Source organism: Streptomyces sp. HSS9-12 (assembly GCF_054963655.1).
In genome coordinates, this window is record NZ_JBUEGC010000044.1 from 1 (window position 1) to 57,671 (window position 57,671).

The following is a 57,671-nucleotide window of genomic DNA, read 5'->3' on the forward strand; positions in this document are numbered from 1 at the left end:
ACGCCGGCCTGAGCCTCTACCAGGTCGTCCGCGAGCTGCAGACCCTGCTCGCGATCTGGACCGGCGCCTGCCCCACCTGCCACCGCGACATACCCACCCCGGCACCGACCTGACCAAGCACTACTAGTGCTGTGACCGTATAGGTTCGCCGGGTTAATCAGGCTGCGGTTTGGAGGGGGCATCCGCCCCAGCGGATGCGCTTCTCGCTGCGGATGCGGGCGCGTTCCTTACGTTGGGCGGCGAGTACGTCGGGGTGTCGGGCGTTGGCGTTGCGCCAGCGCAGGTAGCGGTGCAGGGCTTGGGTCTGCGCGGGGTGGCTGCGGTGGTGGGAGTTGGCCAGGGTGACCTGCCGCAGCGGGCCGAAGTGGGCCTCGATCGGGTTGGCCCAGGAGGCGTAGGTCGGGGTGAAGCACAGCTCGACCTTGTTCTTCTTCGCCCAGCGGCGGATGTCCGCGCCGGTGTGGGCGGAGAGGTTGTCCAAGATGATGTAGATCGAGGCGCCGTCGGGTTGGGCGGCGCGGATCGACTTCAGCGCGGCAAGGCTGTTAGCGGTGCCCTTGCGGCGGCGGTTGACGCCCCACAGGGTGTCGTCGCCGATGGCGTAGCAGCGTGGAAGTAGGTGACGCCGTGGGTGCGGCGGTGGGCCTGATCCCCAGGGGGCGAACTCGTCGAAGGCGAAGACCCGGTCCGGTAAGCGTTACAGCACCTGTTCGATCCGGTCGAGCTTGGCATCGCGCTTGGGGTCGGGGGACTCCTTCCATGTCTTGGTGCGCTGAAAGGTGATGCCACGACGCAGGAGCAAACGCCGTAAGGCTTCTCGGCCGATGCGGATGACGCGTCCGTGCACGCGGCGCAGGTAGGGGCGAGTTTGCGGATCGACCAGCGGGTGAAGGACTGGCCGAGCTTGGTGGAGCGGGTGGTGGCCGTCCGGATCACGAAGTCCTCGTCGTCATCGCTGAGCAGGCGGGGACGGCCTCCCGCCCATTGAGGGTCCAGGCAGGCAAGCCCGATCTCGTTGAACCGGTGGATCACCTCCCGCACCGTGTCCTCGTCGGCTTGGACGAGCTGGGCGATCACCGAAACCCAATTCCCGCCGGCGGACGCCAGCAGCATCATCGCCCGGCGATAGCGCACCGAACTGGTACTGCCCCGCCACACGATCTGCTGCAGCTTCTGCTCTTCCTGATCGGTCAGTCTGCGCACCCGCACAGGCTCGGCCACCACACCTCCAGCGGTCGGAACGGACGTCACCGCCCATCCAACCGCTCCAACCACCCTACCCGGCGAACCAATGCGGTCACAGCACTAGTTACCGGCACAACTGATCAAATTCCGAGCTCAACATTACAAAAAAAGTCAAGATCATGATCTTGACGGGCAAGACTTCGTATCTCTACGCTCTGCCTCGGCGGACTGGGGGCGCCTCACTCATTGAAGGGGTGTTTGTTGTGCGTCTCCAACTCCTTGCTGTTGTCACGGGCTTCGCGATTACGTTGGGGGTCCAGCCCCTGGCGGCGGCAGAAGCTACAAGACCAGCGCCACAGGCCACCACCGGCGGCGAGCCGGGCTCCGCTCAAGTTACTCACTTCCGAGCCAGCATGGGCTTTCGGACCAGTGAAGACCAGATGGTTAGGGCTGCCATCTCTCACAACGACAGCCGCCGCACGTTCGGTGTGGCGCTCACGGATGCCGAGTATCAGGAACTCGCTTTCCGACAGAAGGTGATTGCTGACGACGCGTCCCGTATCCGCTCGACCGTCACCGGAAAATTTGGTCCTGATGCACTGGCTGGGATCTGGATGGACAACCGCGGTGGCGGCAAGCTGACGGTTGCTGTCACGGGGCAGACCACGGCAGTCCGTGCTTCCTTGTCCCGTACTGTCAGCCACCCGGACCGCCTCGTTGTCCAGCGGTCACGCTGGTCAATCGCCGATCTCACCGATCTTGAGAAGCGAGTGGCAGCCCGCGCTGCCCAGGACAGCATCGCTGTATCGAGCATGGCACTCGACGAGCGCAGCAACGAGCTTCGGGTACTAGTAGCCGGCAACGTGGAAGCAACTCGAAGCTGGCTCTCCAACTGGTTGCCCTCGGATTCCCCGGTCAGCGTTGAGCAGGGCGATGCCGCCTTGGTTGGCACGCAGTACACGAACTCCCCCCCGTTCCGGGGCGGTCAGGCCATCTCCTCTAGCGACGGATACTCATGCACCTCCTCATTCGTCGCCCAGTCACTAGCCGGGTACTTCCTACTAACCGCAGGGCATTGCGGTCCCATAGATATGAATTGGTCTCAGGGCGCAAACTACGTAGGATGGGCGGACCGTATCGATACCTCCGCCAACGACGCCGAACGAATTGAAATATCCCCAGTCCAGGCGAGCAACGAGGTCGTCCTCTGGTACACGCCAACTATGCCCACCGAGCAGCGGTTGCGCACCATCACCTCAAGCCAGTCAGCGAGCGCAGACACTGTGGGACAGATCAGCTGCATCACCGGCCAAAACTTCGCTGATCTACGATGCGGAGAGATCCTGTCACGGTCACACTCCTTCTCAGGGACAACCTATTGGGGCGCCACAGTGTCCTACACAAACGGCCGTGAAGTCGACGCCGACTGTAACCCCGGCGACTCGGGAGGTCCCGCCCTTTATGGTAACCAGGCCCGAGGCATTGTCAGTCTCAAGATCACACGTGTCCCTGGCAACGACACCTGCGTCTACGTCCACATCTCTCACGCCCTCGCTGGCCTGGGCCTCGACAACGTCGTGACCACGCCAGGCCCGTACGGAATCATCTAGCCGGAGAATGGCGACAGTGAAGCGTATCGTCGTTCCGCTAGCGATCCTCGGTGTTGCGGTGTGCGGGGTTTGGCTATGGCTCGGATCGGAGAAAACCGTGCCACTGCACGCAGCGAGCCTGGCGCAGGACGGCCGTCACTTGACGATCGAATTCTTGGTCGGGGTCGACAATTGCGGTGCCACCAGCCGCGTGGAATGGAAAGAATCACAGCATGAGGTCCGAGTGACGGCGTTGATCAAGTCAAAGCATCGCCTAGGAACTACGACCTGCATGCCCATCGGAAAGATAGAAAAAGTAACTCACCGGCTGGCAAACCCGTTGGGCGGCCGCGCCGTCATCGATGGCTCGACCGACGCCGAAGTCTCGGTCAAGCCTCCCGGCAGCAGCGGCAGGTGAGACCTCACGTACGGCCCGCACCCGCGCGGTGCGGGCCGTACCCGCACTCCCACACTTCCGTGACAAGTCCTTCCTACTGACCTTGAATACGTGATGTCGTCGGGGGCTGAGCGCGGTCCTCGCCCATGACCTGCGGGTCAGCGTGCGCTCTGTACAACGGTGGCGAAAAGCCTGGAGGAAGGTGGTCCGCAGGTCCTGGCCTCGAAAGCCCGGCCTCACTACCGCTGCTGCGCGATGAGTTGTTCGGCGTCCTGGAGGCCGAGCTGGACAAGGGAGCTGTCGCGCACGGCTGGCCGGACCAGACCTACACCCTGGCGCTCAGGTAAGGGAGGAGCCAGTCTGTGTGAGTCGTGTCCAGCCCGCGTAGCTGTCGTAAGGCGTTGGTAGCGAGGGCATATCGATACACGTCTCGCCCCTCGACACGCCACCCATCAGCTGGAACTCCGGACTGCCAGCCAGCAAGGTATGCAGCCGGGTGTCGCTGGTGGGGGTATAGGCGATCTTGTCGAGCCGCTTGGCCTGCCAGCCGATCTCGCGTGCCGACAAGCTGTTCTGCTTGAGCACGGAGAATACATGCGACTCGACTGCCTCTGTGATGGTCGACTCCATTGCTGCCAGGGGGGCACTGTTCGATGCAGCCTGCCGCCAGATCTTGCGCGTCCAAAAGTTTCTTAGCTCAGCTGGCTTGGCCGGTTGGGGCAGCTGCCGCACCCAGTGAGGCCGGACCCGTTTGGCTTCGGACACAACTTCTTCGCACTCGACGTCGACTTCACTCCAAAGCCTGACCCAGTGTCGAGACGTCATTGCGGATATGACTCGGTCTCTCTGACGCTGGTCTTGATTGCGCAGGACCTCAAGCAGAGTGGCCGGCGGCGTGAGTACGGAGACGCCGCGGCTGAGGACCAAGCGCTCCAGAGCGAGCTTGCCGTCCTGTTCACCGAGATAGGACCAGATGTTGTTGTCCAGGATGAGCCTCATGCACAGATGATGTCGTGCCTGTGTGGTGCTCGCGCAAACCAGTGGAGTGAGGGCCATATCGACGGACATGGCGTGGTTGGGGCCGTCGCTGGTCGGGGTGACTTCAGCCCGCTGCTCCACGCCGACGTATCCGTCCTCCGTGCCGACGGTGCGCTGCTGGCCGATCACGAACCGCTGTCCTCTCCCTCCGGGCCGCTCTTCGAATTGAGACGACTGCACGGACCCTGCGGGGAGCCAGACAGGGAGCCACAGACTGCGACACGACGTGGCCCCATCTGGACGACTACGGACAACTGCGCCACCGCACCCAGGTGGCGTGGGCGTGCGTCGCAGGGCTCTCTGATGGCCTTCTTAGGATCACCTTAAGCGGACCATAAGGATGGCCAGTTCCCTGTCCCAGCAGCGGAATGCGCGATTCAGCGGGGTTAGCGTTCTCAACGACAGGAGGGGAACGACCCTGTCGGCGCTGTCTTCGGGGGGCTGCGCCGCCGGGTCGTACTCCCGTCATGCGGGCTCCACCCCCAACCCACCGTTCGAGGAGACTCGAGATGACCGCACGCCGCAGGGCCGCTGAAATCGCCGCCGTCGGTACCGCGCCGCTCGTGCTCACGGCACTGGCCGCCGGGCCCGCCGTCGCTCATGGCTCCATGACCGATCCGGCCAGCCGGGCGTCCGCCTGCTTCGCAGAGGGGCCGGAGCACCCGCGGTCGGCGGCGTGCAAGGCAGCTGTCGCGCTCGGCGGCACTCAGGCGCTGTACGACTGGAACGAGGTCAACATCGCGGGCGCCGCGGGGAAGCACAGACAGCTCATCCCCGACGGCAAGCTGTGCAGCGCCGGCCGGGACAAGTACAAGGGGCTCGATCTGCCCCGAGCCGACTGGCCGGCGCAGCAGATAACCGCGGGCGCCCACACCTTCCGCTACCAGGCCACCGCCCCGCACAAGGGCTCATTCGAGCTCTACATGACCAAGGACGGATACGACCCGTCCCGGCCGCTGAAGTGGTCGGACCTGGAGGCGGAGCCGTTCGCCAGGGTGACGAACCCGAAGCTGCAGGGCGGCGAGTACGTCTTCGAGGGCATCGTCCCGAACCGGTCCGGCCGCCAGCTGATCTACAGCATCTGGCAGCGCTCGGACAGCCCGGAAGCCTTCTACACCTGCTCCGACGTGGTGTTCGACAACAGCGACGGGAATGGCGCTGGGGGCTCCACCCTGGCTCCCACTCCGACCGTGTCCGTCCCGGGCGATGAGCAGACCTCGGACGGCTCCGACAACTCGACCGCGGGCCACGGCGGGGACGACGGCGCGGAGGCCACGCAGGACATGGCACAGGCGGTGGACACACAGGCCGCCAACCAGCCCGCGGTGAACGGCTCCGCCAACCCGGAACCCGACGACCAGCGCCTGGCCCAGACCGGCAAGGCCGACAGCACCACACCGCTGGCCCTCGGCGGCGCGAGCGTGCTCGCTCTGGGCGCGGCCGTACTGTTCGCCTCCACCCGGCGTAAGCCCGCCCGGCGTAAGGCTGCCCACGCCCGGAGCTGAGCGTCCACACACCCCGCTGCCCCTCTCTTCCTTCGAGGTCGAGAGGGGCGGCGGCACCATGGTGGAGCCCGCCTGGCCACGCGGTGAGGTTCAGAGCGCTGGAGGGAGTTGAGGGTCTGCCAGTGGCGCCGGGACAGCTCATGGCCGGCGAGAGTCTGGTCGAAGGTCGATGTGGTTCAGCTCTGGCAGCCGCAGCCGGCTGCGGCTTCAGCGGCGCTGACCGTGGTCGACGGGTCCTGCGCCTGCTCTTCCGGGGTGCAGCAGGCAGTGACGCCGCAGCCGGCATCCGCCGAGGCCGCGGTGCCGGCCGCGGCAGCCTCGGCGGCGCCGGGCTTGGTGGCGTGGACGATCGCGGAGTGCATGCCATTGGCGACCTGGTGGGTCGGGGTGATCTCAATACCGGTGAACCCGGCGGCTTCCAGGCCTTGGCGGTATTCGGTGAAGGACAGGGCGCCGGCGATGCAGCCGACGTAGTCACCACGCTCGGCCCGCTGCTCGGGGGTGAGGTTGTCGTCGGCGACGACGTCGGAGACGCCGATCCGGCCGCCGGGCTTCAGCACCCGAAAGGTTTCGGCGAACACGGCCGGCTTGTCGGTGGACAGGTTGATCACACAGTTGGAGATCACGACGTCGATGGTGTTCGCGGGCAGCGGGATGGCCTCGATGGTGCCCTTGAGGAACTCGACATTCGTGGCGCCCGCCTTCTCGGCGTTGGCCACAGCGAGGGCGAGCATCTCCTCGGTCATGTCCAGGCCGTACGCCTTCCCGGTCGGGCCGACACGGCGGGCGGACAGCAGGACGTCGATACCGCCACCGGAGCCGAGGTCCAGGACGCGCTCGCCTTCGTGGAGGTCGGCGACGGCGGTGGGGTTGCCGCAGCCGAGGGAGGCGGCGACTGCCTCGGCGGGCAGTTCGTCACGCTCGTCGGCCGCGTACAGGGTGGAGCCGAAGTTCTCATCGACCCCGACCGCCCGCGGGCCGCAACATCCGTCTCCGCCCTCGGCAGCCTGGACGGCTGCGGCGGCGTAGCGTCGACGGACAGTCTCGCGCAAGTCGGTGGACTGCTCGCTCATGACTCACTCCTCGATAACTAAGCCCGGCAGCCCTCTCCGAGCGGCCTGTATTGACGTTCGTTGATACAAGCTTGCGCCTTGGATCGAAGAACGTCAACATAGAGACATGTCGAAGCAAGAACTTGAGGTACTCGGCCGGGCCGGCGCCTGCTGCGAGGGGCTGGCCTCCGCGCCGCTGGACGAGGAGCAGGCCGCCGGCCTGGCGAAGGCGTTCAAGGCACTGGGCGACCCGGTGCGGCTGCGGCTGCTGTCGATGATCGCCTCCCGGGACGGCGGCGAAGTCTGCGTGTGCGAGCTGACGCCCGCCTTCGAGCTGTCCCAGCCGACGATCTCCCACCACCTCAAGCTGCTGCGGCAGGCCGGTCTCATCGACTGCGAACGCCGCGGGACCTGGGTCTATTACTGGGTGCTGCCCGCCGCCCTGGACCGACTGGCGGCCGTTTTGCGGGTCCCGCAGACCGTCGGAGCGACCGCGTGACCGCCCCGCTGGGTCGCCGTGCCGCCGCCGAAGCGGTCGGGACCGCCGCCCTGGTCGCCGTAGTGGTCGGATCCGGCATCCAGGCCACCGAGCTGTCCCGGGACATCGGCGTGCAACTGCTGGCCAACTCGCTCGCCACCGTCTTCGGCCTGGGCGTGCTGATCACCCTGCTCGGCCCCGTCTCCGGCGCCCACTTCAACCCCGTCGTCTCCCTCGCGGCCCATCTCACCGGCCGCCGTAGTGGCGATGGCCTGACCCTGCGCGAAGTGGCCGCGTACACGGCCGCCCAGACCATCGGCGCTATCGGCGGTGCCGTACTGGCCAACGCGATGTTCGCCGAACCGCTGGTGAAGTGGTCCACCCATGACCGCTTCGCCGGTCACCTGTGGCTGGGTGAGGTCATAGCGACCGCCGGACTCACCTTGCTGATCTTCGGCCTGACCCGCACCGGCCGCACCCACCTCGCCCCGGCCGCGGTGGCGTCCTTCATCGGCGCCGCCTACTGGTTCACGTCCTCAACGTCGTTCGCCAACCCGGCGGTGACCGTCGGCCGCGCCTTCACCGACACCTTCGCCGGAATCGCTCCCGCCTCCGTCGCGCCGTTCATCGCCGCCCAACTCACCGGTGCCGCCATCGGCCTCGGCCTGGTCGCGTTGCTGTTCGGCCGTCCGGTACCCACCGATGGTGACGTCGTCGTCCCACGCGACGAGTCCGAACTCGCCGCCTCCCCCGCCCCCTGAACCACCCACTCCAGGAAGAGACCGCCATGAGCAATGCCGCCCCGCGTCCGTCCGTGCTGTTCGTCTGCGTGCACAACGCGGGCCGCTCGCAGATGGCCGCCGCTTTCCTCACCCACCTCGCCGGCGACCGCGTCGAGGTCCGCTCCGCCGGATCCGCCCCCGCCGGCACGGTCAACCCGGCCGTGGTCGAGGCGATGAAGGAAGTCGGCATCGACATCTCCGCCGAGACCCCGAAGGTGCTGACCGTAGAGGCGGTGCAGGCGTCCGACGTGGTGATCACCATGGGCTGCGGCGATACTTGCCCTGTCTTCCCCGGCAAGCGGTACCTCGACTGGAAGCTCGAGGACCCCGCGGGCCAGTGCGTCGACGCGGTCCGACCGATCCGCGACGAGATCGAGCAGCGCGTCCGCACACTGATCGACGAGATCGCATAGCCGTCGCCCTCCTGAGCGTCGCCCCGTCAGCCATGGGCACCTGCCGATCCTGCGGAGCGAAAAGGCAGCCCCGGCTGCGAGGGCGCTCGCGGCCGGGGCTGCGGGGGGGGCTGTCGAGGTGTCAGCTGCCGACGGATGCGCAGGTCGTCGGTGTGGCGTGCTCGGGGTCGAGGGCGTTGGCGGTCTCATGGAAGGCGATCCGGTCCAGCACCCCGATCGCCACGTGCTCCGACAGGTCGATGGGGCACAGGTCCTGGAGCAGGACGTTGTGTACGTCCGGCCCGGACAGGAACTGCGACTCGTACGGCGTGACGACCTGGTCGTACCGGGTCGCGATCACCGTGTAGCTGACGCCGGGGACGGTGTCGCCGCCCTCGTTGAGCCGCTTCATGAACTCCGAACCCGCCACCTGGTCACTGAGCCCCGGGGCAGTGCCCTGGATCGCGTCCGCCGCGCCCGGGAAGTAGTCGAGGAGCCGGGTGAGGCCGTTCAGGGTGGTGCCGTGGTTGTCGGGGGCCAGGCCGACCAGGGTGTGCACCTTGGCTGCGCCGCCGAGGAACTTGAGGTAGTGGCGCGGCATCATGCCGCCCTGGGAGTGCCCGACGATGTCGACCTCGTCCGAGCCGGTGGCCGCGAGTACGCGGTCGACGTAGTCGGAGAGCTGGCGCGCCGAGTCCGCGACGGGGCCGAGGCCGTAGAAGACCGGCACGCCGCGCAGTTGCCCGTAGTCGAGGGAGAAGACGCAGTAGCCGCGGTGAACCAGGTAGGGGGCAAGGCCGAGCCAGTTGTCGATGGCGTTGCCGAGGGTGCCGTGCACGAGTACGACAGGGTGGGGGTGTGCGGTGGACGGCCGGCAGGAGTAGTCGTTCCAGCCGCTGGTGGTGGGGGTCGCGGCTTGCGCGGCGGTGGGTGCGGCCGTCAGACCGGCCGTCAGAAGAAGAGCAGGCAGGAGCCTTCGCCCACGCTTCCAGGGCAGCTTCATGTGATCTCCTTGTGGGGGCTAACGGGCGGTGGGTGGACGCCCGTTCAGGATGTGATCCGGATCACATGAGAGCTGTGCTCATGTCAAGTTACGCTCTAGTAGAAAAGGGTGACCAGTCATACGACGGTAAAGAAATTGACACATGCCCTTTACGCGACGTCCAGGTCCGAACCCGGGACCGAGCCCAGGGCCGCCGCGGGACGCACCGCGGCCACGCCGAACCGGGCACGGGCCCGGTCCGCGGCGGCCTCCAGGCGCCGGACCCTGTCGTCGCTGGGGTCGAACAGCAGCTGCCGCGTGGCCCGTTCGGCGTCCGTCAGGTCCTCGGCGCGCAGCGACAGGGCGCGGACCCGGGCCCGCTGCAGGGCGAGTGCCGTATGCAGCGCGTATGCCACGGCGGTCAGTTCCGGGCCGTGGGCGGTTGGTTCGGGCAGGGCACGGGTGCGGGTGGTCGTGGAGCGGTCGGCGTAGCGGACGGTCAGGGTGAGCCCCCGGGCCACCAGGCCCTCCGTCCGCAGCCTTACACCGATCCCATGGGCGAGGGTGAGCAGCGCCCGGCGCCGCCGGTCCGGGTCCAACTCGTCGCCGCCGAAGCGGTGCTCGGCGCTGAGGGAGCGGGCGGGGGCGTTCGGGGTGACGGGGGTCGGGTCGACCCCGCGCGCCCGCTCGTGGATGCGCCGCCCGGCGCTCGCACCGAGGATGCGCTGCAGGGCCGCGGGCGGCGCGGCCGCGATCCGGCCGACGCTGTCCAGGCCGTACGCGTCCAGCGTGCGGGCCGTCGCCGGCCCGACGCCGTGCAGTGCGGCGGCGGGCTTGGGCGCGAGGAACTCGGCGACGGTGTCGGGGTCGTCGGGGACGGTACGGATCGCGCCGAGCGTCGCCGCCGGACCGTCCTGTGCGGCCATCCGGGCAAGCAACGGGTTGGCTGCGACGCCGATGGTGCAGTCGACGCCGTAGCGGGCCAGCGCCCGGACGCGTACAAGGGCGGCGATCCCGGCCGCGTCCCGGCGGAAGTAGCGCAGCGCGCCGCGGACGTCGGCGAGCGCGGCGTCGGGTGGGAGGGCTTCGATCACGGGGGTGAACTCGGCGAGGAGGCCGAGGAGTTCCCCGTACGTATCGGCCCCGAGCGCCCGCCGCCCGTGAAACCGCACATACAACACGCCGGCCTCGCGCCGCCCCGTCGCGGGTGCGACGGATGCGGCGGGCACCGCCGCCGTACCCGCGGCCGGAGCGGCCGGATCGCGCAGGGTTGCGGATTCACGACCGGCCGCCGCCGACGTCACCTGGCCTCGGCGCTTCGCGCCGGATGTTTTCTCCAGCCGGCCCACCCCCTCTTCAAGGGGTGGGCAGGCGGGAAGATACACGCCGCAGGCGCGGGGCCGGCCGTCAGAGACCGAGGCCGCAGCCGTCAACCGGGCTTCGGCGGGGCGAGCGGGCCTTGGCCTCCCGGGGTGACGGGCCGTCACCGGCCGGCGCTGCCGGGGCTGGAGTGCCACAGCTTGCGGCCCGTGGCAGCGCCCTCGCCCGCCGGTCGGAGGTCCGCCCAGGGGTGCATCTCGTACCCGGTCGGCATCTGGATACGACGGCCGTCGTCGGCCGAGGACTCGGCGTCTGCCGTCTCGTCGCCGCCCGCGAGCCGAGCAGCGACCGCTTCCAGGCCGCCTTCCCGCCGCAGTTCGGCCAGATCGGCGAGGTTCCACGCGGCCGCGCCGACCACACTGAGGCTGCGCGGCCCGCGCCGCTGGACCGTGCCGCGGATGAGCAGCAGCCAGGAGTGGAAGACCGTGTGCGCGCACGCCTCGTGGCTGTCGTCGAAGAAGGCGCAGTCGACCAGGCCCGTACCGTCGTCGAGGGTCGTGAAGATGACCCGGCGGCCGGAGCGGACCGGGGGCGTCTGCGTGGCGGCCTTGGCGCCGGCGACCAGCACCGTCTCCCCATGCCGGGCATCGGCCAGCCGCTTCGCCGGAGTCACGCCCAGCTCCTCCATGAAGGCATAGTGATCGGCCATCAGGTGCCGGGAGGTGTCCATGCCCAGCACGCCGAGCTCCGCGCCAAGGCGCTCGGCCGCGTCGAGGTCGGGCAGCCCGACGGGCTCCGCGACGGCGTTCGCCCCGGACGCGGCGTCCAGCGGGAGCTGTCCCGCGTGGGCTCCTCGCCGCCCGGCGCCCCGCTGCTGCCGGTGCAGTTCGGCGATGTGCAGCAACAGGTCACGACGGTTGCCGCCGAAGGCGTCCAACGCGCCGACCTGCGCCAGCCGTTCGGCGATCGGCCGCGCCGGTCGCGCCCGCTGCCACAGGTCCGGGAGCGAGGCGTACGGCTGCCCGTCCACGATCCGCGCCGTCTCCGCCTCGCTGATGCCGTGCACTTCGGACAGGGCGAGCCGAATGCCCCACTTCTCCCCGGACGGGGCATCATCGCCAGACACCAGTTCGATTCGATAGGCGGCCGCCGACCGGTTGACGTCCAACGGCAGGATGGGCACCCCGCGCCGCCGCGCGTCCGCCAGCAGCAGTCGCTTCGGGTACATCCCGGGGTCATGGGTGAGCAACCCGGCGTAGAAGGCGGCCGGATGATGGGCCTTCAGCCAGGCCGACTGATACGTCGGTACGGCGAAGGCGACGGCATGCGCCTTGCAGAAGCCGTACGAACCGAAAGCCTCGACGATCTCCCAGGTACGCGCCAGCACCTCAGGTTCGTAGCCCCGCTTGGTCGCCTCCTCCCAGAACCAGGCCCGTACCCGCCCCTGCCGCTCGGAGTCCGACAGCGCGCGCCGCGCCTCGTCCGCGAGCCCCCGGCCGCAGCCGGTCATGATCGAGAGAATCTCGATGATCTGCTCGTGGAAGACGACGACGCCGTACGTCTCGCGCAGCACCTCCTCCAGGTCCGGGTGCGGATACCGCGGCGCCTTCCGCCCGTGCCGCGCCTCGATGAACGGCCGCACCATGTCGGCGGCGACCGGCCCCGGCCGGAAGAGTGAGATGTCGACGACCAGGTCGTGGAAGGTGCTGGGCTGCAGCCGTCCGAGCAGGTCGCGCTGGCCCGGCGACTCGATCTGGAAGCAGCCGAGCGTCTCGGTCGACCGGATGAGGTCGTACGTCGCGGGGTCGCCCGGCGCGACGCACGCCGGGTCGTCCAGATCCAGCCGCTGGCCCGGTCCCAGCACAGCCCGCCCGATCTCCGCCACCGCGTGGGCCATCGCGGACTGCATCCGCACCCCGAGGACATCGAGCTTGAGCAGCCCCAGCTCCTCGACGTCATCCTTGTCGAACTGCGACATCGGGAAGCCGTCGCCACTGGTGACGACGGGCGTACGGGCGTGCAGCGAGGCGTCGGACAGCAGCACCCCGCACGGGTGCATGGCGATGCCGCGCGGCAGGGCGTCCAGCGCCTCCACCAGCTCCCACAGCCTGCCGCGGTGCTCCTGTTCGGCGGCGACCGCGCGCAGCTCGGGCAGTTCGGCGAGCGCCGCCCGCGCGTCACGGGCGCGGATGTGCGGGAACGCCTTGGCGAGCCGGTCGACCTCGGCCGGGTCCATGCCCAGGGCCGCGCCCACGTCCCGTACGGCGTGTCGTACGCGGTAGGTCTCCGGCATGGAGACGGTCGCGACCCGCTCCGCCCCGAAGCGGTCGAAGATCGCGCGGTAGACGTCGAGCCTTCGCGCCGATTCGACGTCGATGTCGATGTCGGGCAGCACGCGCCGCTCCCGGGACAGGAAGCGCTCCATCAGCAGGTTGTGCTCCACGGGGTCGGCGTGTGCGATGCCGAGCAGGTGGTTCACCAGGGAACCGGCGCCGGAGCCCCGGGCGGTGACCCGGATGCCGAGCGCGCGGGTGTCGTCGACGACCTGGGCGACGGTGAGGAAGTACGAGGCGAAGCCGTGGTACGCGATGATGTCCAGCTCCTCCTCCAGCCGCTCCCAGCGCTCCCGCTCGCGGTCGTAGCCGCGCAGCACCATGGCGGCGGCGCAGCGGGACCGCAGGGTCCGGTCGGCGGTGCGCCGTCCCGCGCCCACCAGGTGCGGTTCGGGGAAGTGCACGCTGCCGAGCCCGAGGTCGTCCTCGGGGTCGACCAGGCACTCGGCGGCGGTCCGCTGGGTCTCCTCCAGCAGGCGGTGCGCGGCATCGCGCCGCCACCCGGCGGCCTCCGCGATGCGCCCGGCGATCCGCGCCATGTCCCGCGCGCCCTTGAGCCAGCGCTCTCCGCTGTCGAGGGCTTCGGGCTTGCGGGGGTCGATCGGCACCAGACGGCGGGCGGCGTCCAGCACATCGGCGACGGGGCCCTGGCCGGGGTCCGCGTAGCGCACGGCGTTGGTCAGGACGGCCCGTACGCCCTGCTCAGCGGCGAAGCCGACGGTACGGGCGGCCAGCCGCAGCGAGCCGGGGCCGGTGCCCCGGCGCCCGTGGTACACGGCCTCCAGCCGCAGCGCGTCGCCGTACAGCTCCCGCCAGGGGACGAGGAACCGGGCGGCCCGGTCGGGGCGGCCGGCGGCCAGCGCCCGGCCGATCTCGGAGTCGGGGCCGAGCAGTACGGTCAGCCCGCTGTCGGCGGACTTCTCCAGGTCCGACCAGTTCAGGACGGGGCGCTCGGCGTCCGGGTCGGCGTGGGCGGCCGAAATCAGTGCGCACAGCGCGGCCCAGCCGGCGGCGCCGTCCCGGGCGAGGAAGACCGTACGGGGCGCGGACTCGTCGATGAACGCCCCGCCGCGCACCGGCGTACGCCTGCGTATCGCGCTACGGCTCTCCTCGTCCGGCAGGCGGTCGGCCACGGCCAGGCCGGTGCCGAACAGCGGCCGTACGCCTGCCTTCGCGCAGGCCTGGGCGAACCGGACCGCACCGGCGAGGGTGTCCCGGTCGGCCAGTGTGATCGCGTCCATGCCGCGCTCGGCGGCGCGCGCGGCAAGCACCTCCGGGTGCGTGGCCCCGTACCGCATGGAGAACCCGGAGACGGTGTGCAGATGCGTGAACCCAGACATCCGCACCTCCTACCGCTCGGCCCCCAGAACCATTGTTCGCCACTTCCACGATAGACGATTTTCGAACGCACGTACGAATCACTTGCCGGCGCTCCCACCTGCGCCGACAGGCGGCGGCCCGCCGCGAGCGGAAGCAGATTTGCGGGAACGGCGGCCGGGACTACCGGTGCTCCGCGCCGGGTACTCGCGACAGCCGGCCGCACCGCTGCCCACTGGTTGCGTACGGAACGGGACCCGGCCGTGCCCACGGCCCTCGACCCCCGGATATGAGCCTGACGGAGTAATCGCGACGACGTTTTCCGGTCGAGGTGGCGCGGCCGGCGAGGCCGCCAGAGGCAGCATGTACGCAGGTCAGCAAGATGTTCGGGGTTGAACGAGGGGGATTTTGTCCACATGCTGGACACGCCGCCAACGGCCGCTACACCCGCCGCGAGCTGCCCGGATGCACAATCAGCCAGCAGGGTGTCGCTGTGCGCGACCGAATGCAGTCGCCCGACATGCGTTCACCGTTCGCATGCGCAAGACTCCCGTTCGGTATCTGCAGTCCCGAGCTAAGGAGCGTTCGATATGCGGTACACCCTGGGGGCGTTGGGCGCCGCCGCCCTGCTGGCCCTCGGCTGCGCGGCGGGAACCACCGGCGTCGCACACGCCGACTCCGACGACCAGCCGCGCCGGCTGTACGCCCCGTCAGCCCTGGTCCTGACCATCGGGAAGGGCGAGAAGGCGGAGACCGCCGCGATCCAGCGGGCCGTACTGCTGAGCTGCGCCCCGAAGCCCAGCGGCACCCACCCGGCCGCCGCCAAGGCCTGTGCGGAACTGCGCGGGGTCAACGGCGAGTTCCAGCAGCTCGCGGAGGAGGACAGCCCGGGACGCCTGTGCACCCGGATCTGGGACCCGGTCATCGTCACCGCGGACGGCGTATGGGAAGGGCACAGAGTGTCCTGGTCCCACACCTTCGGCAACCGGTGCCTGATGGAGGGAGGAGCCCGGGGGACCGTCTTCTCCTTCTGAGGTCCAGCCGATTGCGAGGTCCAGCGCAGACCACCGCGGCACCGCTGAGCCGCACCCTTGGCACGGCCCCCGGACACCGCCGTGGTGTCCGGGGGCCGGCCTGGGAGTGAAGGCGTCGTCAGCCGATCTGGGCGCCGAACGCCTGCAGGGCCTCCGGCACGGGCTGGAAGAAGGTCGTACCGCCCGAGCTGCAGTCACCGCTGCCGCCCGAGGTCAGACCGAGCGCGGTGTCGCCCGCGAAGAGAGCGCCGCCGCTGTCGCCCGGCTCGGCGCACACGGTGGTCTTGATGAGGCCCTCGACCGAGCCCTCCTGGTAGTTGACGGTCTCGTTGAGGCCGGTGACCTCACCGCCTTGCACCTGGGTGGTGCTGCCGCTGCGCTGGACCCGCTGGCCGACGGTCGCCTCGCCGGCCTTGGTGATCTGCTGCGAGCTGCCGTTGTAGAGGTCCACCGCGCTGGGGTGGTCCACATCGGCGGTGTACTTCACGAGTGCGAAGTCGTTACCCGGGAAGTCGGACTTCGCCATGGTCCCGATCGCGGGGCCGCCGGCGGACTCGGACCACTTGCTCCCGGCCTTCCCGCAGTGGCCGGCGGTGATGAAGCCGGGCTGTCCGCCCACGGTGACGTTGAAGCCCAGGGAGCAGCGCCCGCCGCCGGAGTGGATGGCGTCGCCGCCCGCGACGAAGGGCTTGAACTCACCGGCGGTCCGCTCCACCGTGGCCTTGCTCCCGAGGCTGTCGACCACCTTGGTGAGCTGCGCGAGCTTGGCGCCCCGGACGGTGCGGTCCGCTGTCACCACAACCTTGTTCGTTCGGGGGTCGACGGACCAGGAGGTGCCCGGGATGGTGGCCCTGTCCACGAGCGTCTTGCGGGCCGAGTCCAGCTCGGCGAGCGAGTTCTGGACGATTCTGGCCTCGGCGCCCTGGGCCCGGACGTCCTCGGCGGCACTCTTGTTCAGGACGTTGAAGACGAGCTTCCTGGCCTTGGCGTCGTAGTACGAACCGGCCGCATCGGCGCCGAGGTCCGATGCGAGGGTGGAGGCCAGCTTTCCGGCCGCCGCCGTCGACAGGGTCTGCACGGTGGGGGCGGGGGCGGGGGACGCGTTGGCGTACGACAGGGTCAGCGCCGCGACGGCGAGGGCCGTCACTCCCGCTCCTGCCATCGCCGCGCGCCGCTTGGTGATCCGTCGGTGCTTCAACTCGAGACCTCTCAGTGGGGGGTGGGGCCCTGTCAGGGAAGAGCAGCGGCCCAGAGGACATACGTCCGGCAACAGCGCACCCCGAGCTGGGGTCGCGTTCATGCCAATTGGCGATCGAGTATTCCGACGGCACCTGGGCGCGTACAAGGTCAAGTTCAGGTCTGGCGCACGACCGTTCCCATGCGCTCTGGGCTGGGACATGAAAAAGGCCGCGCACGTCAATCCGTGCGCGGCCACAGAGCGGAATTGATCAGTCAGCAGTGGGTGAGGACTATACCTGTCTGGTAATCGCCGGTTCCGCCTCGGACTCCGACGGCCCGGACACCGCCGTCGCCCCGGGCGGCGGGCCTGCGGGGCGACGGACGACGGGCTGCGGACCACTAATGCTGCCGTTCGGCCCCGGAAGCCCCCGGGGCCACGGTGACGGCAGGGGAGGCAGTCTCAGGAGAAGCTGTCACCGCCTCCGGCCCGGGCCGGTGCCACCGGTTCGCCGGCCGGCGCCGCCGGCTCCTCGGCCTCCGACGGCCGGGCCTGCTCGCCATGCGGCGGGACCTCAAGCTCCGGATGCCGCTCCAGGAAGTGCAGCAGCTCCACCGGGATGGGCAGGACGAGCGTGGAGTTCCGCTCGGCGGCCACGCCCATCACCGTCTGCAGCAGCCGCAGTTGCAGCGCCCCCGGGGTGCCGGCCATCTGCTTGGCGGCGTCGGCCAGCTTCTTCGAAGCCTGGTACTCCGCGTCGGCATTGATGACCCGGGCGCGCCGCTCCCGGTCGGCCTCCGCCTGCCGGGCCATCGAGCGCTTCATGGTCTCCGGCAGCGACACGTCCTTGATCTCGACCCGGTCCACGGAAATTCCCCAGCCGAGGGCCGGGCTGTCGAGCATGAGCTCCAGGCCCTGGTTGAGCTTCTCCCGGTTGGAGAGCAGATCGTCCAGCTCGCTCTTGCCGATGATCGAGCGCAGCGATGTCTGGGCCATCTGCGAGACCGCGAAGCGGTAGTCCTCGACCCGCACGATCGCATCGGCGGCGTCCACGACCTTGAAGTAGACGACGGCGTCGACCCGTACGGTGACGTTGTCACGGGTGATGCCCTCCTGGGCCGGGACCGGCATCGTGACGATCTGCATGTTCACCTTGTGGAGCCGGTCCACCATCGGGATGATCATGGTGAATCCGGGTTCCCGTACGTGGGGCAACAGCCGCCCGAGCCGGAGGACCACGCCCCGCTCGTACTGCTTGATCACCCGGGCCGCGGCCATCATGTACACGGCGCCGCAGGAAAGGACTGCCACCCCTGCTGTCACGAGCTCTCCGACCATCACGGCCACCTGCCGTCCATATCGCGAGCGATGCCCTGTCTTGGTCTCGATCTCCACGATAGCCCCGCCCGGATCCGGTGGGGAGGCCCGCCGGCCAGGTCCCCGGAGGGCTCCTCCGGGGCATGGGCGAGCCCCCGCCGCATGCATCGACGGGGGCTCGTCGGCTGCCGGCCGCCGAACCGAGGGACCCGGATCAGCCGGCGGATATCAAGCGGATCAGTACACGCTCACGCCGTACGCGCTCAGTGCCTCGGTGACGGGCTGGAAGAAGGTCGTACCACCGGAGGTGCAGTCACCGCTGCCGCCGGAGGTCAGGCCGAGCGCCTTGGTGCCGGAGTACAGCGAGCCGCCGCTGTCGCCGGGCTCGGCGCAGATGTTGGTGCGGATCATGCCGTAGACGATGTCACCGCCGCCGTAGTTGACGGTGTAGTTCAGGCCGGTGACGGTGCCGCAGTGGATGCCGGTGGTGCTGCCGCGGCGGCAGGCGGACTGGTTGACGGTGGGGTCGCCCGCGCTGGTGATGTCCTGGCTGCCGACGGTGCCCGGGTGGCTGATCGAGGTGTTGCTGTACTGGACGATGCCGTAGTCGTTGACGGGGAAGCTGGAGCCCACGGTCGGGCCGAGGACGGTGGTGTGGGCGGAGTTGGCGTACCAGGTGCCGGCGCCGTCGGTGCAGTGCCCTGCCGTGAGGAAGTAGTAGGTAGTGCCGCTGCGGACGTTGAAGCCGAGCGAGCAGCGCCAGCTGCTGGCGTAGATGGCGTCGCCCCCGGAGATGAGCTTGCGGAGCTTGCCGGGAATGCGCTCGACCCGGATCGCGCCGGCGTTGGTGCCGGCCCGCTTCTTGATGCTCGCGATCTTGGCGCTGGAGACGGTGCTGTCGGCTGCGACGACGAGCTTGTTGCTCTTGGCGTCGATGTGCCAGGCGGTGCCTGGCACATTGGCGGCGCGAACGGCGTCGTTCACCGCGGAGAGCTGTGCCGCGCTGTAGGTGGGTGCGGGAGGCTCGGCGTTGGCCGCTGGTACTGCCAGTGCCGTAAGGGCGACGAGGCCGGAGATCACGGCGGTCAGCCGGATACGTCTCGCCACGCTGCTGTGGGGGGAGTTGCGCCTGATCCTCACTACTTCCTCCAGAGGGGAATTGGGGGTCCACTTGGGTGGGCGGGCCCGTGAGGCGCAGCCAGGGCCTGTTCCGGATATCGGACTCGTCGTGACCCTGACAAGCGCTGTGGGGAGTATTCGGCCGCCACGCCCTGGCCCGCAAGGGCGTTTTCCGGCCGTGATCCTTGACGGATGAGCATCAGGCCATCAGCGGGCTTGCGGCTTCCGCTGCTGTCCACGGGCGTCCCCGGAGTGTCCGGAATCAGCCCCTCCGGAGTGTGGCGAGCCGAAGGCAGCCCCCGCCGGCTGGAGGCTGTGGGGACGAGTCGGTGAGGGACGGCGGACGTACGGCGCCGAGACCGTCTCGGTACGCCGTACATCCCACCCCTTCCGCTACCGCTGCGCGTTATCGCCCATATCGCCCCTTTCCGTCAGTGCGCTTACCTTTTCATACGGGCAGGGCGAGCCCGAGGTGATCGCGGAGAGTCGCGCCGTTGTACTCCGTTCGGAAGGCGCCGCGCTCCTGCAGCGGGGGCCCCACGCGGTCAACGAACTCGTCCAGGCCGCCGGGAGAGCCAGGTGGGGTACGAGAAGGAAGGCGTCGGCCGCAGGGCGGCACACCGACTGCTCGTACACAGAGTTCGGACAGGCGCCAGGCAGCCGCCGGCACGCGATGTCGCTCCTCCCAACTGGTCGATTGCAGCGGCAATTTCGGGTTCCAGGGCCACGGCCGGCTCGCCGCTGCGGATGCCCCTTCGGCGAGCGACGGGCCGGACGTCCGGGCGCTCCACGACGCCGGCGCTGACGGCCCACGACGCCGGCGCCGACGGGCCCGCGACGGCGGCTCCGACCCCGCTCGGGGATCGAGAAGTCGCCAGGTCAGCCCGCCGGAGCTGAAGTAGCCCCCGTTCACCCGTACGACCGCCGCGTCACCCGTCCGGCGCCCAGCGCTCGGCTGTCACTCCGTCAGCAGGCCAACTGCCTTGGAACTCTGATTCCCCGCCATCCGTTGTGCACCAGTACCGTCACGAAACCCCTGTCCTTGGGCTATTCGCTTGGCGCATCATCCGCATCATGGACGACCATAGGGGGGCGGGCAGCACGGAGCGCGCGAGAGGAGGCGTCCATGGGATCGGTGCGGAAGGCGAGTGCCTGGCTGGGCCTCGTCGATGACAACGATGACGACCGCTACTACGACGACGACTACGCCGAGGAGCCCGAGACCGGCGACGCCTGGGTCACCGACCCCCGTGTGCGGGTGGCGGACGAGGCCGCGCAGCAGGAGGGCCGCCGGATCGCCACCATCACCCCGGACGGTTTCCATGACGCGCGCGGGATCGGCGAGCTGTTCCGCGAGGGCGTCCCGGTGATCGTCAACCTCACCACGATGGACCCCTCCGACGCCAAGCGCGTGGTGGACTTCGCGGCCGGGCTGACCTTCGGGCTGCGCGGTTCCATCGAGCGGGTCGCCACCCGGGTCTTTCTGCTCACGCCCGCGGAGTACCACATCCTGGCCGGCGACGCCGCGCGTCGTTCGAACGACGGGTTCTTCAACCAGAGCTGAGGCCGTCCGGCAGGTCATCCCGCCGGTCCCCCCGTCACCGACTCGTGTCTCCTCTTCGCTCCGGTCAGCCGGAGGACTCCGCGCCCACCCGGGCGCGATCGCGATTCTGTGCCTGCGAGTCGGGGGCGGTGGCCTGGGGGCCAACCAGACAGCGGCGCACCGGCCCCGCCGACGCCGCTGGTGCGGCCGGCGTGTCCGCGGCGTGTGTGTGCTCGCCACATTCCATTTCCCGTGGCAGCCGCAGCGCCGCAACCGCGCCGAGCAGCAGCAGAACGGCGCTTACCGCGAGGGTGACGTGCAGCCCGTGGACGAAGGAGTCGCGGGCTGCGGCGCGCAGGGCGGCCCCCGCCGGGCCGCCGAGCTGCCGCGCCACCTCGTACGCCTCGCCGAGCGAATGCCCCGCGGCCGTGCGCTCCGCGCTCGGCACCCCCGGCACCGACGACACGCCCGGGCTGTAGGCCGCGTTCATGACGCTGCCGAGCAGGGCGATACCGATGCCCGCACCGAGCTGGTACGACGTCTCGCCGATGGCGGCGGCACCACCGGCCTGGTCGGCGGGGGCTTCGCTGAGCATCGACTCGTACGCGCCGAACAGCGTGGTCTCCAAGCCGAACCCGAGCAAAATGAGCGCCGTGGTGAGCACACCCGGCCGGTCGTGCTGGCCCATGAGGATCAGCACGAGCACGGCACCGGCGGTGAGCGCGAACCCGAACGCGACCATGACGCGCGGGCCCAGCAGATGGAGCATCCGCGAGCCGGCGAGTCCGGCGGCCATCGCGGCGAAGGTGAGCGGCACCATGCGCAGCCCGGTCTCCAGCGGGGAGAACCCAAGGACGAGCTGCAGGTACTGGGTGGCGATCAGCTGGAGCCCGACGAGGGCGAGCATCGCCAGAACGATGCAGCCGACGGAGGTGCCGAAGGCGGGCCGGGAGAACATCGCGAGGTCGACGAGGGGATGCCGGCGGCCGCGCTGGCGCCGCACGAACAGCACCAGCAGGACGGCTCCGAGAAGCAACGGGCCGAGGGTGGCGAGGGCCAGCAGTGATCCGCCGCCCGCCCGCTTGACCCCGAGCACCACGCCGAAGAGCCCGAAGGCGGCCATCAGCGCGCCGAGGACGTCCCACGGGCCGTCGCGGTCCCCGGTGGACTCGGGCAGCAGCCAGCGGCCGACGGGCAGACAGACCGCCATCAGCGGGATGTTGACCAGGAAGACCGAGCCCCACCAGAAGTGCTCGAGGAGGAAGCCGCCCAGCAGCGGGCCGACCGCGGCACCGACCGCGGCGACGGCGCTCCAGATGCCGATGGCCAGGGCCCGTTCGCGGCGGTCGGGGAAGACCTGGCGGAGGATCGACAGCGTCGCCGGCATGATCATCGCGCCGCCGACGCCGAGCAGGGCGCGGGCCACGATGAGGACGTGCGGTCCACTGGAGAAGGCGGCGAGGGCCGACGCCGCGGCGAAGATGCCGTAGCCGAGCAGCAGGATCCGGCGTCTGCCGACCCGGTCACCGAGGGTGCCGAAAAGGATGAGGAGGGACGCGGCGACGAGTGGATAGGCGTCGACGATCCACAGCAGTTCTATCGCGCCGGGGCGCAGGTCCTCGGTGACGGCGGGGACCGCCACATGCAGCACGGTCGCGTCGAGCGCGACAAGCAGCAGGCTGACACACAGGACCACGAGCACGGTCCAGCGGCTCGCACCGCTGCCAACCGTGCCGCGCCGATACCGATGCCGGGGAACGTCCGCCGCCCGTCCTGTACGGGGCGTGGTCGTTCCGGACATGTACGTACCTCCCAGTGTTGCGCTCGCGTCCGGCAGGCCCGGCCAGGGACGGTGGTCCCGGCGGCCTGTCATCCGAAGGCGAGTGAAACGTCAGCGTACGCGACCCCTGACGAGTGTCGCGTGCCTCTGCTCATCTTTGTCAACGACCGCGCGTGGTCTTCGCCACGTATATTCGGGTGAATCGCCACGGAGGGCAACTTTCCCGTCGACGCACTGTGATCATCCGCGCCGTGGCACGGTCGGGCATGCCGTGCCCGTGATCTCCCTGTGATAGGAAGACGCAGGTCACCACCTTGATCATGATTGGGTGCGGACACTGCCCGCGAGGACGGGCGAGGATACCGGGCTCCCCTGGCCGAAACTCGGACGAGGAATTCACCGCCACCGGCCGGTGAACCGCCCCGGCGGGCTCGCAAAGATATCCCCGCAAAAACTCCCGAGGAAATTCATCGCGAGGCCACTCGGGTTTTGCCGGAAGGACCGCCATAATGCGTCCGGTGAGACCCACTCCACATCACATCGTCATCACGAACCCGGAGGTTCGACCGGGCGCGCCGCTCACCCCCTGTAACGTCGATTGAGTGCGTACCGACCGAATCGTCGCTCGTCTGGCGCAAGAGCCGGAGCGACCAGGGAACCGCGTAATCCCGCGGATGAGCCGAACACGCAAGGCGTTGTTCGGCTTCGCCGTTGCGTTCTACGCGGCCATTGTCGTGGCCGTACTTGTACGGACTGACCTCGTTCGTCTGGACTGGCAGGTAATGCTCTTCCAGCCGTACAAGCAGTGGCCGGACATCCACGCCTTCCTCGACTACTTCGTGGTGCTGGGACAGCGCGGTCCGACCGCGGTGCTGGTGGCCGCCTGGCTGGGCTGGCGCTCCTGGCGGCAGCGCACCCTGCGCCCGCTGCTGGCGCTGGGTGTCGCCCTGCTGCTGCTCAACGTCACGGTGGGCTCGGTGAAGTACGGGCTCGGCAGGCTGGGCCCGCACTACGCGACACAGGTCGGCTCGCCCGAGATGTTCGCCGGCGGCGACATATTTCCCTCGGGGCACACCGCGAACGCCGTGGTGACCTGGGGCATTCTGGCCTATCTCGCCACCACCCCGAGCGCCCGGCGGTGGCTGTCCGTCGGCTCCGCGCTCCTCGCGCTGGGCGTCGGTGCGACCACCGTCTACCTCGGCACGCACTGGGTGAGCGATGTGGTGCTCGGCTGGACCGCGGGGCTGCTGATCCTGCTGGCACTGCCGTGGTTCGAGCCCCTCATCGCCCGGGCCGAGGAGCGGATCCTCGCCGCCCGGGAGTGGTTCCGGGAGCGCCGCGGGCTCGCCTCCGTACCGCTGTCACCCGCCGCCGGGCCCGCATCCGCCCACCCGCACACCAGCGCTCTGGAGAGCCCTAGAGAGGCGATCGAAGATGTGCCCGCGGCGCTGGAGCCGGTGGGAGCGGGCAGCGGGCGCACCGCCGCCGCGTCCCCGGCCACCTGGAACGCCGAGGCCGCACGGCCGCACCACCACCCGGCCAGGCCGCACACCGCCCGGTCCGAACGCTCTCCCGTCACTCCGACCGGCAGTCGGCGGCCGCCATACCCGGACCGTACGCCGCACGTGGACCGCACGGCGCGCACGGCACCGCTCGGCCCCGCCGCCGCCCACCGCGGGCGGGCCGGCGGCTGAGCCTCTGCCGACGGCGGGGACGGTACGCACAGCTTCTCCCGCACACCATGACGGCCCCGGTCGCTCCCGCTCGAGCGCCGGGGCCGTCGCCGTACGACCGGCCCGTACGGCTCGCTGCCGGCCCTGCCGTCAGCCTTTCCAGCAGCGGACGACCTTGCCGTCCTTCACCGCCAGGTTGATGCGGCCCTCCAGGTACTCCATGGTGATGATCGCGTCCGGCGGAAGCGTGCGGACCGTGGACCAGCCGCGCTGCCTGGCGCGCTCCTCGGCCTGAGCGGCGTCGAGTCCGACGTAGGCCTCACAGTCGTCGTCCGCGGGGTTCGGGGGGTTCGAGGTGTCGTTCATGAACGCCACGGTAGGGCCTTGCGTACTCCGAGGAGGCACGCCCTGGCGACCGCACGATCTACGGAACGTCACACTTGTGTCACAAGCGATCCGGCCGAGTGACCCCCGATTGCCGTCACTCGTACGGGCATTTCTGCTGCCCGCAGAAGTACCGCAGAAAACTGAGTTCTTGGTCTCTGACGCGCTCTCGGATTCTCCCGGGGAATTCCGAACCGCGGCAGCATACAAGCCATTTCGGCAGTGCCTTTTGAGACATTGAGTTTGCCGTTGTCTGCACGTGGTACGCCAGGACAGAGGCAACCAATGGCAGACACGTCAGAAAATCCCAACAAGAGAGCTGTGGACGGCAGTCCGGCGGTGCTGGACGTGCTGCGCACGGCGGGGGCCCAGCTCGCCGAGCTGACCGGCCTGCGCCCGGAGACCGTCACCCGGTTCGAGCGAACCGAGGATGGCTGGCTCCTGGAGGCAGAGGTCCTCGAACTCGCCCGCATCCCGGACACGATGAGCCTGATGGCGTCGTACCGGATCACCACCTGCCGCTGGCACCAGTCCGCGGTGAGCATCGCCGATGTGGACCTGGTGCGCATCGATCTGCGAGCACTCATCAGCGCGGTGAACGAGAACGTGCCGTCGCCGTGGGCGCAGGGAGAGAGGTGACCGCCGCATGACGGACCGAGGGTCGCGCGGAACCGGCCGGATCGAGCTGGACCGCGAGAGCGTCGAGCGCGACCTGATGCGCCTGGTGCTGACCGTGGTGGAGCTGCTGCGCCAGCTCATGGAGCGCCAGGCGCTGCGGCGTGTCGACCAGGGCGATCTGACGGAGGACCAGGAGGAGCGGATCGGGCTGACTCTGATGCTGCTCTCTGAGCGGATGGCGGAGCTGCGCGAGCGGTACGGGCTGGGGCCGGAGGACCTCAACCTCGACCTGGGCCCCCTCGGCCCGCTGCTGCCGCGGGACAAGTGCCGCGTCAGCCAGGGTTTGCCCGATAGCGAGGTGACCCGGTGCGGTCAGCTACGAGGCGCCGGATCGGCCTCGTAGTGGGGCCGACTCGGTCGATCGGGCAACGCAGCCGATGGCCGTGCCAGGGCGGCGAGCGAGGCAAACCTTGGCTGCCGCGGGACTAGCGGGGCCCGCCTTCGCCCCTGCCCCTCGGGCCCTGGAGAAGAGGCGAGACCCGCCTGGCTGAAGACGCATTCTCGCGGCCTGGGTGGCAGCGCGAGCACCATGACGGAGGCCTCACTGCGGCGCGCTGCCGAATCAATGTCGTAAACGCGACATAACGTGCCGGTGAAGCACCAGCCCGAGAGCCTGCACTCAGATGCGCGAGGGGGCACTGATGGCGATCCAGACCGCGGAGGCGAGCTCCGGATCCGTACCGGAACACAGGTCGCCGGGGCGGGTGCTGGTCGACTGGCTGACCACCACCGACCACAAGAAGATCGGGCACCTCTACCTGATCACGTCGTTCGGCTTCTTTCTGGTCGCCGGGGCGCTGGCACTGCTGATGCGCGCCGAGCTGGCCCGTCCCGGGCTGCAGCTGATGTCGAACAACCAGTACAACCAGGCGTTCACCCTGCACGGCACGATCATGCTGCTGCTGTTCGCGACACCGACCTTCGCCGGGTTCGCCAACGAGATCATGCCGTTGCAGATCGGCTCCCCCGATGTGGCCTTCCCCCGCCTGAACATGCTCTCGTACTGGCTGTTCCTCTTCGGCGGGCTGATGGTCGTCAGCAGTCTGCTGCTGCCCTCCGGTCCGGCGAACTTCGGCTGGACGGCGTATGCGCCGCTGAACAACCTTGAGCGCTCGCCGGGCGTGGGCGCCGACCTGTGGATCATGGGGTTGGCGCTCGCGGGCTTCGGCACGATTCTCGGCGCGGTGAACTTCCTGACGACCATCATCGCGATGCGTGCCCCCGGGATGACGATGTTCCGGATGCCGATCTTCACCTGGAACACGCTCTTCACCTCGATCATGGTGCTGATGGCCTTCCCGGTGCTGGCGGCCGCACTGCTGTGTCTGGAGGCGGACCGGCGGTTCGGAGCGGTGGTGTTCGAGGCGCAGTACGGCGGGTCGCTGCTGTGGCAGCACCTGTTCTGGTTCTTCGGCCACCCCGAGGTCTACATCATCGCGCTGCCGTTCTTCGGGATCATCACGGAGATCATTCCGGTGTTCTCCCGGAAGCCGATCTTCGGTTACCTCACGCTGATCGCCGCCACGATGGCCATCACCGGTCTGTCGATGGTGGTATGGGCCCACCACATGTTCGCCACGGGCGCCGTACTGCTGCCGTTCTTCTCCCTGTTGTCCTTCCTGATCGCGGTGCCGACCGGCGTGAAGTTCTTCAACTGGATCGGCACGATGATGCGCGGCTCGCTCTCCTTCGAGACACCGATGCTGTGGACCACCGGCTTTCTGGTGACCTTCCTGTTCGGCGGGCTGACCGGCGTGCTGCTGGCGTCCCCGCCGATCGACTTCCACGTCACCGACACCTACTTCGTCGTCGGGCACTTCCACTACACCGTCTTCGGCACCGTGGTCTTCGCGACGTTCGCGGGCTTCTACTACTGGTGGCCGAAGTTCACCGGGAAGATGCTGGACGAGCGGCTGGGGAAGATCCAGTTCTGGACGCTCTTCATCGGCTTCCAGACGACCTTCCTGGTGCAGCACTGGCTGGGCGCCGAGGGGATGCCCAGGCGGTACGCCGACTATCTGGCGGCCGACGGCTTCACGGCGCTCAACACCGTCTCCACGATCGGGTCGTTCCTGCTCGGGCTGTCGACGCTGCCGTTCCTGTACAACGTCTGGAAGACGGCGAAGTACGCGCCGAAGGTGCAGGTTGACGACCCGTGGGGGTACGGCCGGTCACTGGAGTGGGGCACCTCCTGCCCGCCGCCCCGGCACAACTTCGTGACCCTGCCCCGCATCCGCTCCGAGTCCCCCGCCCTCGATCTGCACTACCCCGAGGTGGCAGCCTTGCAGGAGTCGGCTCCGGGCTCTGCGGGGGCACGGGGGTCCGCAGGACCCCCGCAATAGCCCCTCACACCGCCGCCACGCGCAGCAACCGGTACGCCGGACTCAGTCGGCGGGTTCGATCCGGAGGGACAGGTCGTTGTTCCTGGTGTAGTACGGGCCCGCCTGCGCCGGTCCGTGCGGGGCGGCCAGCGGCAGCGCCGGATAGCTGAAGATGTTCTTCTTGTCCGGCACATCGTCCAGGATGCGGGCGATCCGCACCGGCTCGGCGCCGGCGGCCGGGAGCAGCCACAGGTCCCACATCTGCTCGCCGCCCTCCCACGCCTCGGCGGGCTCCTTGTACGGCAGCGTGAAGGTGAGATCCGGCCCCTCGGCGGACGCGGGCACCGTGCAGACCAGCGCCGGTCCCCCTGGGGGCACTTCCCCTGGGGGCACTCCCCCAGCTACCGCTGGGGGTACCCCCACCCGGGCCGCTGGGCCCAGGGGGACTACCGCTGGGAGGTGCCCCCGGTGGCAGCGGGCCTCGGCCACCGCGCCGGCGCCCGGCTTCGCCCCGTACAGCCGCACCCGGACGGTCATCGCGCCGTCGCTCACCCGGATCTCGCCCGCCTCGGCATGCGGGCCGCGCAGCCAGCTGCGGACCGTCAGATTGCCGTGCACGGTCCCGTACGGAATGCGGACGGCCACCGCGGAGCGGCTGGGGTCCGGGCGGCGGTCGACCAGCGAGCGCAGGTCGAGCAGCCCCGGCCGGAGCCGTACCGGCTCGCCGTCGCCGAGGACCGCGTAGGCGTCCCAGCGGCCCTCGGGCAGCGGTACCGAGCTCGGCAGCGCCGCCCTCACATGCCCGTGACCGGCGTGGACGAGGGGCAGCCGCACCTCGTCGGCGGCGCTCTCCCCGCCGCGCCGGCGCAGGACCAGCGCGGCGCCCCAGCTGTCGCCGGGGCCGGACGAGGTGGCGCACTCGGCGATGTCGAAGGTGAGGCCTCCCGCGGAGTCCGCGATGCAGTCGGCGCTGGCGTTCCCGATGCCGCCGGCCAGGGGAGGGACGGACACGGCAGGGGACTCCTTGGCTGGTCTGGTCGGTGGCTGAGCCGGCGCGGAGCGGCCGTCGTCGGGCGCGTGGAGGAAGGGCGGTTCGGGGAAGGTCGTCATGCCGCGCGCTCCTTCCCCAGGGCCGCGCGCCCCGCGTCCCGGAGGGCGTATGCCCCGCCGAGGAGCGCCCCCCGGGTGCGGTGCAGCGAGCCGCGCAGCCGGGCGCGGGCGGTGCCGCGGCCGCCCTTGGCCACCAGATCGGCGAACAGCGACTCGTAGCGCCCGGCGACATGGGAGGGGTCGAAGCGGGCGGACTTGCGTACGGCGGCCTCTCCCATCCGCTGGCGCAGTGCATCGTCGTCAATCAGCTTCAGCAGCGCCGCGGCGATGGCGTCGATGTCGCCGGGTGGCACCAGCAGACCGTCGACACCATCGTCGATGATCTCGCCGGGGCCGTGCGGGCAGTCGGTCGAGACCACCGGCAGGCCGCAGCGCATCGCCTCGACGATGGTCATGCCGAAGGACTCGAGGCTCGAAGTGACCGCGGCGATGGATCCCTTGGCCCACTCCGGTTCGATGGGGTTGGCGGGTCCCATCAATAACACGTGGTTGTACAGGCCCAGTTCGTCGACGAGGGCGCGTAGCTTGGCCTTCTCGGCGCCGCTGCCGTAGATCCGCAGCCGCCAGTCGGGACGGGCGTCGACGACCTGTGCGAACGCCCGGATGAGTAGGTCGTAGCGCTTGACGCGGGCGAGCCGGCCGGCCGCGACCACCCATTTGCCGGTGCCGTCGGCGGGGTCGATAGCGGGGGCTGGCACGCTGTTGGGCAGGGCTTCGACCCGCACGCCGGGCAGCCGCAGTGTGCGGCGGTAGGCCGAGGCGTCGGCTTCGGTGACGGTGGTGACCGCGTCCAGACGGGGGTAGAGGCCGCGCAACTCCCGGCGCAGGGCGGGCGAGTGGCTGTCGAGCGTGAGGTGCTCCTGTCCCACGCGCACCGGGCCGCGCCGGGCGTGACGGGCGAGGTGCACATTGAGGCCGGGGCGGGTGCCGACGAGGACGTCGGCGTCAACCGCGCGCAGATGCCGGGCGATGCGATGGTCCGTCAGCTCGTTGTACTGCTGGTAGCGGCCCTCCGCTTTCGGGAAGACCCGGGCGGGGCGGCGGTATTCGGGACGGTCGCCGTCGTAGGTCGGGCTGTCCTCACGGATGTCGACGAGATGGCTCAGCCGCACCTTGGGACCGGTGTCAAAGACAGGCTGGTCGCGGTGGCGGAACACCGAGACGATCTCAACCTCGTGCTGTTCGGCCAGAGCACGGGCGAGGTTGTAGGTCGTACGGATCGTCCCGCCGATGCCGTACGCGTTGTGAATCAGGAATGAGATGCGCATCCGTCCCCGTATCCCACCGTTCCGCGCGGACAGTCCGTCTCGTCCGCCTACCGATACGTCAGACCAAGGATGTCGGCTGGAGGTTGGGCTTCATCACCGTCTTGTTCCAGAAGAGATACGACATCGGTAGCCAAGGTCGGGAACTTTTTCGACCAGGCGCTCATCACGGTTTGCGCGGCAGCAGGTGAACCGTGCGGTTGGTTTTCTGACATCTCACCACTTCGAACGGCATGGCCATCGGCGCCACCCCACGCACCGTCCCTCCAACGAGCGACAGGCAGAGACCGCCTATCCACCCTCACCGGAGGGTCTCCGCGCGCTTCACCGCGTGAATCGCTCGCCCCCGGACGGCCTGACGGCCGGACGGCCGGGCGGCGGCGCGGCCAGTGCCGCTCAGACGCTCAGCAGCCCGGAATGCCGGGGCCCTCGCCGTTCTTCGGCACCAGGGCACACAGGCTCTTGGCCGACACCTTCCACACACCGTCCTGCAGCACGGAGACACCGGATGCGTCCGGCAGGACGGTCGCGCCCTTGAAGGTGAGGTCGTAGCTGACCCTGGCCCGGGTGGCGGAGGTGAAGGTGACCTCCTTGACCTTCCCCTTCACATCCCGGGTGCGCGCGTCACTGCTGATCGCCTTCAGCGCCGGCTTCAGCAACTCGCCGTTCTCGACGAGGTTCACCTTCTGGTCGACCGGCACGGCGAAGTCGAAGAACTTCTCCCAGTTCTTCCTGATCTGCTGCTCGGCCGCCTTGGGGTCGGCGGGCCGGCCGCCCTTCTGCGTGGCCGTCGGCCGCGGGGTGCCGGTCGCGGTCGGCGCCGTGGGGGACGGACGGCCCTTGCCCCCGTAGCCGCCCCCGCAGGCCGTCGCTCCGCCGGTGAGGAACAGGACTCCAGCTGCCGCCCATGCCGCCGCCCGCGTGTGTACGCACAGCGCCATCCGGGCTCACCACCAGATTCGGTCAGACAATATGGGGCAGTTCGTTCAGAATCGTACTTTGTACTCCCGGTCGCAACATGGGACGGCTACGGCAGCCGGAGCCGGGTACCCACGCTGAGGTGGTTCGGATCCATGATCCGCCCGCCGTTGGCCCGGTGCAGCGCCCGCCAGCCGCCCGGCACGTTGTGGCGCTCAGCGATCGAGTTCAGTGTCTCACCAGGGCGTACGAGGTGCGTACGGTCGCCCAGGCCGTAGCGCTTGGAGCAGACGGGCCAGGCATCCCAGCCCTGGTTGCGGAGGACGGCCTCGGCGATTTTGATCTGCTCCTCGCGGGTTGCGAGGTCCGCGCGCTTGGCGTACCGGAGGCCGCCGTGCTCCTGCCAGGTCGTCTGCCAGAACTGCAGCCCGCCGTAGTAGCCGTTGCCCGTGTTGATGTGCCAGCGGCCGCTGCTCTCGCAGGTGGCGAGGCAGTCCCAGGGGCTCTGGCCGTCGGCGCACTTGTGCGTGCGGGCCGCAGGCCTGGCGGAAGAGGCCTTGCCGGACCGGGCTTTGCCGGAGCGGGCCTTGCCGGGCCGGGCCTTGCCTAACCGGGCCTTGCCGGTCCGGGCCTTGTCGGGCCGGGCCTTGCCGAGCCGGGCCTTGCCGAGCCGGGCCTGGACGGACTGGCTCTTGGCCTTGTCGGGCGCGTCGTTGCCAGACCCGGGGAACTCGGCGTTCGCAACCCCGGGCGCCAGAGCCAGCAGCGCGACGACGGAGGCAATCGGCCTGGTAACACGGTTGTACGACATCGCCACACGCTAGGCAGCCCCGCTTCCGCGATCCGCGGTGCCGCGCCCTGTATACGGTCGAGCCCCACCCGGTCGGACGAAAGGACCAAACGATCGGGTGGGGCTCTTCGGATCACTCAGACCCGGCCTGGGCCGCGGTCAGACCGCGAGCCGCTGGCCAGGCAGGATCAGATCGGGGTCGCTCCCGATCACGGCCTTGTTGGCCGCGTAGATCTTCTTCCAGGTGGTGTTGTGGGCCGCGGCGATGGTGCTCAGGGTGTCGCCGCTGCTGACGCTGTAGTTGGCGCGGCCCTGGCCGCGGTCGGTGTGCTCCTCGGCGCGGACAGCGCCGTGACGGGCCTGCCCGGACGCTTGGGCAGACGCCTTCGGTGCGGACGCGGTGGTCCGGGCTGCCGGGGCCGGCGCCGCGGGAGCGCTGCCGTACGCTCCGGCTCGGGGCGCGCACACGGGCCAGGCACCCCAGCCCTGAGCGGCCTGAACCTTGCCTGCCACCGCGATCTGCTCGGACCGGCTGGCCTGGTCGGCGGTCGGCGCGTAGGCGGAGCCGCCGTACGCCTGCCAGGTGTGGGCGGCGAACTGCAGTCCGCCGTAGTAGCCGTTGCCCGTGTTGATGTGCCAGTTGCCACCGCTCTCGCACTGTGCGATGCGGTCCCACACGCTGCTGTCCGCGGCGTCGGCCGGGCCGGCGGCGGCGAGCAGGGTCAGCGGGACGATCAGGGCGGCCCCGGCGAGCGCCGCTGTCTCACGACGACGTATGGACAATCCATTCCCTCTCCACGAACCCGGGGTCCCCCGGACCGGGGCGGACGGCCGGCGCGTCGGGCGCTGGCGGTCCACCCGGCCCCACCCGCCGAGGGGGCGCTGCGTGGCGCAGCGTGGCGGTGCGTCATGTGTGGTGCGGTCGGCGGGTGTTCCCGGGCGGTGCTCGGTGCACACGGCCGGAGAATCTAGGGAGCCGCTCGCCCTGACTTCAACCAACTCCTCGTCTTTCCAGGCCAGTTGCCCGTTACCTCGGGTATCAACGATTTTTGAGCCAGCCCTGAATCCAGAGATGTCGCATTTTGTCGACCAGGCGATCCGCCCGTCTGTGTCTCACCTCACCGTCGCAAGCTTCTTTCGGTGCTTGGACATTGACATGGAGTGAGGCATTCCGGCCACAATCGTGACCCTCCGCATTGGAGCGATCTGTGCCGTACGAACTGTGCGTGACTCCTGCCACAGATCGCCCGTTGTGCCTCGTATGAGGCCGGGACGTCCGGCGACCACCCCCAGACCGAGGAGCACCCAGTGCCGCGCATGCTCGACGTCAGCAATGACGTACGCGCCGAGATCGGCGATGAAGAAGCCGACCGCCTGATCGCCGGTGAGAACGCCCCGGGCAGCTACGACTGCACCTCCTGCCGTACCCCCGGCGACGCCGAGCAGGAGCGCACCAGCACCGTGCTGTTCGTCGGCGAGGAGACGGCGGTGCTGGCCTTCGCTCACGCCACCTGCATCCCCTCGCAGGTCGTCCCCGTCTCGGAAGAGCAACTGCAGGGCGCTGTACGCAGCATCACCGGCGAGGGCGGCGCCATGGGGACCTCCGCCTCCGCGCCTCTCGCTCCCCCGATCCCCGTGCCCGCGGACCTTCAGGCGAGCCCCCGACAGGCAGTGATCGGCGTCACCAGCGGCCTCGTCCTGATCGACGGCGAACTCCACCCCGCGCTCGTCGCCGAGCCCACCGGCCCGATCGCCCGCCCAGGGACCGACGGCATCAGCGACGAGTTCCTGCCGTTGCTGATCGAGCAGGGCTTTCAGCCGGTGACGCACCTCAGTGGGCTGCCCGGGCAGCTGTACGGCTGGTCCGTGCTGCTGGCCATGGGCAAGCTGCACGCCGTGCTTCAGCCGGGCCAGGGCGGCTCCACCATCGCGTGGTGGCAGGCACACCAGCCGATGACCGTGACCGAGGGCTGGCGGGCGGCCGCCAACAGGTCCTCCAAGGTCCTTCTCTTGGCCGCCCCGGCCGGGTCGATCGGCCACCAGCCACGTGAGGACCTGCTGCGCGATGCCTTGGACAAGGCCGCCGCGAACGGCAGGCTCGTCGCCGCGGTGATGCCCCTGGCGGGCACATGACCATGACCGCCGCCGACGGCCGGGGCGAGGGGGCGGGGCCCGTCCTTCGCCCCGCCATCGACCACACTCGGCCACACACGCGCCGAACAGGCATTTTCGCCCCGCGCCCGCATCCCATGGGCCGCATGGTCGTTGGCAGATACGTGCACACATACGACCCCGCGGTACGGTCGCCGTACCAGAGCCCCATCCCCGGTATGCGTCCTTCGCAGGAAATGTCGTCGTCCCACCAGTCGGCCACGCCGATCTACGACGCGCTGTATGCCGAGTACCGCAGCAGGTTCCGGGCCCTGCCCGGCGACCGCTCGGGTGAGGAGGACCTGGGGTTCGAGCCGTTCGGCATCCGCGAGCACCACGGCTCATGGGACCGCATCGGGGAGTGGGAGCGCGTCGCCTCCTGGGACGCCGCCGGCCGGCAGCAGGTGGCGCCTGTGAGTGCACCTCCGGTGGCGACGGGGGGAAACGGCTGGAGCAGGGTCCGCCTTCCCGCGGCGCTACCGCCCGGACCGCGCGACAACCGAGGGCCCAGGCTGTAGTTCGACAGCCCGGGCCCCTGCCCGTCTCGCCTACCGCTTCTCCCCCGGCCGCCCGGTACTACTTCTTGCGGCCGCGCTTCTCGCGCACCCGGACCGACATATGGATCGGCGTGCCCTCGAAGCCGAACTCCTCACGCAGCCGCCGCTCGATGAAGCGGCGGTAGCCGGCCTCCAGGAAGCCGGAAGCGAAGAGCACGAATCGCGGCGGCCGCGTCCCGGCCTGCGTCCCGAAGAGGATGCGGGGCTGCTTGCCGCCGCGGATCGGGTGCGGATGGGCGGCGACGAGCTCGCCGAGGAAGGCGTTGAGCCGGCCGGTCGGCACCCGGGTCTCCCACCCGGCCAGGGCCGTCTCGATCGCCGGGACCAGCTTCTCCATGTGGCGGCCCGTACGCGCCGAGATATTCACCCGCGGCGCCCACGTGACCTGCACCAGGTCCTGCTCGATCTCGCGCTCGAGGTAGTAGCGGCGCTCCTCGTCGATGGTGTCCCACTTGTTGTAGGCGATGACCAGCGCGCGCCCGGCCTCGACGGCCATGGAGATGATGCGGGTGTCCTGGACGCTGATCGTCTCGCCGGCGTCGATGAGGACCACCGCGACCTCGGCCTTCTCCACGGCAGCGGCCGTACGCAGCGAGGCGTAGTAGTCCGCCCCCTCCTGGAGGTGGACGCGGCGCCGGATGCCGGCCGTGTCGACGAACTTCCAGGTCTTTCCGCCGAGTTCGATGAGCTCGTCGACGGGGTCGCGGGTGGTGCCGGCGATCTCGTTGACGACCACCCGCTCCTCGCGCGCCACCTTGTTCAGCAGCGAGGACTTGCCGACGTTCGGGCGGCCGATGAGGGCGACGCGGCGCGGCCCGCCGACCCCGGGGCCGAAGGTCTGGGCGGGCGCGTCCGGCATCGCCTTGAGCACCTCGTCGAGCATGTCGCCGGTGCCGCGGCCGTGCAGCGCGGAGACCGGGAACGGCTCACCCAGGCCCAGGGACCACAGCATGGCGGCGTCGGCCTCACCGGAGGGGCCGTCGACCTTGTTGGCACACAGGATGACGGGCTTGCCCGCCCGGCGCAGCAGCTTGACGACGGCTTCGTCGGTGTCGGTGGCGCCGACCGTGGCGTCCACGACGAACACGACCGCGTCGGCGGCCTCGATGGCGAACTCGGCCTGGGCGGCGACAGCCGCGTCGATGCCGAGCACGTCCTGCTCCCAGCCGCCGGTGTCGACGACCTTGAAGCGGCGGCCGGCCCACTCCGCCTCGTACGTCACGCGGTCGCGGGTGACGCCCGGCCGGTCCTCGACCACCGCCTCACGGCGGCCGATGATCCGGTTCACCAGGGTCGACTTACCGACATTCGGACGGCCGATGACGGCGAGGACCGGCAGCGGGCCGTGCCCGGCGGCGGCGAGGTCGCCCTCGACCTCCTCGAGGTCGAAGCCCTCCTGCGCGGCGAGCTCCATGAACTCCGCGTACTCGGCGTCGCCAAGCTCACCGTGCTCGTCGCCGATGTGGATCTCGTCGTTCATGAAGTCTTCGTCCTCGTTCTTTGCAGCAGTGCCAAGTTGCGGCCGTCGCCGCGTGGCAGCCCTTACGGCTCACCACTCAAGTGTCATCTAGCAGCGCCCGGTGGAACGCTTCGCGTTTTCCAGATGGGCGGTCAGCCGCTCCTGGATCCGCACCGTGGCCTCGTCCAGGGCCTTACGGGTCCTCGTGCCGCTGCCGTCGCCGGCGGCGAAGGGATCCCCGAACACCACATCGATCCGGCTGCGCAGCGGCGGCAGCGCGGGTATCGCGCGGCCGCGCCGCTCATTGCTGCCGAGCACCGCGACCGGCATGATCGGCGCGCCGGAGCGCACCGCGAAGTAGGCGAGCCCGGCCCGCAGCGAGGCGAAGTCGCCGTCGCCGCGGGTGCCCTCCGGGAAGATGCCCAGCACACCGCCGCGCTCCAGTACGGCCAGCGCCCCGTTGATCGCGGTGCGGTCGGCGCTCGTACGGTCCACCTTCAGCTGGCCGATCCGGTGCAGGAACGGGCCGAGCGGGCCGACGAACGCCTCCTTCTTGATCAGGAAGTGCACCGGACGGGGTGCGGTTCCCATCAGCATCGGGCCGTCGATGTTGTGGGAGTGGTTGACGGCGAGGATGACGGGCCCCGAGGCGGGGACCCGCCAGGCGCCGAGCACCCGCGGCCGCCACAGTCCGTGCATCACCGAGATGCCCATCCGGCGTCCCACCGCGGCTCCCGCCACGCTGGGCACGGTGTCGGAAGCGCTCACTGAGCCCGCTTCTCCTCGATGAGCGTCACCACGCACTCGATGACCTGCTCGAGGGTGAGCTCGGTGGTGTCAACCTCGACCGCGTTGTCGGCCTTGGCCAGCGGCGAGGTCTTACGGCTGGAGTCGGCGGCGTCGCGCTTGGCAAGCGCCGCCTGAGTGGCGGCCAGGTCGGCGACGTCCTTGCCCTTGAGCTCACCGCTGCGCCGGGCGGCACGGACCTCCGGCGAGGCGGTGAGGAAGATCTTCAGGTCGGCGTCGGGGAGGACGGTGGTGCCGATGTCGCGGCCCTCGACGACGATGCCGCGCTCGGCGGTCAGGGCGGTGGTGCGCTGCAGCTCGGTCACCAGGGCCCGTACCTCCGGGACGGCGCTGACCACGCTCACCGCGGAGGTGACTTCCTTGGACCGGATCGGGCCGGAGACGTCCACACCGTCAACGGTGATGGTGGGCGCGGACGGGTCCGTGCCGGAGACGATCACCGGCTTGGCGGCCGCGGTGGCGACAGCGGTGGCGTCGTTGACGTCGACGCCGTTGTTCAGCATCCACCAGGTGATCGCGCGGTACTGGGCGCCGGTGTCCAGGTAGCTGAGGCCAAGCTTGGCGGCCACGGCCTTCGACGTGCTGGATTTGCCCGTGCCGGAGGGGCCGTCGATGGCGACAATCACTGTTGCCGGTGCGGTCCGGGCGGCGGTTTCCACGGTGACGAACACCTTTCGTGTACACGGGCGGGTCGGCGGGGGCCTCTCCCCCGGCCTGCGGCGGGGGGACACCCACCCAGCATGGGCTGGGAGAGCAATAAGCCTTCGGACAAGGTTACTGTCTGCCGGGCCCACCCTGTGACGGCCGTCCCGACTCCGCACCCCGGTCCCCCTGCCGGATGGACTGGCCGCGTGCACTGCCGGACTCCGTCCGTCGGGCGCGGGTTACTGCCGGATCGACCAGCCCCTCTCGCGGAGGGCGGCGGTGAGCGCGGGGGCCGCCGTCGGTTCGACCATGATCTGCACCAGACCCGCCTGCTGGGCGGTCGCGTGCTCGATCCGTACGTCCTCGATGTTGATCCCGGCCTGTCCGGCGTCCGCGAAGAGCCGGGCCAGCTCGCCCGGCTGGTCGCCGATGAGCGCCGTGACGACCTCGTACGTGGCCGGAGCGGCGCCATGCTTGCCCGGCACCCGTTCGCGCCCGCTGTTGCCGCGCCGCAGCACGTCCTCGATGCTCGTCGCGCCGTCCCGCCGCTTGTCGTCGTCGGCGGACTGCAGGGAGCGCAGGGCCCGCACCGTCTCGTCCAGGTCGGCGGCGACCGCGGCGAGTATGTCGGCGACCGGCCCGGGATTGGCGGACAGGATGTCGATCCACATGGCCGGGTCGGAGGCCGCGATCCGGGTCACATCCCGGATGCCCTGCCCGCACAGCCGTACGGCCGCCTCATCGGCCCCCTCCAGCCGGGCCGCGACCATGCTCGACAGCAACTGCGGGGTGTGGGAGACCAGGGCGACGGCACGGTCGTGGGCTTCAGCGTCCATCACCACCGGGATGGCCCGGCACAGGGCGACGAGCTCCAGCGTCAGGTTGAGCACCTCGGTGTCGGTGTCGGCGGTCGGCGTCAGCACCCAGGGCCGCCCCTCGAAGAGGTCGGCGGTGGCGGCGAGCGGCCCGGAGCGCTCCCGCCCGGCCATCGGGTGCGTGCCCAGGTACTGCCGCAGATCGCCACCCAGTTCCTCCAGCTCGCGCCGCGGCCCGCCCTTGACGCTGGCGACGTCGATGTAGCCGCGGGCGATACCGCGGCGCTGCGCGTCGGCGACCGTGGTGGCGACGTGCGCGGGCGGCACGGCGACGATGGCCAGGTCGACCGGGCCCTCCGGCTCCTCGTCGGTGCCGGCGCCGAGCGCCGCCGCGGTGCGGGCCTGGGCCGGGTCGTGGTCCACGAGGTGGACCCGGACCCCGCGTCCGGCCAAGGCCAGTGCGGCAGAGGTGCCGATCAGACCGGTACCGATGACGACGGCGGTTCTCACTGAGCGATGTCCTTGCGGAGGGCGGCTGCGGCACCCAGGTAGACGTGGGCGATCCGGGACTTGGGCAGGTCGGTCTCGACGTGCGCCAGGATGCGGACCACGCGAGGCATGGCGCCCTTGATGTCCAGCTCCTGTGCACAGATCAGCGGCACGTCCACGATACCGAGCTTGCGGGCGGCGGCCGCCGGGAAGTCGCTGTGCAGATCGGGAGTCGCGGTGAACCAGACGCTGATCAAGTCGTCGGCCGTCAGCCCGTTGCGCTCCAGAACGGCGGTGAGCAGCCGGCTGACCTGCTCGTCCATGTGTTCGGCCTCGTCCCGCTGCAGCTGCACGGCTCCACGGACCGCTCGTACCGCCACGATTGTGCTCCCTCTCGGTGGGCGTACTCCCCCTGTTTCGGCTCTGCGCGCCGTCCAGGGTAGCCAGGCATCCGGGGCAACAGCCGTCGTGACCGCCCTGCGAGACGGCCGGCCGCGGCGGCGGGCGGGCGGTGCGGGGGGTGGGGTAGAACGATGCGCATGATCTTCCATGTGGTGCCGCTGGACGACTGGCTGGCCGTACCGGAGCGCCCGTACGCGCCTGGCTCGCTCGCCGACGACAGTTTCGTCCACTGCGCCCCCGACGAGGCCACCGCGCTCGCCGTGGCCGACGCGTTCTACCGCCGGGCGGTCGGCCCGCTGATGGTGCTGCTGATCGATGAGCAGTTGCTGGACTCCGCGGTCCGCTGGGAGCCGGCCCATCCCGCGCCGCTGCCGGGTACCGCGCCGGGCGCCCTGTTCCCGCACGTGTACGGGCATGTCAACCGGACGGCAGTGGTCGGCATGCTGGAGGTCGAACGGGACGAGCAAGGCCGTGCCCTGCGCCTGGCCGCCTGGTCCTGATACACACGCAGTCCTGCCGCGGATCGGGGGGGTGCCGAGGCGGTCGGTCACCAGGCGGGGACGCCGTCCCACAGCGCTCCCAGCTCCAGCAGCTCATCCCGGTGCTCGACGCGCCCGGCCCAGTCGCGCGGCCAGGCGTCCGCTCCGTGGTGGGCGCCCGCGAACGCGCCCGCCAGCGTGGCGACGGAGTCGGAGTCACCGGAGGAGCAGGCGGCCCGGCGCAGCGGCGTGATCGGCTCGTCGGGGAACAGCAGGAAGCACAGCAGCCCGGTGGCCATCGCCTCCTCCGCGACCCAGCCCGCGCCCGTGGCCTGGCAGGGGTCGGCCTCCGGGTCGGGCTCTCGCAGGGCGTCTTGGAGCCGGTCGAGGGCCTGCAGACAGTCGTCCCAGCCGCGCTCGATGAAGTCGAGGGGATGGTGGTCGACTGCGCGCTGCCACAGATCGCCGAGCCAGCGCTCGTGGTAGCGGCTGCGGTTCTCGTGCGCATAGTCCCGCAGCAGCCCGACGAGCTCGGCGGGCTGGGCGCCCTGGGCGAGGACGTACACCGCGTGGGCGGTGAGGTCGCTGGCGGCCAGAGCGGTGGGGTGGCCGTGGGTGAGCGCCGCCTGCAGCTGGGCAGCGCCCGCGCGCTGCCTGTCGGAGAGTCCGGGGGCGAGGCCGATCGGCGCGACTCGCATATTGGCCCCGCAGCCCTTGGACCCGATCTGGCTCGCCTTCTGCCAGGGCCGGTCCTCCTCGTCGAGGAGGCGGCAGGCGGCGAGGCAGGTGCGGCCGGGGGCCCGGTTGTTCTCGGGCGAGTGGAACCAGTCGACGAACTCCTCGCGTACGGGCCGTGCGAGCCGCAGGGCTGCGAGGTAGCCGCGGTCCATCGCGGTGCGCAGGCCGCGGCCGAGGGCGAGCGTCAGCTGCGTGTCGTCGGAGACGTACGCGGGGGTGGGCAGCTCCATGTGCCGCCACGGCCCGGTTTCGGCGAGGATCGAGGGCACATCGTTGAACTCGGTCGGGAAGCCGAGAGCGTCACCGAGCGCGAGCCCGATGAGGGCGCCGGTCGCAGCCTGCCTCATGCGAGCCATCCTCACGCCACGGACGCCCCACGGGCCAGTGCCCCCCGCCTGCCGCGGGCTGCTCCCCCACCCCGCTCAACCCCCGAGAAGGGCGGGGCAGGGGAAACAACAGGCAACGAGGGGCGCCTAGTGCCGCTTCAGCCAGGGTTTGCCCCGCTCGCCGCCCTGGCGCGGCCATCTGCTGCGTTGCCCGATCGACCGAGTAGGCCCACTACGAGGCCGATCCGGCGCCTTGCAGCTGACCGCACCAGGTCACCTCGCTTCTACCGGGCAAACCCTGGCTGACGCGGCACTAGAGTTCGACCTCGCGCATCAGCATGCCGACCTCCGTGTTCGTCAGCCGGCGCAGCCAGCCCGACTTCTGGTCGCCGAGCGCGATCGGGCCGAAGCTGGTGCGGACCAGCTTGTCGACCGGGAAGCCCGCCGCGGCGAGCATCCGCCGCACGATGTGCTTGCGCCCCTCGTGCAGGCTCACCTCGACCAGGTAGTTCTTCCCGGTGTTCTCGACGACCTTGAAGTGGTCCGCGCGGGCATAGCCGTCTTCCAGCTGGATGCCGTTCTTCAGCTTCTTGCCGAGATCGCGCGGGATCGGCCCCTGGATCGCGGCGAGGTAGGTCTTCGGCACGCCATAGCGCGGGTGGGTCAGCCGGTGGGCCAGCTCACCGTGATTGGTGAGCAGGATGATCCCCTCGGTCTCGGTGTCGAGGCGGCCGACGTGGAACAGCCGCGTCTCGCGGTTCGTCACATAGTCGCCGAGGCACTGGCGCCCCTCCGGGTCCTCCATGGTGGAGACGACACCGGCAGGCTTGTTCAGCGCGAAGAACAGGTACGACTGGGTGGCGACCGTCAGGCCGTCCACCTTGATTTCATCCTTCTCCGGGTCGACGCGCAGGCCCTGCTCCGTGACGATCTTGCCGTTGACTTCGACGCGGCGCCGCTCGATCAGCTCCTCGCAGGCGCGGCGGGAGCCCATGCCCGCGCGGGCGAGCACCTTCTGCAGCCGCTCGCCCTCGGGCTCGCCGAAGGTCTTGGGCAGCTTGACCGGGGGCTTGCTGTGGCGGGCCCGGTTGCGCTCCTCGATCTGCGCCTCGTACTCGCGGGGACGCGCGGGGGCCGAGCCCCGGCCGCGGCCCTGGCCGCCGGCCTTCGGGGCGGGCCCACCCTTGCCGTGGCCGCCCCTGCCCGGGGCACCCTTACCACCCTTGCCGCCCGCGGAGGGCCCACCGGAGGGCTTGCCCCCCACGTCGTAGCGGCGCTCCTCGGGACGGGGGCGACCCGCGCGCTGCTTGCCGCGCCCACCCGCACCTGACCGGCCACGAGAGCCACTCGTGCCCCCGCCCCCGTAGTTCCGGTTACTGTTCCTGCCGCTGCTTCGCATCAATGATCCGTCTAAGAGTCGTCGCCGCTGTCGTCTACGTCGAACGACGGCATGCCCTCCTGGCTCTCGCCTTCGACCGCGTCCGCCTCCGGGAGGAAGGGCGCGAGCTCGGGGAGCTCGTCCAGGCCGCGCAGGCCCATTCGCTCCAGGAAGTAGTTCGTCGTCCTGTACAGGATCGCACCTGTTTCGGGTTCCGTGCCCGCCTCCTCGACCAGCCCGCGCTGCAGAAGAGTCCGCATGACGCCGTCGCAGTTCACGCCGCGTACGGCCGAGACCCGTGAGCGGCTGACCGGCTGGCGGTACGCGACCACGGCCAGCGTCTCCAGCGCGGCCTGGGTGAGCCGGGACTGCTGGCCGTCCAGTACGAAGCCTTCGACGGCGTCCGCGTATTCGGGCCGGGTGTAGAACCGCCAGCCGCCGGCGACCAGGCGCAGATCGAACCCGCGGCCCTGGGCGGTGTACTCGTCGGACAGCTCACGCAGCGCGGCGGCGACAGCGCGGCGCGGGCGCTGCAGCACCTTGGCGAGGTGCTCCTCGGTGGCGGGCTCGTCGACCACCATGAGGACCGCCTCCAAGGCGGGCTTCAGGTCGAGCTCGGCGACGGAGGAGGCGCTCGCCGGCGGCGGCGACGGGTCGGCCCCGGAAGCCCCGGAAGCCCCGGAAGCGCCGGAAGCGCCGGAAGCCCCGGAAGCCCCGGGAGCCCCGGAAGCCCCGGCGTGCTCGGACGGCTGGGCGAGCTCGGTGGGGCCGGGGGCCGCTTCGGCCTGCTGCGGCGCATCTGCCGCGTTGGTCGCGTCCACGTCGCTCATTGGAGGACCATCCCTCATGCCTTCTCCTTCTCCTTCCGTCCGGCCTCTGCGGCCCGCTGCTCCGGCGTCTGGTCGAACTCGTCGGTGACGACCGGCTGCGCCCCGTCGGCAGCCCCGGTCCAGCGGACCAGCAGCAGTCCGAGCGCATCCTGCTGTTCGAGGGCGACGGCGCGCTCCCGGTAGAGCTCGAGCAGGGCGAGGAACCGGGCGACGACGGTGAGGGTGTCCGGTGCGTCCTCGGTGAGCGCCTGGAAGCTCGCCTCGCCCGCCTCACGGAGCCGTGCGATCATCACCTCCGCCTGCTCGCGGACGCTGACCAGCGGGGCGTGGATGTGGTCGACGTACACCTGCGGCTTGGGCTTGGGCTGCATCGCCTTCACGGCGAGCTTGGCGAAGCCGTCGGGGCCGATGCTGATGACGACCTCGGGCAGTAGCTCGGCGTGGTGCGGCTCCAGACCGACGGTACGGGGGTGGCGGCGGGCCTCGGCCAGCAGCCGCTCGCTGAAGATATCGGCGATCTGCTTGTACGCGCGGTACTGGAGCAGGCGTGCGAACAGCAGGTCGCGCGCCTCGAGCAGGGCGAGGTCGGCCTCGTCCTCGACCTCGGCGGCGGGCAGCAGCCGGGCCGCCTTGAGATCGAGGAGGGTGGCGGCGACGACCAGGAACTCGGTGGTCTGGTCGAGGTCCCAGTCGGGGCCCATGGCGCGGATGTGCGCCATGAACTCGTCGGTCACCTTCGAGAGGGCCACCTCGGTGACGTCCAGCTTGTGCTTCGAAATCAGCTGCAGCAGAAGATCGAAGGGCCCTTGGAAGTTCGCCAACCGCACGGTGAACCTCCCGGAACCCTCCTCCTCGGGCCCGGCCCCCTCGCCGGCTTCCGCCTCACCGGCCCGCGGGGCCTCGGCCCCACCGTCGGCCGCTTCGGAGCGCGAGGCGTCGCTCCCCAGGGCCGACTCGGCCGGATGCCCGTCGCGGGGTACCGGCGGCCCGGACACCGACCGTACGGATTCGCCCCGCACGCCACCGACAGCCGCGACCGCCGCCGGCTCCCCGTCGGCGGCCGGCTCCGCCGCCGACGCCCGAGCGGCACGCGGCAGCGACGTGTGGGCACCGGGCTCCGCCTCGGCGTCGGCGCTCGCCGACCCGCTTGGCTCAGGCATCGCCCCGCGACCACCTGCCCGCGCCGCCCCACCGGGCTCCTCGCCGGCGGCCGGTGCCGTACGCGACCGCGGCTGGTGGCCCACCGCGCGAGCAGCCGCTCCGTCCGCTTCGGCGGGCTCCGCCGGAGCCGGTTCGGTCGTCGGCGCGGGCCCTGCGGCCCGAGGGGCGCCCACGGGTGCCGCAGCCGGCTCAGGACGCCGTACGTCACCTTCGGCGGCGGCCGGAGGCTGCTCCGGCGCGGCAGCGTCCCCCGCGGCGGGCGGAGCCGTGCCAGGCCCGCGGCCGAGCGCCCGGCGGGGCGTACGGGCCCGCGGCGCGGGGTGATCGTTCGTCGGCATACGGTCGGTCCAGGGTGCTGGGGTGTCCCGAGCGTACGGCCCGGGGGCGGGCTCCCCGGCCGGAGGCCAGGGCGCAGCCGCGGAACCGCAGGCTATCTCGCCTCGCCCGGGGCCCGGGGGACCTGGGCCGCGTCAGCGCCCGCGCAGGCGCCGCACCAGGATGCTCGCGTCGCCGCGCGACTCGAGGTCCGCCAGCACGACCGCGACCGCCTCGCGGACGATCCGCCCGCGGTCGACTGCGAGCCCGTGCTCGCCACGCAGCACCAGCCGCGCATGTTCGAGGTCCATGAGCTCCTCGGCGGAGACATAGACGGTGATCTTCTCGTCGTGGCGCTCACGGCCGCTGGGCCGGCGGTTCGCCGCACGGGTACGGCGGCGGGGCGCGGCCGCGGACTGGGCCGCGGCGGTGGCGGAGCCCGGTGCGCCGCCCGACTGCGGGCGGCCGGCGGCCGGTACGGAACCGGACGAGGCTGAGGCGTCCCGCGTGGTGCGGCCCTTGGCCCGGGCCTGTGCGGCGGTGCGCAGCTCGGCGGGGGTCGCCTCCCCGCTCTCGCGACCGCTGTGCTCGACGGAGTCGGAATCGGTGTCGGCGGCCGGTCCGGTGCCGGAGCCCGTGTCGCCGTCGTCGCCGCGCCCCCCGGAACCGGCGGTGCCGCCGTCCTTCCCTGGGGGCGACGGCTGCGCCGAGGGGTCGGCCTCCCTGGCCGGGGCCGGCACCCGCGGTGCGGGCGCGGCGGATCCGGCCGGTGTCTCTCCGTTGGCGTGATGTCGGGTGGACCCAGGAGACGACGCCTGCAGCGCCATCCCTCCGGTGGTGCGGAACAGTTCGTCGGCTCCCGGAAGACTCACTCGGCGTGGCACCGGGCGAGCACCTCCCTGGCGAGCTGGCGATACGCGGCGGCGCCGACGGAGTTGGAGGCGTAGGTGGTGATCGGCTCACCCGCGACCGTGGTCTCTGGGAAGCGGACCGTGCGGCCGATGACCGTGTGGTAGACATGATCGTCGAACGCCTCGACGACCCGCGCGAGCACCTCACGGCTGTGCACCGTACGCGAGTCGTACATCGTGGCGAGGATGCCGTCCAGCTCCAGGTCGGGGTTCAGCCGCTCCTGCACCTTCTCGATCGTCTCGGTGAGCAGCGCGACGCCGCGCAGGGCGAAGAACTCGCACTCGAGCGGCACGATCACCTTGTGCGCCGCGGTGAGCGCGTTGACGGTCAGCAGACCGAGCGAGGGCTGACAGTCGATCACGATGTAGTCGTAGTCGGCGATCAGCGGCTTGAGCGCCCGCTGCAGCGTCGACTCACGGGCGACCTCGCTGACCAACTGCACTTCAGCGGCTGACAAATCGATATTGCTGGGCAGCAGGTCCATGTTGGGAACGGCTGTCTTGAGGAGCACCTCGTCGGCCGACATGCCGCGTTCCATGAGGAGGTTGTAGACCGTCAGGTCCAGCTCCATCGGGTTGACCCCGAGTCCCACGGACAGCGCGCCCTGCGGGTCGAAGTCGACCAGCAGCACCCGGCGGCCGTATTCGGCCAGCGCCGCACCCAGGTTGATGGTCGAGGTGGTCTTGCCGACCCCGCCCTTCTGGTTGCACATCGCGATGATCTTCGCCGGGCCGTGGTCGGTGAGCGGGCCCGGGATGGGAAAGTACGGCAGCGGGCGCCCAGTTGGGCCGATGCGCTCCCGGCGCTGACGGGCAGCGTCCGGGGCGAGCGTGGCCGCGTATTCCGGGTCGGGCTCGTACTCCGCGTCGGGGTCGTAGAAGTGCCCTTCGGGCAGGTCGTCGTAGTCGGCGAACCGGGCGGGATCGGTGCCGCCCGGGTCCCCGGCCATGGCGTTCACTTGATGGCCGTCCATGCTGTGGTGGGCTGTCTGGTGGGTTGCGAAGGTGTGGACCGCGACGGAGCCGACCGTCTCGAGCCCCGACGAACCCTGGCCCCGCGCAGCCATTCCTGGTTGACCACCCCCGGGAGTAAATGTCGACTCATTCACAAGTCGTCGTACCTCCTTGGGCGTGACCAGGAAACTTTATCGATAGGTCAGCGTGACACCATGCCGACGGTTGGCGACTCTATGGCGTGTCGACGGTTCACAGCAACACAATCCGCCGGACCCGGCAGGATGTGTCGGCCATCGAACGCCCCGCTGTCAAGGGCGTTAGGACCGTGCCACCGATGTTTCACAACGGCGCGAGGTGGCTAAAGAGTTACGGCTCGCGGCGAGTTGACGGAGCGCTGAAGCGGTCCGGACATGCGTCCGGCCGGACCCTGCTTCACAAGGTCCGGCCGGACACACGGTGTTGGCGATGTTGACGACGTGGGTTGACGCCGTCCGGGCTGATGACCCGCAGATCAGCCGAGGAGCGTGCTCAGTTCGACGTGCGGCAGGTCGTGGGCCTCCGCGACCTCACGGTAAACCACCTGTCCGTCATGGGTGTTGAGGCCCTTGGCCAGCGCGGCGTCGCGGCGCAGCGCCTCCCGCCAGCCGCGGTTGGCCAGCTCCACGATGTACGGCAGCGTGGCGTTGGTCAGGGCGTACGTCGAGGTGTTCGGCACCGCGCCCGGCATGTTGGCGACGCAGTAGAAGACCGAGTTGTGGACCTGGAAGGTCGGCTCGGCGTGGGTGGTGGGATGCGAGTCCTCGAAGCAGCCGCCCTGGTCGATCGCAATGTCGACAAGGACACTTCCCGGCTTCATCCGCGAGACGAGCTCGTTGCTCACCAGCTTCGGCGCCTTCGCACCCGGGATCAGCACCGCGCCGACGACCAGGTCGGCGTCGAGGACGGCCTTCTCCAGCTCGAAGACGTTGGAGACGATCGTCTGGACCTTGGCGCCGAAGATCTTGTCGGCCTCACGCAGCTTGTTGATGTCCTTGTCGAGCAGCGTGACGCGGAAGCCCATGCCGATGGCGATCTGCGCGGCGTTCCAGCCGGAGACACCGCCGCCGATGATGACGGCCTTGGCCGGGGAGACGCCCGGGACACCGGCGGGGAGCACACCACGGCCGCCGGCCGGACGCATCAGGTGGTACGCACCGACCTGCGGGGCGAGGCGGCCCGCCACCTCGGACATCGGGGCGAGCAGCGGCAGCGCGCGGTTGGCGAGCTCCACGGTCTCGTACGCGATGGCGGTGGTGCCGGACTCCAGCAGCGCGTCGGTGCACTCCTTGGAGGCGGCCAGGTGCAGGTAGGTGAAGAGCGTCTGGTCCTTGCGGAGACGGTGGTACTCCTCCTCGACCGGCTCCTTGACCTTGAGCACCAGATCGGCGATGCCCCAGACCTCGTCGGCGGTGCCGAGGATGCCGGCGCCGGCTGACGTGTACTCCTCGTCCGTGATGGAGGAGCCGAGTCCAGCGCCCTGCTCCACGAAGACCTGGTGACCGTTGCGGACCAGCTCGTGCACGCCGGCGGGCGTGATGGCCACGCGGAACTCGTTGTTCTTGACCTCGCGGGGGATGCCGACCTTCACGTCGATCACGGTCCTTGATTCAGGGGGATTACATACAAACCCCAGCATGCGACTGCATACCGGTAAGCACCGCTCCTATGGGGCGGCTCAACCAGTCTATTGAAGGATGTCCCGCTGTCTAGCCTTTCAAAGCACTAATCTTCAGTGCAGGCGCTACGGATTTCGTAGGCGGAACGGGGTCCATCGCCTAGGAGAGTCTCAGCCGCACCCCGATGCAGCCTTGCGGCAGCGGGATCCCCGAGCGCCTCGAGGGTGTCCGCCATCCGTAGCTGCACCGCGGCCTGCAGCCGCTGGTCTCCCGCTCTTCTCGCCCAGGACAGCGCCTCGCGGGCTGTGCGCAGGGCCTCCTCGGGCCGTCCGGCACACTCGTGCACCCGCGCCGTCTCCGCGAGCGCCCGCGCGTGGCCCTGGGGGTCGCGCAGTCTGCGGTGACCGGCCGCGGCGGCCCGCCACTCCCGCAGCGCCTCGGCCCAGCGGCCGGCGCAGGTGTACACCTCGCCCAGCCGCCCGTACAGCCGCGTCGCCTCGGCCAGCTCGTCCCGGGACAGCCGGAGCGTCAGCGCGCGCCCGTACCAGTCGGCGGCCCGCTGCCAGTCTCCCAGCTCCTGGTACGCGCGGCCCAGGGACTCCAACGCGCGGCCGGTCAGCGGCCCGTCGCCGGCGGCGCGTGCGGCGTCCAGCGCGCCCCGGTAGCGGCTGAGCGCCTTCGCGGTCCGGCCCGCCGCCTCGTCGAGATCGGCCAGGTTGAGCAGCGCCGCTGCCTGCTCCAGCGGCAGGCCCCGCCGCTCGGCGACCTCGAGCACCAGCTGGTGCAGCGGATACAGCTCCGGTGCGGCCCCCTCACTCCCCCGGTGCGCGATCAGCGCCCGGGTGAGCGCGGAGACCAACCGCCGAGCCTGGGTGTCCAGTTCGCCGTCCTCCACGGCCACAGCGGCCGCGGCCAGCAGCGCCGGCAGCCGTGAGTCGAGCCAGCCGACGGCAGCCTGGGGAGACGGGAAGCGCAAGGCCCGCGGCAGCTCCGCCGGCTTCCGGCGGGCCGGGGAGTCGACGGGCTCAGCGATCGCCCGGCAGGACTGCAGCTGTCGTACGGTCCGCTCCAGCATCCTGGCGCGCGCCAGCTGCACCTCGGCCGACCGCTCCTGCTCCCGCAGCCGGGTGCGCAGCAGCGGCACCAGGCAACCCGGCAGCAGGTACAGCCCGTCGTGCGGTCCGTCGTGCGGTCCGTCGTGCGGCGCGCTCGCAGGCCGCAGCAGGCCGTGCGCGGCGAAGTCGTGGAGGGTGGACTGCGCCACGGAGACCGAGCACCCGGTCAGCGCGGAGGCGATATGCGCATCGACGAATCCGGCCGGGGCGAGCACCAGCAGCCGCAGCATCCGGGCCACGGGCTGCGGCAGGGACTCGTACACCAGCCGGAAGGCGCGGTCCGTCGGCCGGGAGCCGCCGGGCACGGGCGGCGGCAGATCGCGCAGCCGCTGCGTCACATCGGCGACCGAAGCGAGCGGCCGGGCAGCGAGCCAGCCGCCGACGAGGACGAGCGCGGCGGGCTGCCCCGCGCACTCCTCGACAAGGGCGTCGGCGGCCCGCGGGTCGCAGGTGATCCGGGTGTGGCCCGAGTACTGGGCGAGCAGCTGGACGGCTGCGGCCTGGCCGAGCCCGCCGAGGGCGCAGGGCCGTACGCCGGGGATGCCGGTGAGCGGCCCTTCGGCCGTCGCCAGCACCAGGCAGTCCGGGGCGTCCGGGATCAGCGGATCCACCTGCTCGGCGTCGGCGGCGTCGTCGAGGAGCAGCAGGGCGCGCCGTCCGGCGAGGGCGCCGCGCAGCACCTCGGTCACCTCGTCCTCGTCGGCACCGGGGGCCGCGCTCACCCCGAGCGCGTCGAGCAGGTCGCGCGCGGTGCGCCAGGTGGGTACGGGCTCCCCGGTGGGCGCGGTGAGCCTGGCCCGCAGCACCCCGTCGGGATAGCCGGCCGCCACCCGGCCGGCGAACTCCTCGGCGAGTGCGGTACGGCCCGAGCCGGGGCGGCCGGCGATGAGCAGCACCCTGCTGCGTACGGCTTTGCGGCCGGAGAGGGTGTCGAGTCCGGCCCGGTCGATGTCCTCGCGAAGGGCCTTGAGCTCCCGGCCACGGCCGACGAATCGTCCGCCGGGCTTCCCTTGGGCCGGGGTGCCACCGCCTGGAGCACGAGCGGCGGAGGACGCGAGGGGAACGGGTTCGGGCGCGGGCTGCGGGAGGGCGACCGGTGCGGTGGTGCGTGGACTGGCGGCGTGATTGTCGCCCGCCTGCGGTGTGCCTGGTGAGCCGGCCCCGTGCACTCCGGCCCGGGCCGTGCTCGCCTGCCCGTCGGTGTTCACGGCCTGATCCGTCACGGGCCACGCTCCGTCCGCCTGCGCACGAGCCCGCCGCGGGCGCGGACGGGAACAACACGAGCGTAGTTCACCCCGTGCAGGCGCCCCGGCAGAGCGGGGCGCACACGCGAGCTGAAAATCACCGCATCGGATCAGCGAACCGCCATGCCGCTCTCGCGCCACGACGGCGGTCGGCGCACCGCGCGGCCCCGGCGCTGCGCCGGGGCGGTCAGCGTCGTAGACGCACCGGCAGGGGTCATTGGTGGCGCGACCGCGCCGGAAGCGGTCAGCGTCGTAGACGCACCGGCAGGGGTCGTTGGTGACGCGACCGCGCCGGAAGCGGTCAGCGTCGTAGACGCACCGGCAGGGGTCGTTGGTGGCGCGACCGCGCCGGAGGCGTCAGGCCGTGAAGGGCCGGGCCGGCCAAGGCGCGTCCGCCGGGCGGAGCGCCTCGATGCCATCGCCCGCCAGGGCCGCCGTCAACGCGAGGGCGCCGACCACCAGGCAGTTGTTGTGGAGGTCTCCGGCCAGCACCCCGCGCACCAGGTCCTGCAGCGGAACCCGGGCGAATTCCATGTCGGCCTCCTCCTCGGAGACCTCGAACCGCTCACCCTCCGCCTCGGAAAGTTCGCGGGCGAGGAAGATCCGTACGGCCTCGTCGCATCCCCCCGGCGAGGTGTAGACGTCGGCCAGCACCCGCCAGTCCTCGGCCTTGACGTGCGCCTCCTCGTACAGCTCGCGCTGCGCCGCGGTCAGCGGGTTCTCGCCGGGCACGTCGAGCAGGCCGGCCGGGATCTCCCACAGCTTCTGCCGTACGGGGTGCCGGTACTGGCGCAGTACGAGCACCCGGCCCGCGTCGTCGAGAGCGACCACGGCCACCGAACCGGGGTGGACCTGGTAGTCGCGGGTGACGACGCTGCCGTCCGGCATCACCACCGAGTCCGTCCGGACGCTGGTCTTGTTGCCGACGAAGGGCGTGGCGGTCGCCGTGACCGGCCACTCCTCGGGGGTGTCCTGCAGGCGCACGCTGTGCTCGCCCATGACTGGTTGACCTCCGCGAAAAAGTTGGTGCCGGGGCCGGGCGCCCGTGCGGGCCCGTACCCCGGCAACCGTATCGGCCGTGCTCAGGCGTTCTGCGGGCGCGCCCCGTCGTGCCGTTCGATAGCCGCCTTGATCAGGCCGGCGAACAGCGGGTGCGGGCGGGTCGGGCGGGAGCGCAGCTCCGGGTGCGCCTGGGTGGCAACCAGGTAGGGGTGCACGTCGCGCGGGTACTCCACGTACTCGACGAGCTTGTTGTCCGGGGAGGTGCCGGAGAAGACCATCCCGGCCTTCTTCTCCAGCTCCGAGCGGTAGGCGTTGTTGACCTCGTAGCGGTGGCGGTGGCGCTCCTCGATGTACGCCTCGTCGCCGTAGACCTCGCGCACGATGGAGCCCTCGGCGAGCTTCGCCGGGTACATGCCCAGCCGCATGGTGCCACCCATGTCGCCCTCACCGGCGACGATGTCGAGCTGCTCGGCCATGGTCGAGATCACGGGGTGAGCTGTGCCCGGGTCGAACTCGGTGGAGTTGGCGTCGTCGATGCCGGCGAGGTTGCGCGCGGCCTCGATGACCACGCACTGCAGGCCCAGGCACAGGCCCAGCAGCGGGATCTTGTTCTCGCGGGCGTAGGTGATCGCCGACACCTTGCCGTCGACACCCCGCTCGCCGAAGCCGCCGGGGATGCAGACCGCGTCGACGTCGCCGAGCTGCTGCTTGGCGCCGGCCGGGGTCTTGCAGTCGTCGGAGGTGACCCACTTGATCTTCACTCGGGCGTTGTTGGCGAAGCCGCCGGCCCGCAGCGCCTCGGTGACCGAGAGGTAGGCGTCGGGCAGGTCGATGTACTTGCCGACCAGGGCGACCGAGACCTCGTGGGCGGGCTGGTGGACGCGCCGCAGCAGATCGTCCCACTGGGTCCAGTCCACATCCCGGAAGGGCAGGTCCAGGCGGCGGACGACATACGCGTCCAGGCCCTCGCTGTGCAGCACCTTCGGGATGTCGTAGATCGACTTGGCGTCGATCGCCGCGACCACGGCGGCCTCGTCGACGTCGCACATCAGCGAGATCTTGCGCTTGATCGACTGCGGGACCTCGCGGTCGGCGCGCAGCACGATCGCGTCCGGCTGGATACCGATGTTGCGCAGCGCGGCGACCGAGTGCTGGGTGGGCTTGGTCTTCAGCTCTCCCGACGGGCCGATGTACGGCAGCAGGGAGACATGGACGAAGAAGACGTTGTCCCGGCCGACCTCGTGGCGGACCTGGCGGACGGCCTCGAGGAAGGGCAGCGACTCGATGTCACCGACGGTCCCGCCGACCTCGGTGATCACGACGTCGACCTCATCGGTGGCCATCCGCCGGATGCGGTGCTTGATCTCGTTGGTGATGTGCGGGATGACCTGCACCGTGTCGCCCAGGTACTCGCCCCGCCGCTCCTTGGCGATCACGGTGGAGTAGACCTGGCCGGTGGTGACGTTCGCCGAGCCGTCGAGGTCGACATCGAGGAAGCGCTCGTAGTGGCCGATGTCCAGGTCCGTCTCAGCTCCGTCGTTGGTTACGAAGACCTCGCCGTGCTGGAACGGGTTCATCGTGCCGGGGTCGACGTTCAGATACGGGTCGAGCTTCTGCATCGTTACCCGCAGACCCCGCGCCTTGAGCAGCGCGCCCAGGCTGGAGGCGGTGAGCCCCTTGCCGAGCGAGGAGGCGACACCCCCGGTGACGAAGAGGTGCTTGGTCGTCATGGATTTGGGCGGCAGTGCCAAGAAGGGCTCCCGTGGTCGCGAGGTGACATGCGGATCGGCCCGCCCTGGTCCATGCTTGATGGCGAAAATTCCAAGCAGGTTCCGAGAGGGTGCCGTCGCTGCGGTCGGGGGTGCCGTCACCTGGGGTGGGGCCCACCGGTCCACGGGCTACCAGGGTATCAGCGACACGGCGAGACCGCTTCCGGCCACGCACGGACCCGTACGTCACTCGCTCACCCGTACGGCTCATCTCCCATGTCGAGAGGGTCGCGCGGATAACAACCGTGCGTCGTATCCTGCTCGGACACATCAGCGAGCCGGCCGGCCGGCACCACCCGCCCCGCCTTCCGGAACAAGAGCTCGTCAATGTTCCCTTGACCGCAAGACGCCCAGATTGGGCGACCAGCCGTTCGACTGGAGATGCACGTGGCCGGGCGCATCGAAGACTACGCACTCATCGGCGATATGCAGACCGCCGCCCTGGTCTGCCGGGACGGCACGATCGACTGGCTGTGTCTGCCCCGCTTCGACTCGTCTTCCATTTTCTCGGGCCTGCTGGGCACGGACGAACACGGCTTCTGGCGGCTGGGTCCGGCACACCAGGAAGGCACGGAGCCGCCGAGCGCGAACCGGCGCCGCTACGTCGGCGACTCGCTGGTCCTGGAGTCCGAGTGGGACACCGGGCACGGCACGGTCCGCGTGACGGACTTCATGCCGCCGCGTGACGGGGCGCCGCAGGTGATCCGGATCGTGGAGGGCGTCACGGGGCGGGTGCCGATGCGGTCGGCACTGCGGATGCGCTTCAGCTACGGCCGGGTGGTGCCGTGGGTGCACCGGAACGACGGGCGGACGGTCGCCGTCGCCGGCCCCGACTCCGTCTGGCTCGACACCTCCGCGCCGACACACGGCGAGGACCTGACGACGTACTCCGACTTCACGGTCTCGCCGGGCGACCGGATCGCGTTCACCATCAGCTGGCAGGCCTCGCACCGGGAGCCGCCGCCGCTGCCGGAGCCGGAGATGTCCCTGGAGGCGACCGAGCACTTCTGGCGAGAGTGGGTCGGCCAGTGCACCTACCACGGCCCCTACCGGGACGCCGTGGTGCGCTCGCTGATCACCCTCAAGGCGCTGACGTACGGGCCGACGGGCGGGATCGTCGCGGCGCCCACCACCTCGCTGCCGGAGGAGATCGGCGGGGTCCGGAATTGGGACTACCGCTTCACCTGGCTCCGGGACGCCGCGATCACCCTGTCTTCGCTGCTGCGCACCGGCTACCGCGAGGAAGCCCGCTCCTGGCGCGAGTGGCTGCTGCGCGCCGTGGCCGGCGACCCGGAGAACCTGCAGATCATGTACGGGATCGCGGGCGAGCGGGAACTCGGCGAGACCGAGCTGCACTGGCTGCCGGGCTACGAGGGCTCCAAGCCCGTCCGGGTCGGCAACGGCGCGGCCGGGCAGCTGCAGCTGGACGTGTACGGCGAGGTCATCGAGGCCCTGCACCTGGGCCAGATGACCGGCCTGGCGCGCAGCGACTACGCGTCCCTGCTCCAGCTCAAGCTGATCCAGTACCTCGAGGACCACTGGAACGAGCCGGACGAGGGCATCTGGGAGGTCCGTGGGCCGCGTCGCCAGTTCGTACACTCCAAGGTCATGGCGTGGGTCGCGGTGGACCGGACCGTACGGCTGATCGAGTCCGGCGTGGTGGAGGGGCCGCTCGAGCGGTGGCGCGAGCTGCGCGACGACATCCACCGCACGGTGTGCGAAAAGGGCTACGACAAGGAACGCAACACCTTCACCCAGTACTACGGCTCGCGGGAGCTGGACGCATCGCTGCTGCTGATCCCGCAGGTGGGTTTCCTGCCGCCGGACGACAAGCGGGTGATCGGCACGATCGAGGCGATCCAGCGCGAGCTGACCACCGAGGACGGCTTCGTGCTGCGCTATGCGACGTCGGGCAATCAGCCGGGGGTGGACGGGCTGAAGGGCGACGAGGGTGCGTTCCTCGCCTGCTCGTTCTGGCTCGCGGACGATCTGGCCATGATCGGACGCGTGGGGGAGGCCCGGAGGCTCTTCGAGAAGCTGCTGTCGCTGCGGAACGACCTGGGGCTGCTGGCGGAGGAGTGGGACTCGCGGCGGCAGCGCCAGGTCGGGAACTACCCGCAGGCGTTCAGCCACGTGCCGCTGATCGACACCGCACTGCGGCTGACCGCCTCCGGAGCGTACGGGGGCTGAGGCTCGGGTCAGGCCCCGGCGCCGGTACCGGGCCAAGTCCGGGCGGAAAGCCGTAGGTTGAGCTTGGCGCGGTGGCGATGCCTGCTTGTGCGGCAGGTTGGGCATCCGAACGCCGAACCCGGCGCAGGCCAGGTCGATGTGCGACACGCAGCCACGTATTCCCTGGCCCGGCAGTCGAGTTGGCTGGCGGTGCGGACCGCTGCGATCCTCCGTAACACGGGGTGATGTGCGCCTTTTCCAGGCCCGGGGTAGCGTCCGCACCATGGAGGCGGAGGCGGGAATCACTGTGCGGCGGGCGCTGGAGCTGCCCGCCCTGCGCCGCGGGCTGCCCGAGGTCGTGGCGTCGGAGGACCGGCTGGACCGCGCGGTGCGCTGGGTGCACGCCGGAGAGGTGCCCGACATCGCCTCCCTGCTCAAGGGCGGGGAGCTGCTGCTGACCACCGGGCTGGGGCTCGGGGCGCGCCCGGCCGAGCAGCGCGGCTTCGTCCGCAAGCTCGCCGAGCGGGGCATCGCGGCGCTCGTGGTGGAGCTGGGCGGACGGTTCACCGAGCTGCCGGCCGCACTGGTGGACACGGCCCGCTCGTGCGAGCTGCCGCTGGTGCAGCTGCACCGGCAGGTGCCGTTCGTGACCGTCACCGAGGAGATCCACACCGAGATCGTCAACGGGCACTACGCGATGCTGCGCCGCGCGGAGGAGATCCACCGGCGCTGCACGGAGCTGCTGCTGCGAGGCGGCGGAGCGCCGGAGGTGCTACGGCTGCTCGCCGACTTCGCCGGGAACCCGGTCTTCCTGGAGACACCTGACGGGCAGCTGCTGTACGCGGCGGGGCAGAGCGGCGCCGCGGATCCCGTCCAGGTGTGGGACGGGCTGCGCCGGCAGCGGTCGACGCGCGGAGCCGAGCCGCCTGCGGGCGGGGTGACCGTGGACATCCCGGGCGGCGGTCCGGGGCCGGGCGCGGTACGGGCCCGGCTGGTGATCCTGCCGGTGGACCGCCCGCTGGAGCCGGTGCACCGGATCGCGGCGGAGCGGACGGCGGGGCTGCTGGCCGTGGTGCTGATGCAGGCCCGGCAGGAGGAGGAGTTGGCGGCGCGCGGCCGGGGCGACTTCCTCACCGATCTGGCCGAGGGCCGCACCAGTCCGGAGGACGCGCCCGCGCAGGCCCGGGTGCTGGGCTTCCGCCCGGCCGACGGGCTGCTGCTGCCGGTCGTCATGCGGCTGCCGGCCGAGCTGATTCCGCCGGGCGACTGGGCGGTGCTGGCCCGTGCGGTCCAGGAGGAGCTGTCGACGGTCGGCCTGCCGGTGCTGCTGGGCGTACGGCCGGTGGAGGGGCGCGTACCCCTGCTCGTCGGCCTGCGCTCGGAGTCGGAGCGCTCGGCCGCCGCGGACCGGGTGGCCGCCGCCCTGCGGGCCGGCGTCGAGCGGGCCGGACTGGAGCGGCCCGGCGTGCAGCCGCCCGCCGTCGTGGTCGGCGTCGCCGGCGACTGGGCGAGCGCGGGCCCCGGCCTACGGCACGCCGCCGAGGCCGCGGCGGCCGCGCAGGGGTTGCCGCCACGGCCGTGGTACGACGCCCGTCGGCTGGACATCGACTTGCTGCTGTGGCGGCTGCGGGACCATCCGGACCTGGCGGCCTTCGTGGACCGGGCCATCGGCCCGCTGATCGCCCACGACCGCTCGGCGCGCCCGCCGTTGCTGCCGACGCTGGAGGCGTATCTCGCGCACGCGGGGCGGAAGGCGGAGACGGCGCGCGAACTCCACTTGAACCGGCAGACGCTGTACGACCGGCTGGCCCGGATCTCACAGCTGCTGGCCACGGACCTGGATGACCCTCAGGCGGTCCTGACCCTCAACCTGGCCCTCCAGGCCCGCCGCCACGCGCCGTAAAAAGGGTCCCCCTCCGGGACGGCGCGGCCCGGGTCACCGACCCGTCGGCAAGGCCAAGGCGATCGGCCAAGCCGGCCTCAGCGGCGATGCCGCCCTGTAGGGGGCGGATGGGCGGGAAATCTCCGGCCGAAGGCCGGGAGCCCTGCGGAAAGGGCGGGTGGGTGGGAGAAGCCCCCGGCGGCAGGCCGGAAGCACGGGGCGGGCCGCGGCAAGCTCACTCGGACGCGGACCGGCGGCCCGACTCGCGCCGCCGCCTGCCCCCCGAGGTCACCGCCGCACCGGCACCAACTCGTCGTACACGCTGAGCACCTGCGCCACCGTGTCGTCCTCCGTCGGCCACGTCTCGACCTGGGCCCGCCCCGCCGCGGCGAGCTCCGCCCGTCGCACGGGATCGGCGAGCAGCCGGATGACCGCCGCCGCCAGCGCGTCGGCGTCCCCGTAGGGCACCAGTTCCGCCGCGTCACCCACCAGATCCGGCACCCCGCCGACCGCCGTGGCGACCAGCGGTACCCCCGCCCGCAGCGCCTCCTGCGCCAGCAGGGACCGCGCCTCCCACCGGCTCGGCAGCACTGCCACATCGGCCGCGGCAAGCAGCTCCGGTACATCACCGCGCCGCCCGAGCAGCCGCACCGGCAGGTCCTCCATGTCGATACGCCGCTGCAGCACGGTACGTTCCGGCCCCTCCCCCGCGATCAGCAGCAGCGGCTGCGGGTCCAGCGCCCGCCACACACGGGCCGCGTCCAACAGCAGCGTGTGGCCCTGGCACGGCGTGAGCCTGCCGACGGCCAGCAGCAACGGCCGGTCCATGGCGCCCAGTTCGGCGCGGGCTTTCCGCAGCCGCTCGCCATCCTCTGTCTCCGCTGACGGCCGCCGCGAGACGGGAGGGGGCATCGGCGCAGTGACCGGCGCGAGCCG

At 70.7% G+C, this 57,671-nt stretch carries 47 protein-coding genes and 4 pseudogenes (1 of these 51 running past the window's edge); 18 read left to right on the forward strand and 33 right to left on the reverse strand.

What is annotated here, in order from left to right:
• Nucleotides 1-157 precede the first annotated feature (157 nt).
• Nucleotides 158-1,221: pseudogene (locus ACY34J_RS21750) on the reverse strand (IS630 family transposase).
• 227 nt (nt 1,222-1,448) lie between these two features.
• On the opposite strand from ACY34J_RS21750, the gene ACY34J_RS21755 reads away from it, so the two are divergent.
• From ACY34J_RS21755 to ACY34J_RS21765, 3 genes and pseudogenes are all read left to right on the forward strand, one after another.
• On the forward strand, nt 1,449-2,795 hold the full coding sequence (locus ACY34J_RS21755) for a S1 family peptidase (RefSeq protein ID WP_462728191.1): 1,347 nt from the start codon (nt 1,449-1,451) through the stop codon (nt 2,793-2,795).
• A gap of 16 nt (nt 2,796-2,811) precedes the next feature.
• On the forward strand, nt 2,812-3,192 hold the full coding sequence (locus ACY34J_RS21760; RefSeq protein WP_462728192.1) for a hypothetical protein: 381 nt from the start codon (nt 2,812-2,814) through the stop codon (nt 3,190-3,192).
• 109 nt (nt 3,193-3,301) lie between these two features.
• Nucleotides 3,302-3,509, forward strand: a pseudogene (locus tag ACY34J_RS21765) (IS630 family transposase); the annotation flags it as partial.
• A gap of 1 nt (nt 3,510) precedes the next feature.
• Here ACY34J_RS21765 and ACY34J_RS21770 read toward each other — a convergent pair.
• Nucleotides 3,511-4,338, reverse strand: a complete 828-nt coding sequence (locus tag ACY34J_RS21770) for a hypothetical protein (RefSeq protein ID WP_462728193.1) — start codon at nt 4,336-4,338, stop codon at nt 3,511-3,513.
• A 380-nt stretch (nt 4,339-4,718) separates the two neighbouring features.
• Between ACY34J_RS21770 and ACY34J_RS21775 the strand changes: the two genes are divergently transcribed.
• Nucleotides 4,719-5,714 (forward strand): lytic polysaccharide monooxygenase auxiliary activity family 9 protein, encoded by a 996-nt coding sequence (locus ACY34J_RS21775; RefSeq protein ID WP_462728194.1) that lies wholly within the window; start codon nt 4,719-4,721, stop codon nt 5,712-5,714.
• Nucleotides 5,715-5,890: 176 nt separating this feature from the next.
• Here the strand turns inward: ACY34J_RS21775 and arsM are convergent, their stop codons facing one another.
• Nucleotides 5,891-6,787 carry an arsenite methyltransferase gene (gene arsM / locus ACY34J_RS21780; RefSeq protein ID WP_462728195.1) on the reverse strand — a complete coding sequence of 299 codons (897 nt, stop codon included), beginning with the start codon at nt 6,785-6,787 and terminating at the stop codon, nt 5,891-5,893.
• 106 nt (nt 6,788-6,893) lie between these two features.
• On the opposite strand from arsM, the gene ACY34J_RS21785 reads away from it, so the two are divergent.
• The 3 genes from ACY34J_RS21785 to ACY34J_RS21795 are packed head-to-tail and all read left to right on the forward strand — an operon-like array spanning nt 6,894 to nt 8,439.
• A complete protein-coding gene (locus ACY34J_RS21785; RefSeq protein ID WP_462728196.1) occupies nt 6,894-7,265 on the forward strand; it encodes an ArsR/SmtB family transcription factor in 372 nt (123 codons plus the stop codon).
• On the forward strand, nt 7,262-8,005 hold the full coding sequence (locus ACY34J_RS21790; RefSeq protein WP_462728197.1) for an aquaporin: 744 nt from the start codon (nt 7,262-7,264) through the stop codon (nt 8,003-8,005). Before ACY34J_RS21785 ends, ACY34J_RS21790 begins: the two co-directional genes overlap by 4 nt.
• 26 nt (nt 8,006-8,031) lie before the next feature.
• The gene (locus tag ACY34J_RS21795) at nt 8,032-8,439 is read left to right on the forward strand and encodes an arsenate reductase ArsC (protein WP_462728198.1); all 408 of its coding nucleotides are present in this window, start codon (nt 8,032-8,034) and stop codon (nt 8,437-8,439) included.
• 121 nt (nt 8,440-8,560) lie between these two features.
• Here ACY34J_RS21795 and ACY34J_RS21800 read toward each other — a convergent pair whose 3' ends face one another.
• The 3 genes from ACY34J_RS21800 to ACY34J_RS21810 all read right to left on the reverse strand — a co-directional run bounded on the left by ACY34J_RS21800 (nt 8,561) and on the right by ACY34J_RS21810 (nt 14,393).
• Nucleotides 8,561-9,421, reverse strand: a complete 861-nt coding sequence (locus tag ACY34J_RS21800) for an esterase/lipase family protein (protein WP_462728199.1) — start codon at nt 9,419-9,421, stop codon at nt 8,561-8,563.
• 149 nt (nt 9,422-9,570) lie between these two features.
• Complete coding sequence (locus ACY34J_RS21805; protein WP_462761971.1) at nt 9,571-10,629, reverse strand: DNA polymerase Y family protein; 1,059 nt, start codon at nt 10,627-10,629, stop codon at nt 9,571-9,573.
• 254 nt (nt 10,630-10,883) lie between these two features.
• Entirely contained in the window at nt 10,884-14,393 is a 3,510-nt protein-coding gene (locus ACY34J_RS21810) for a DNA polymerase III subunit alpha (RefSeq protein WP_462728200.1), read from the reverse strand.
• 567 nt (nt 14,394-14,960) lie between these two features.
• Here ACY34J_RS21810 and ACY34J_RS21815 point away from each other — a divergent pair.
• Entirely contained in the window at nt 14,961-15,404 is a 444-nt protein-coding gene (locus ACY34J_RS21815; RefSeq protein WP_462728201.1) for a subtilase-type protease inhibitor, read from the forward strand.
• 118 nt (nt 15,405-15,522) lie between these two features.
• On the opposite strand, the gene ACY34J_RS21820 is transcribed toward ACY34J_RS21815, so the two are convergent.
• From ACY34J_RS21820 to ACY34J_RS21835, 4 genes and pseudogenes are all read right to left on the reverse strand, one after another.
• Complete coding sequence (locus ACY34J_RS21820; protein WP_462728202.1) at nt 15,523-16,602, reverse strand: S1 family peptidase; 1,080 nt, start codon at nt 16,600-16,602, stop codon at nt 15,523-15,525.
• Nucleotides 16,603-17,043: 441 nt separating this feature from the next.
• On the reverse strand, nt 17,044-17,919 hold the full coding sequence (locus tag ACY34J_RS21825; RefSeq protein WP_462728203.1) for a slipin family protein: 876 nt from the start codon (nt 17,917-17,919) through the stop codon (nt 17,044-17,046).
• Nucleotides 17,920-18,135: 216 nt separating this feature from the next.
• Nucleotides 18,136-19,038, reverse strand: a complete 903-nt coding sequence (locus ACY34J_RS21830; RefSeq protein WP_462728204.1) for a S1 family peptidase — start codon at nt 19,036-19,038, stop codon at nt 18,136-18,138.
• Between the two features lie 427 nt (nt 19,039-19,465).
• A pseudogene (locus ACY34J_RS21835) lies at nt 19,466-19,626 on the reverse strand (F420-dependent methylene-tetrahydromethanopterin reductase); the annotation flags it as partial.
• A gap of 517 nt (nt 19,627-20,143) precedes the next feature.
• On the opposite strand from ACY34J_RS21835, the gene ACY34J_RS21840 reads away from it, so the two are divergent.
• Nucleotides 20,144-20,581 carry a cell division protein SepF gene (locus tag ACY34J_RS21840; protein WP_462728205.1) on the forward strand — a complete coding sequence of 146 codons (438 nt, stop codon included), beginning with the start codon at nt 20,144-20,146 and terminating at the stop codon, nt 20,579-20,581.
• 64 nt (nt 20,582-20,645) lie between these two features.
• Here the strand turns inward: ACY34J_RS21840 and ACY34J_RS21845 are convergent, their stop codons facing one another.
• Nucleotides 20,646-22,361: an MFS transporter gene (locus tag ACY34J_RS21845; protein ID WP_462728206.1), complete on the reverse strand. Its 1,716-nt coding sequence runs from the start codon at nt 22,359-22,361 to the stop codon at nt 20,646-20,648.
• A 653-nt stretch (nt 22,362-23,014) separates the two neighbouring features.
• Between ACY34J_RS21845 and ACY34J_RS21850 the strand changes: the two genes are divergently transcribed.
• Complete coding sequence (locus tag ACY34J_RS21850; protein ID WP_462728207.1) at nt 23,015-24,034, forward strand: phosphatase PAP2 family protein; 1,020 nt, start codon at nt 23,015-23,017, stop codon at nt 24,032-24,034.
• 129 nt (nt 24,035-24,163) lie between these two features.
• On the opposite strand, the gene ACY34J_RS21855 is transcribed toward ACY34J_RS21850, so the two are convergent.
• Nucleotides 24,164-24,379: an I78 family peptidase inhibitor gene (locus ACY34J_RS21855; RefSeq protein WP_462728208.1), complete on the reverse strand. Its 216-nt coding sequence runs from the start codon at nt 24,377-24,379 to the stop codon at nt 24,164-24,166.
• Nucleotides 24,380-24,682: 303 nt separating this feature from the next.
• On the opposite strand from ACY34J_RS21855, the gene gvpO reads away from it, so the two are divergent.
• The 3 genes and pseudogenes from gvpO to ctaD all read left to right on the forward strand — a co-directional run bounded on the left by gvpO (nt 24,683) and on the right by ctaD (nt 27,417).
• A complete protein-coding gene (gene gvpO / locus ACY34J_RS21860) occupies nt 24,683-25,036 on the forward strand; it encodes a gas vesicle protein GvpO (protein ID WP_462728209.1) in 354 nt (117 codons plus the stop codon).
• Nucleotides 25,037-25,043: 7 nt separating this feature from the next.
• A pseudogene (locus ACY34J_RS21865) lies at nt 25,044-25,337 on the forward strand (gas vesicle protein K); the annotation flags it as partial.
• Nucleotides 25,338-25,716: 379 nt separating this feature from the next.
• Complete coding sequence (gene ctaD, locus ACY34J_RS21870) at nt 25,717-27,417, forward strand: aa3-type cytochrome oxidase subunit I (RefSeq protein ID WP_462728210.1); 1,701 nt, start codon at nt 25,717-25,719, stop codon at nt 27,415-27,417.
• A gap of 42 nt (nt 27,418-27,459) precedes the next feature.
• On the opposite strand, the gene ACY34J_RS21875 is transcribed toward ctaD, so the two are convergent.
• From ACY34J_RS21875 to ACY34J_RS21895, 5 genes are all read right to left on the reverse strand, one after another.
• The gene (locus ACY34J_RS21875) at nt 27,460-28,506 is read right to left on the reverse strand and encodes a hypothetical protein (RefSeq protein ID WP_462728211.1); all 1,047 of its coding nucleotides are present in this window, start codon (nt 28,504-28,506) and stop codon (nt 27,460-27,462) included.
• Nucleotides 28,503-29,774 carry a glycosyltransferase family 4 protein gene (locus tag ACY34J_RS21880; protein ID WP_462728212.1) on the reverse strand — a complete coding sequence of 424 codons (1,272 nt, stop codon included), beginning with the start codon at nt 29,772-29,774 and terminating at the stop codon, nt 28,503-28,505. Before ACY34J_RS21880 ends, ACY34J_RS21875 begins: the two co-directional genes overlap by 4 nt.
• A 401-nt stretch (nt 29,775-30,175) precedes the next feature.
• A complete protein-coding gene (locus ACY34J_RS21885) occupies nt 30,176-30,712 on the reverse strand; it encodes a hypothetical protein (RefSeq protein WP_462728213.1) in 537 nt (178 codons plus the stop codon).
• Nucleotides 30,713-30,798: 86 nt separating this feature from the next.
• The gene (locus ACY34J_RS21890) at nt 30,799-31,500 is read right to left on the reverse strand and encodes a transglycosylase family protein (protein ID WP_462728214.1); all 702 of its coding nucleotides are present in this window, start codon (nt 31,498-31,500) and stop codon (nt 30,799-30,801) included.
• Nucleotides 31,501-31,638: 138 nt separating this feature from the next.
• The gene (locus ACY34J_RS21895; RefSeq protein WP_462728215.1) at nt 31,639-32,262 is read right to left on the reverse strand and encodes a LysM peptidoglycan-binding domain-containing protein; all 624 of its coding nucleotides are present in this window, start codon (nt 32,260-32,262) and stop codon (nt 31,639-31,641) included.
• A 525-nt stretch (nt 32,263-32,787) separates the two neighbouring features.
• On the opposite strand from ACY34J_RS21895, the gene ACY34J_RS21900 reads away from it, so the two are divergent.
• Nucleotides 32,788-33,612: a hypothetical protein gene (locus ACY34J_RS21900; RefSeq protein ID WP_462728216.1), complete on the forward strand. Its 825-nt coding sequence runs from the start codon at nt 32,788-32,790 to the stop codon at nt 33,610-33,612.
• Between the two features lie 125 nt (nt 33,613-33,737).
• Nucleotides 33,738-34,148, forward strand: a complete 411-nt coding sequence (locus tag ACY34J_RS21905) for a hypothetical protein (RefSeq protein ID WP_462728217.1) — start codon at nt 33,738-33,740, stop codon at nt 34,146-34,148.
• 58 nt (nt 34,149-34,206) lie between these two features.
• Here ACY34J_RS21905 and der read toward each other — a convergent pair whose 3' ends face one another.
• The 5 genes from der to aroH form a co-directional block, all read right to left on the reverse strand.
• Complete coding sequence (der, locus tag ACY34J_RS21910) at nt 34,207-35,667, reverse strand: ribosome biogenesis GTPase Der (RefSeq protein ID WP_462728218.1); 1,461 nt, start codon at nt 35,665-35,667, stop codon at nt 34,207-34,209.
• Between the two features lie 87 nt (nt 35,668-35,754).
• Nucleotides 35,755-36,360, reverse strand: coding sequence for a lysophospholipid acyltransferase family protein (locus ACY34J_RS21915; RefSeq protein WP_462728233.1), 606 nt, complete (start codon nt 36,358-36,360; stop codon nt 35,755-35,757).
• A gap of 50 nt (nt 36,361-36,410) precedes the next feature.
• Entirely contained in the window at nt 36,411-37,112 is a 702-nt protein-coding gene (gene cmk, locus ACY34J_RS21920; protein ID WP_462728219.1) for a (d)CMP kinase, read from the reverse strand.
• 225 nt (nt 37,113-37,337) lie between these two features.
• Nucleotides 37,338-38,423 carry a prephenate dehydrogenase gene (locus ACY34J_RS21925; protein ID WP_462728220.1) on the reverse strand — a complete coding sequence of 362 codons (1,086 nt, stop codon included), beginning with the start codon at nt 38,421-38,423 and terminating at the stop codon, nt 37,338-37,340.
• A complete protein-coding gene (gene aroH / locus ACY34J_RS21930; protein WP_462728221.1) occupies nt 38,420-38,782 on the reverse strand; it encodes a chorismate mutase in 363 nt (120 codons plus the stop codon). The genes ACY34J_RS21925 and aroH overlap by 4 nt, the downstream gene beginning before the upstream one ends.
• Nucleotides 38,783-38,941: 159 nt before the next feature.
• Between aroH and ACY34J_RS21935 the strand changes: the two genes are divergently transcribed.
• A complete protein-coding gene (locus ACY34J_RS21935) occupies nt 38,942-39,304 on the forward strand; it encodes a DUF952 domain-containing protein (protein ID WP_462728222.1) in 363 nt (120 codons plus the stop codon).
• 47 nt (nt 39,305-39,351) lie between these two features.
• Here the strand turns inward: ACY34J_RS21935 and ACY34J_RS21940 are convergent, their stop codons facing one another.
• The 10 genes from ACY34J_RS21940 to ACY34J_RS21985 form a co-directional block, all read right to left on the reverse strand.
• Nucleotides 39,352-40,368 carry an ADP-ribosylglycohydrolase family protein gene (locus ACY34J_RS21940; RefSeq protein ID WP_462728223.1) on the reverse strand — a complete coding sequence of 339 codons (1,017 nt, stop codon included), beginning with the start codon at nt 40,366-40,368 and terminating at the stop codon, nt 39,352-39,354.
• A 292-nt stretch (nt 40,369-40,660) separates the two neighbouring features.
• Nucleotides 40,661-41,746 (reverse strand): pseudouridine synthase, encoded by a 1,086-nt coding sequence (locus ACY34J_RS21945; RefSeq protein ID WP_462728224.1) that lies wholly within the window; start codon nt 41,744-41,746, stop codon nt 40,661-40,663.
• 11 nt (nt 41,747-41,757) lie between these two features.
• Complete coding sequence (gene scpB / locus ACY34J_RS21950; protein ID WP_462728234.1) at nt 41,758-42,333, reverse strand: SMC-Scp complex subunit ScpB; 576 nt, start codon at nt 42,331-42,333, stop codon at nt 41,758-41,760.
• A 236-nt stretch (nt 42,334-42,569) separates the two neighbouring features.
• Nucleotides 42,570-43,715, reverse strand: a complete 1,146-nt coding sequence (locus ACY34J_RS21955; RefSeq protein ID WP_462728225.1) for a segregation and condensation protein A — start codon at nt 43,713-43,715, stop codon at nt 42,570-42,572.
• A gap of 471 nt (nt 43,716-44,186) precedes the next feature.
• Entirely contained in the window at nt 44,187-44,903 is a 717-nt protein-coding gene (locus ACY34J_RS21960) for a hypothetical protein (RefSeq protein WP_462728226.1), read from the reverse strand.
• A complete protein-coding gene (locus ACY34J_RS21965; protein WP_462728227.1) occupies nt 44,900-46,009 on the reverse strand; it encodes a ParA family protein in 1,110 nt (369 codons plus the stop codon). Before ACY34J_RS21965 ends, ACY34J_RS21960 begins: the two co-directional genes overlap by 4 nt.
• 401 nt (nt 46,010-46,410) lie before the next feature.
• Complete coding sequence (gene ald / locus ACY34J_RS21970; protein ID WP_462728235.1) at nt 46,411-47,526, reverse strand: alanine dehydrogenase; 1,116 nt, start codon at nt 47,524-47,526, stop codon at nt 46,411-46,413.
• Nucleotides 47,527-47,660: 134 nt separating this feature from the next.
• Nucleotides 47,661-49,892, reverse strand: coding sequence for a tetratricopeptide repeat protein (locus tag ACY34J_RS21975; protein ID WP_462728228.1), 2,232 nt, complete (start codon nt 49,890-49,892; stop codon nt 47,661-47,663).
• A gap of 378 nt (nt 49,893-50,270) precedes the next feature.
• Complete coding sequence (locus ACY34J_RS21980) at nt 50,271-50,897, reverse strand: NUDIX domain-containing protein (RefSeq protein ID WP_462728236.1); 627 nt, start codon at nt 50,895-50,897, stop codon at nt 50,271-50,273.
• A 98-nt stretch (nt 50,898-50,995) separates the two neighbouring features.
• Nucleotides 50,996-52,660 (reverse strand): CTP synthase, encoded by a 1,665-nt coding sequence (locus tag ACY34J_RS21985; RefSeq protein ID WP_462728237.1) that lies wholly within the window; start codon nt 52,658-52,660, stop codon nt 50,996-50,998.
• Nucleotides 52,661-53,065: 405 nt separating this feature from the next.
• Here ACY34J_RS21985 and ACY34J_RS21990 point away from each other — a divergent pair, with 405 nt between their 5' ends.
• Nucleotides 53,066-54,874: a glycoside hydrolase family 15 protein gene (locus ACY34J_RS21990; RefSeq protein ID WP_462728229.1), complete on the forward strand. Its 1,809-nt coding sequence runs from the start codon at nt 53,066-53,068 to the stop codon at nt 54,872-54,874.
• 262 nt (nt 54,875-55,136) lie between these two features.
• Nucleotides 55,137-56,756 (forward strand): PucR family transcriptional regulator, encoded by a 1,620-nt coding sequence (locus tag ACY34J_RS21995; protein ID WP_462728230.1) that lies wholly within the window; start codon nt 55,137-55,139, stop codon nt 56,754-56,756.
• 267 nt (nt 56,757-57,023) lie between these two features.
• On the opposite strand, the gene ACY34J_RS22000 is transcribed toward ACY34J_RS21995, so the two are convergent.
• Nucleotides 57,024-57,671 carry the 3' portion of a glycosyltransferase family 4 protein gene (locus ACY34J_RS22000; protein WP_462728231.1) on the reverse strand. 492 nt of this gene lie beyond the right edge of the window, so the window shows 648 of its 1,140 coding nt (coding positions 493-1,140); the start codon falls outside the window, past its right edge — the gene reads right to left on this strand; it ends in the stop codon at nt 57,024-57,026.

Coding starts and splice junctions, on each gene's coding strand:
- ACY34J_RS21775 (WP_462728194.1), top strand. CDS start 4,719: ATGACCGCACGCCGCAGGGCCGCTGAAATCGCCGCCGTCGGTACCGCG.
- arsM (WP_462728195.1), bottom strand. CDS start 6,787: ATGAGCGAGCAGTCCACCGACTTGCGCGAGACTGTCCGTCGACGCTAC.
- ACY34J_RS21785 (WP_462728196.1), top strand. CDS start 6,894: ATGTCGAAGCAAGAACTTGAGGTACTCGGCCGGGCCGGCGCCTGCTGC.
- ACY34J_RS21795 (WP_462728198.1), top strand. CDS start 8,032: ATGAGCAATGCCGCCCCGCGTCCGTCCGTGCTGTTCGTCTGCGTGCAC.
- ACY34J_RS21800 (WP_462728199.1), bottom strand. CDS start 9,421: ATGAAGCTGCCCTGGAAGCGTGGGCGAAGGCTCCTGCCTGCTCTTCTT.
- ACY34J_RS21810 (WP_462728200.1), bottom strand. CDS start 14,393: ATGTCTGGGTTCACGCATCTGCACACCGTCTCCGGGTTCTCCATGCGG.
- ACY34J_RS21815 (WP_462728201.1), top strand. CDS start 14,961: ATGCGGTACACCCTGGGGGCGTTGGGCGCCGCCGCCCTGCTGGCCCTC.
- ACY34J_RS21825 (WP_462728203.1), bottom strand. CDS start 17,919: ATGGTCGGAGAGCTCGTGACAGCAGGGGTGGCAGTCCTTTCCTGCGGC.
- ACY34J_RS21840 (WP_462728205.1), top strand. CDS start 20,144: ATGGGATCGGTGCGGAAGGCGAGTGCCTGGCTGGGCCTCGTCGATGAC.
- ACY34J_RS21845 (WP_462728206.1), bottom strand. CDS start 22,361: ATGTCCGGAACGACCACGCCCCGTACAGGACGGGCGGCGGACGTTCCC.
- ACY34J_RS21850 (WP_462728207.1), top strand. CDS start 23,015: ATGAGCCGAACACGCAAGGCGTTGTTCGGCTTCGCCGTTGCGTTCTAC.
- ACY34J_RS21855 (WP_462728208.1), bottom strand. CDS start 24,379: ATGAACGACACCTCGAACCCCCCGAACCCCGCGGACGACGACTGTGAG.
- gvpO (WP_462728209.1), top strand. CDS start 24,683: ATGGCAGACACGTCAGAAAATCCCAACAAGAGAGCTGTGGACGGCAGT.
- ctaD (WP_462728210.1), top strand. CDS start 25,717: ATGGCGATCCAGACCGCGGAGGCGAGCTCCGGATCCGTACCGGAACAC.
- ACY34J_RS21875 (WP_462728211.1), bottom strand. CDS start 28,506: ATGACGACCTTCCCCGAACCGCCCTTCCTCCACGCGCCCGACGACGGC.
- ACY34J_RS21880 (WP_462728212.1), bottom strand. CDS start 29,774: ATGCGCATCTCATTCCTGATTCACAACGCGTACGGCATCGGCGGGACG.
- ACY34J_RS21885 (WP_462728213.1), bottom strand. CDS start 30,712: ATGGCGCTGTGCGTACACACGCGGGCGGCGGCATGGGCGGCAGCTGGA.
- ACY34J_RS21890 (WP_462728214.1), bottom strand. CDS start 31,500: ATGTCGTACAACCGTGTTACCAGGCCGATTGCCTCCGTCGTCGCGCTG.
- ACY34J_RS21905 (WP_462728217.1), top strand. CDS start 33,738: ATGGTCGTTGGCAGATACGTGCACACATACGACCCCGCGGTACGGTCG.
- der (WP_462728218.1), bottom strand. CDS start 35,667: ATGAACGACGAGATCCACATCGGCGACGAGCACGGTGAGCTTGGCGAC.
- ACY34J_RS21915 (WP_462728233.1), bottom strand. CDS start 36,360: ATGGGCATCTCGGTGATGCACGGACTGTGGCGGCCGCGGGTGCTCGGC.
- ACY34J_RS21935 (WP_462728222.1), top strand. CDS start 38,942: ATGATCTTCCATGTGGTGCCGCTGGACGACTGGCTGGCCGTACCGGAG.
- ACY34J_RS21940 (WP_462728223.1), bottom strand. CDS start 40,368: ATGAGGCAGGCTGCGACCGGCGCCCTCATCGGGCTCGCGCTCGGTGAC.
- ACY34J_RS21945 (WP_462728224.1), bottom strand. CDS start 41,746: ATGCGAAGCAGCGGCAGGAACAGTAACCGGAACTACGGGGGCGGGGGC.
- ACY34J_RS21955 (WP_462728225.1), bottom strand. CDS start 43,715: ATGCCTGAGCCAAGCGGGTCGGCGAGCGCCGACGCCGAGGCGGAGCCC.
- ACY34J_RS21965 (WP_462728227.1), bottom strand. CDS start 46,009: ATGGCTGCGCGGGGCCAGGGTTCGTCGGGGCTCGAGACGGTCGGCTCC.
- ACY34J_RS21990 (WP_462728229.1), top strand. CDS start 53,066: ATGCACGTGGCCGGGCGCATCGAAGACTACGCACTCATCGGCGATATG.
- ACY34J_RS21995 (WP_462728230.1), top strand. CDS start 55,137: ATGGAGGCGGAGGCGGGAATCACTGTGCGGCGGGCGCTGGAGCTGCCC.